Here is a 57,671-nt window from a genome sequence, read left to right on the forward strand (position 1 = left end):
TCTTTAGCATCTTCTTCATCCAAATCACGGTACTCTGAAATATCTTTCTGACGGTATATTGCATTGTCATCAAAATTCAATTTAGCATCCAAGGCCATTACATTGCCATCCCCCGTCACGACTAACGGATTGATTTCGGCAATCGAACAATCTTTTTCTACGAATGCTGTATATAAGTTGATCATCAATTTAGATGCTTTATTTATTAATGGAGCTGGAATATTAATATTAAAAGCGATTCTACGTGCCTGGAAACCCGTTAAACCGACCACAGGGTCAATTACTTCCTTGAAGATTTTCTCGGGAGTTTTCTCAGCCACTTCTTCGATTTCCGTTCCTCCTTCTTCGGAGGCCATCAATACTACACTGTTCGTTGCACGGTCCAAGACCAGACCAATGTAATATTCCTTGGTGATATCGCAGCCTTCCTCGATAAGTAAACGCTTCACTTCTTTACCTGCAGGCCCTGTTTGATGGGTCACCAACGTTTTACCAAGAATCTCTTCTGCATATGTACGCGCTTCATCAAGATTCTTCGCAACCTTAACTCCGCCGGCTTTTCCGCGGCCACCCGCATGGATTTGAGCTTTGACGACAACAACATCTGTACCTAACTCCTTCGCCGCTTCAACTGCTTCATCAACAGTAAAGGCAACTCGGCCATTTGGAACAGATACCCCGTATTGTCTCAAAATCTCTTTCCCCTGATACTCATGGATATTCATTTCCCATCCTCCTTATCTACTAAAAAACAAAAACTGAAATTTGGTGCGTGTTTTCTCTACCATATTACAACAAAATTCTCCTTCATGCATAATTTTCTTTATCGACTATGAAAAATAATTATTACAATATACCTAATTATCCTTCTATTATATGGAAGAAAATACATTATTCATTCATAGGCTCATTTTCAGGATAATCATTTTACACCTACAGACTTTTTTAATTAAACACCTTATTTAAAGCCATTTTTTAGGAATTTCTTTGCTTCACTTTTATAAGATTTGCACCCTGATTTATTTTTTTGGACAAAAAAAATAAAAGCACGAAGCTTCTGCTTCATCCTTTTATCATTAGTTTACTATGTTTTTAATATAATGATTTTTTTCAGTACTTTTTATGGTTTCCTTCACAATCCGACCATTTTTTTAACCTGCCGAATAAAAATAGGGTTTTAACTTTTAGCATTCCGGTCCACCTTATAAACAAAAGCGAATACTTCGGCAACAGCTCCATATAATTCTTCCGGTATCGTTTGATTAATATCAAGCTGACCCAAAAGTTCCGTTAACGTTTCGTCCTTCTGTACAGGAATATTCAGTTCCTCTGCCTTTACCAGGATATTCTCTGCCGTCTTGCCTCTTCCCTTAGCCAACAAGACAGGTGCCTGCGATGACTTTGCATCATACTTTAAGGCAATCGCTTCTTTCCGTTTTTCCTGTTTCATATCCGAATGTCCACCCCACTATAAGTTCCTGTCTCTGAAAAAGGAACAGTAGTCTGCCTCACACCCGTATTTCTTGTGCGTGTTGTGTCCTGAAATAAAACTCCTGATAACTTGTAATCCATCAATCGCAAATTATCCTTCAACACGTCCAGATAATTACTCGCCGCAGTTTCAATTGTTTGATTCTGCTCGTTAATGATAGTCACGTTGATGACGCGGTTTTGGATTTGCATGTCAATGATGGTTTCGTTAAGGTTCTCTAACTCTAAATAAAACAGGATACGACAGTAATCAGGATCGATCTTTCCATCCTTTGTTTTCCTTCCACTCCATTGCAACGTTAAATCCGTTTGGAACGAACCTAAGTTGAGAGGAAGGGTGAGCAATAAATTTTGCATGGGTCCGTTATCCTGTGAAAGAACCTGCTGAGCAGTGAGCCGATTCACTATTTGTTCAGCCATGTCTTTAAGTGCTGGTGGATGCTGCTCATTCAACAATTTTAGGAGTAAAGGCTTGAGAGTTTCTAACTCCTCTGATAGCGCTTCCGATTCGCCTCCCGATAGATTAGCAAGAACATGCTCCAGTTGAAGCCCAAGCATCTTGGTCCATTCTTTCAGTTGTTGGGCTACAGCTGTTCCATTTGTAAAATCATTTGGTTGAAAACCTTCATCTATTAAATGGCTCAGCACTAGTTTCTCGGGATTGATAGCAGTAGAGGGAGTTTCTGGAACTTGCTTAAAAGCCTGAAGTAGAAGATCCCCCACTTTCCCCTTCGACTCACCAACTTGCCCTACATCCTTATTTATTTGACTCAATAATTCATCGACTTCTAGATCGACCGGGGTGATTTTACGATTGGCAGACACCTCGGAAAAAGCACGTTCAAGTAAATGTGAAGTAAGATTAAGGACTTCTTTTGTAAACACTGGAATTTGCCGGACCGTCTGTTGCATCCCCTGCCATTGGGTATCAGCCTTAGAGCTCTTTAATGATTCTGAGATTAACTCCGGTCCTTCATTTCCGCTTTGGATTCCATTCCGTTGAATCATAGGGATAGTCCCTGGTTCCCTTGCCGAGGAGCCTTTCCCAAAAGCACGTTCAAGCAGGTTTAGATTAAGTCCAGACCTTTCATCGGTTGCGATGCTTTTATACGGTATTACATCTTTTACATCTGAAGATGCCGTCGCTCCTATATCCGAACTCCCCCATAGTTTAATAAGGTTAGATTCCATATTCCTTTGTCCAAGCGTTCCATTTGCTAGTGTTTGCAGTCCTTGCTGTAGTTTATTAGCCGTTGGGGTCTTCATGGGTTCCGGCGCCCGCACCGATTCAGCAACTATTCTTCTCAGTAATTCCGTTTCAGTTATCCCACTTGGAATGAAACCAGTCTTTTGAAGCAAGGAAAAGGCTCCTGATTTCATATCTGGTGTCGACTTGGAATCAAGCCAAGTTGCAATAAGTCTGTGCAAACCAGTTTGTTGCAATTGTTCTTGTTTAGTAATATGTAGGGACTCCAATACGGCTTTTAGCTGCACCAGCGTCTTTGTGTCAGATCCGCTTTCCTGTAATTGTTGTTGCAGACCACTTAGTAACTTATGAAAAGGTTCACCTTTTGCTAGTTCGGCCAATGCAAAAAATACCTCCTTAACAAAAGGTAGCTGCTGCGTAACCATCGTTTTAATAACGGAAAGTCCCGATTCAGTTGTACTTGCCGCTTTAACCCATTGCAATGCTGATGAGAAGAAATCTTTGGTGATGGGGAATTGATTTCTCAGTAAAAACTCGGCAAGCTTTGCAGACTCTGGTTCCGACTTAACACCAAGGTAAACAAGTAGCTGTGCCGCTGCTTCTTTTGTATTCGAGAGGTTCACATTCGGGGAATCAAGTACTTTCAAAACCACCTGTCCCTCATTTGGCTGCACTTGAAGCCAATATCTTTCCCCAACCTGTAGCGGGACGTCCAGGTGCGCAATCATTTTTTGTTGACCAATCTGCACTTCAGCCGTTTGGTTCGGAAAAATCTTATTCACTTTTCCGAAAAGAATTTGCCCACTCTTTAGATTCGTGCTTCCTTGTATCTCAACGGGTGTAGAAACAGACTGACCATTTGTTATTGATTGCATCCCCTCATCCTCCTTTAATCCTTATTTCCTTGCCGCAATTTCCTTTACAGGTGCGAAACTTCTTCTGTGCCATGGTGTAAGCCCATGCTTATCGAGAGCTTCGAGGTGTTGGCTCGTACCATAGCCCATATGCTTTTCAAATCCATACTCCGGGTACTTTACCCCATATTCCTTCATCATCCTGTCACGTGTCACTTTAGCGACGATTGAAGCCGCAGATATGGTAATACTTCTAGCATCTCCTTTTATTAGCGAGAGCTGAGGAATGGGCATATCCAGTTCCATTGCATCAATCAATAAATGATCCGGCAATTCCGAAAGATTGTTCACCGCTGCCATCATGGCCTTTTTCGTAGCCTGATATATATTGATTTCGTCGATTTCTTCGCTATGTACAATGCCTATCCCAATTGATATAGCCTCTTTATGAATCGCCTCATAAAATTGTTCCCTTTTGGACTCGGAAATTTTTTTCGAATCATTTAGCCCAGGCAAATAGAAAGTCTCTGGTAAAATAACCGCACTTGTCACTACCGGACCAGCCAAGGGCCCTCTTCCTACTTCATCTATACCGGCAAGAACCGAAAACCCTTGTTGGCGCAGCTCTCGCTCAAACTCTGACATTTTTAAGAAGGTATCCCTGATTTGTTGAGCTTTTTCGTAGGATTTGTTCCATTTGCCGATTAAATCGGCGACTCCCTTGCGAGCATCCTCCCGGCATTCTTGCAAAAAAGGATCTTCCGGATTACTTATGGATTTTAATCTTGAAGAAATTTCGTTAATATTCATGGCTGTTTTCATTTTTATCACCCATCATTATAAGTATCGGCAGAAATGTTACATTCCTATAGTTCCATCAAAAATACGGAGCGGAAAAGAGACATCATTTAGGTTAAAACAACCTTCGATGCCTAAAGTCCCGCTCCGTGTTTATTCTCTTGTACAGCTTCGCCCAGACAGAGGTTAGTCGGGCGTGTTTTCTTGATCCTCTTTAGGCGGTAGCTCGAATGTGAGCGGGCCCATCTTTTCAGAACGGATCTCACGAACGACCAGTTCTGCGGTCTTATCATAATCGATATACCCTCCAGAGGCTATACATCCTCTGAACTTCCCAACTGCATCGAAAAGTTCCAGCGTTTCTTGTGGGATAACATCAAGATTATATCGTGATTTCAACCGATCTGGATATTCTTTTTCCAAGAAGCGAAGACCATAGAGAGAGACTTCGTGCAAGTTTAAAATCGTATCCTTGATTGCTCCTGTCAAGGCCAGTCTTAAACCGACTTCCTGATCCTCGAATTTAGGCCACAGAATCCCCGGTGTATCTAAAAGTTCGAGTTCCTTACCGAACTTTATCCATTGCTGGGCCTTCGTCACACCAGGCGTGTTGCCCGTTTTGGCAATGTTCTTCCTAGCAAGCCGATTGATCAGCGTCGATTTCCCGACATTCGGAATCCCGACGATCATCGCACGAATCGCACGCGGCTTGATTCCTCTTGACTCCATCCGATCATACTTCTCTTTCAAGAGCATTTTAGAAGTCGTCGTAATCTGATGCAGACCATTTCCCGCCTGTGAGTTAATAGCAATTGCCGTTTTACCTTGTGATTTATAATAATCAAGCCACTGATTGGTTTTTACCGGATCAGCCATATCGGCTTTATTCAACAAGATAAGCCTTGGTTTATGCTGGATAATCTCATCTATCATCGGATTCCGTGAAGATGCCGGGATACGTGCATCCACAAGTTCAAATATGATGTCCACCAGTTTTAATTTTTCTGTTACTTCCCGTCTTGCTTTGGCCATATGGCCAGGGAACCACTGTATTGTCAATGGAATCCACCTTTCTACTATTCCACCAATCGAAAGTCTTTGATTGGCCAGTAAACTAATTTAGTTTTGCCTAACACTTCCCGGTACGAAACAACCCCGATATGGCGGCTGTCCTTGCTGAAGCGACGATTATCTCCCAAAACAAATAAATGTCCTTCAGGCACCGTTTCCTGTTCAATGATATCACTTAATGTAAAAGGTTCGGTCAATGGTCCACCATCAATCAATTGCTTTTTATATTCATCCAAATATGGTTCGCCATATGCTTTTCCATCCACATAAAGTATATCATCTTTATATTCCACCTTTTCACCGGGAAGACCGATGACCCGTTTAACGTAATCCTTGCCTTCCGGCGCTTTAAAGACGATGATGTCGAATCTTTTTGGTTCACCCACTGAATAAGAGAATTTATTAACGAGCATACGGTCTGTATCCTTCAAAGTCGGCATCATGGAAAAGCCGTCCACATAGATTGGGGCCAAAAGGAAATAACGAATAAGCGTTACTAAAATGACCGCAATTAGGGCTGCCTTTATCCATTCCCACAATTCATTTTTCTTTTTCGCCATCCTTACCACCCTTTTAGAAAAGCATATCATCTAATCATTTTAACATGTTACGGACGCTATAGCGAGCAGGTTTAGGACCCTCTCACTTCTTTTCCGGATGGTTTAATCGATAAAAAAAGGAGCCTGTTAAACAGGCTCCTTTTTTTGTATACGATTTGGTTTCGCACCTTATGTGGATCATGGTAAACCCGCATAGAGAGATTCGAAGAATTAACGACGAATTTCTTTAATACGTGCTTTTTTACCACGAAGTTCGCGTAGGTAATAAAGTTTCGCACGACGGACTTTACCGTGACGGATAACTTCTAATTTCGCAATTTTTGGTGTGTGAACAGGGAAAGCACGTTCTACTCCAACGCCGTAAGAAATCTTACGTACTGTGAAAGTTTCACTAACTCCGCCGCCACGACGTTTGATTACAACGCCTTCAAACAACTGAATACGTTCGCGAGTTCCTTCAATAACCTTAACGTGTACACGTACTGTGTCACCAGGTCTGAATGATGGAAGATCTGTGCGAAGTTGTTCTTTTGTAATTTCGTTAATAAGATTTTGCATGAATTCCAACTCCTCCTGGACGCTCTTGCAAATACTGAATTGTTTTGCAGCGGAACATCGATATAAGACCGGACTTTTGCCCAAGTCACAAGGTCTATCCTACCATACAATATGCATTGATGCAATAGCGATCATTCTTCTTTTTGAATCTCTGACAGCAATTTTTTCTCAAGATCGGAAAGTTCATAGCTTTCAAGCAAATCAGGTCGTCTCTGCCATGTTCTCCGTAATGATTCTTTCATCCGCCACTCATCTATTTTTTTATGATTTCCGGATATGAGTGGATCCGGGACTTTCATGCCCCGGAAATCTGCAGGTCTAGTGTAATGAGGGTGCTCTAATAAACCAGAAGAATAGGAATCAAGAATCGGGGAATCAACATTTCCAAGAACACCCGGCAACAAGCGGACAACACTATCTATAATGACCATGGCCCCCAATTCTCCACCTGTAAGTACATAGTCGCCTATTGATATCTCATCTGTGACGATATGCTCCCTGATACGCTCATCATATCCTTCATAATGGCCGCATACGAAAATGAGATGTTCTTCCTTTGCAAGTTCCTCTGCTTTTTTCTGCGTGTAGCGCTCCCCCTGCGGGCAAAGGAGTACTACCCTAGGTTTTAGGTCACCTTGGCCTTTGATCGCTTCTACAGCATCAAAAATGGGCTGTGCCTTCAACACCATGCCTGCCCCACCGCCATATGGGTAATCATCAACAGTTGAATGTTTATTATCTGCGTAATCGCGGAAATTGGTCACTCGATAGCTGACAGCCTGCTTTTCTGCCGCCTTTTTTAACATAGACGAACCAAGCACTCCTTCGAACATTTCTGGAAAAAGAGAAAGTACATCGATTTTCATCAGTCCAATAGTCCTTCCATCGGCGTGATGATAACCTTTTTCTCCGAGATGTCGACCTCTTTTACAATCTGATCGATATACGGTATTAGAACATCCTTACCTGCCGTCCTTTTAATGACCCAAACATCATTGGCACCTGGAGTCAATACCTCTACGATTTCTCCTATTTCCTCTTCTTCATCCGTGAAGACCTTACAGCCGATGATCTCGTGGAAGAAAAATTCCCCCTCATCCAGTTTGCCAAGCTGTGATTCCTTTATTCTCAAAATCCCGTTGCGGAAAGCTTCTACCTGACCGACGTTATAATAGTTTTCAAACGTCAATAGATTAAAGTTTTTATGAGTCCGGTGTGACCTGATTGTAAGCGGCAATGGTTTTTTCTCTGTTTCCCTGAACAAATACAGCGTATTGCCAACTTTGTACCGCTTCTCCGGGAAATCTGTTGATGAAATAACACGGACTTCTCCTAGAAGACCGTGCGTATTGACGATTTTACCTACATTAAACCAGTTTTCCATTCTTTCACCTCTAACGAATTTCCGAGACAATTCCATCTTTAATGACAATTGTCTTCGTTGTCATAAGATCGTCCCAATCTTCCCCGATTTCTACATCAATAATGCTTTGGACTTCCCGTTCCTTCAGTTCGCTTCCAATAGGAAGGATTTCCAACTGTTCCATTTGAAATTCAAGCAGTTTGATTTTTTCCTGCCTTTGGTTAATTTCTTTTTCAAAATGAGAACGAAGGCTGGCGGGCTGAAGGTTACGGGTCTTTTCAAGTTTTTTCAGTTCAAAACGAAGCTGTTCACTTTCTTTTTGAAGTTGTAGTCGTTTTGATTTGTACTTATCGAGGAGCTGATTCTTGCTGGATTCCGTTAATACTTGGTTAACGATTACGTTTTGGAGAATTTTCATTCCAGCGCCTCCTATTATCTATGATTTCTTATTTCGTTCAAAAAATATGTATGATAGGGTAATCTTTTGAAAAAATGAGGGTCATTCTCTTAAGTATAACGTAAAACGGTGAAAGATGTGTCTCAAAAGAATGAAAATTAGACCCCGAATCCATGAAATTGTAAGTAGACCCGGGATTGAACTTTTCTTGAAGTACAAAAAAAGGAGGGGATTAGCCCTCCTTATTCGGAAATCTCCAAATAGATTTTCTTCTGCTGTGAAGATCCTGCTGCATATACCACAGTTCGAATCGCCTTAGCAACACGCCCTTGTTTACCGATGACCTTGCCCATGTCTTCTTTATGAACGGAGAGGACATAAACAACCCGGTCGGCTTCTTCCTTCGAAGTTACAATAACCTCTTCCGGATGATCCACAAGTGCTGAAACAATCGTTTCAATTAAAGATTTCATCAACTAGCGTCGATTACTTGCTGTTTTTTGCAACATGGAATTTTTCCATGATGCCTTGAGTTGAGAATAAGTTGCGAACTGTATCAGATGGTTTAGCTCCATCTTGTAACCATTTAAGAGCAAGCTCTTCATTGATGTCAACTTTAGCTGGTTGAGTCACCGGGTTATAAGTTCCCACTACTTCGATGTAACGTCCGTCACGTGGTGAACGAGAATCTGCAACTACAATACGATAGAAAGGAGATTTTTTTGCTCCCATACGTTTTAAGCGAATTTTTACTGCCATTTTAAATAAGCACCTCCGAATAGTTTCACACAAGATAGTATAATATCAAATGTCTTGTATGTTTGTAAAGGTTTTTTTCTTAACAGGTGAAAAAAGTGTTTAAATAGGCGGTTTCAGCCTATTTTTATGCTCATTTCCCATGAAAAAAACTTACATGAACGGGAATTTAAATCCCTTTTTCTTTCCTTTTTGCATGCTTGTAACTTGTTTCATCATCTTTTTCATTTCTTCAAATTGCTTCAGTAGACGGTTCACTTCTTGGATCGATCTTCCGCTCCCTTTGGCAATCCGTTTCTTGCGGGATGCATTCATGGTTTCTGGATGTTCTTTCTCTTGCGTCGTCATTGAACGGATGATAGCCTCAACATGACCAATCTGTTTCTCATCGATCTGAAGGTTATCCATCCCTTTCATTTTATTCGCACCAGGAATCATCTTCAAAATATCATCAAGCGGTCCCATATTGCGCACTTGACCAAGCTGTTCAAGGAAATCATCAAAGGTAAAAGTAGCGGTACGCATCTTTTTTTCTAATTCTTTCGCTTTTTCTTCATCAACATTGGCTTGTGCTTTTTCAATAAGGGTCAATACATCGCCCATACCAAGGATTCTTGAAGCCATCCTTTCTGGATGGAATGCTTCAAGTGCATCCAATTTTTCGCCCATACCGACAAATTTAATCGGCGTGTCCGTAACGGAACGAATAGAAAGTGCCGCACCACCACGAGTATCCCCATCTAGCTTCGTTAATACGACTCCAGTTAGACCGAGCTGTTCATTGAAACTTTGAGCCACATTGACAGCATCCTGACCTGTCATCGCATCGACAACTAGGAAGATTTCATCCGGTTTGGTCAATTCCTTGATATCTTTCAGTTCGCCCATCAGATTTTCATCAACATGGAGGCGACCTGCGGTATCAATCAACACATAATCATGATGTTCTTCCTTCGCCTTTTCAATCGCCTGTTTCGCAATTTCTACAGGACTGACCTGATCACCTAGGGAAAAAACAGGCATGCTTAATTGTTTGCCAAGTGTTTCAAGCTGCTTAATCGCCGCCGGACGGTAAATATCAGCCGCAACCAACAATGGCTTACGGTTGTATTTTTTTCTAAGAAGATTTGCCAGCTTTCCGGTAGTCGTCGTTTTACCTGCCCCTTGAAGACCTACCATCATAATGACAGTCGGTGGTTTGGAGGCAACGGCAATCTTACTCTGTTCGCCGCCCATCAGCTGAGTCAATTCTTCCTTAACTACTTTAATTACCTGTTGACCGGGGGTTAAGCTTTTTAGCACTTCCTGGCCTACCGAACGCTCACTTACACGCTTCACAAATTCCTTCACGACTTTAAAGTTAACATCCGCTTCAAGCAGGGCCAAACGAACTTCACGCATCATTTCTTTAACGTCGGCTTCGTTGACCTTCCCTTTTCCACGGATTTTTTGCATCGTGTTCTGCAGTCGGTCGGCCAATCCTTCAAATGCCATATTGCCGCCTCCTAATCTAACTTCTCAAGCGCTGTAATTGCGTCAAGCAACTTTTCTTTAGAAAAGGATTCCTTCTCTAAAAGATCCTTCACATTCGCAATCCATTGGTTACGCTCTTGAAATTTTTGAAATAACAATAGCTTCGCTTCATATTCTTCGAGCATTGCTTCTGTTCTTTTTATATTATCATAGACTGCCTGCCTACTGACTTCGTATTCATTGGCAATCTCTCCAAGAGAGTAATCATCCAGATAGTAGAGGGCCATATAGCTCTGCTGCTTTTCCGTTAACAACGATTGGTAAAAGTCATACAAATAATTAATCCGCGTTGTCTTTTCAAGCATGTTAGCAAGCCTCCCTGCTGTTAAGTGAAAACCCTTTACAAGTTTATATTGTATAGTGTCGATTATTTCATGTCAAGCTAAACTCCTTACCACAAGATAAAAATCATTATTTTTTTCGTTTTCTCGCTTCAATCAGGCGCTTCATCTGCTCTTCACGTTCCGATTCCGATAGTTTATTTACAGGTTCCTTCTTGTGGTGGCGAGCTGGCACTGATTTTACCTGCTCCTTTTTTTGCTCGATTTCTATATGCTGCTTCTTTAATGCTTCTTCCTTACCAACTTTTTGTTTTACCTTTTTCAGTTTTGCGACTCTTTCGTTTTGCCTAGATGAAGTGGTTTCTGATTTTTCACGACTTCCCGAAAAGATACGCGAAACTCTGTGCCAACCAAACCTTCGGACCGCAATTTCGCAAAATAAGAGCAAGAATGCCGATAAAAGCAGCCAAGAACTAATACTTTGTTCTTGCCTTGACGTATTTTGCAATGGCCGGAATGCCTCAGATTCATCCTTCAACTCCTGACCACCCGAAACAGCCAATAATTCCTTAATAAGCGCTTTGTTTAGGCCTTGTTGCAGGTATTCCTCTGAATAGGACACGGTGAAACCTGTTTGATATAGATTCGTACTTCCACCCTTGGTATCTTGTTTTATGCTGAGAAAATACATCCCTGATTGCTTAGGCATGATGACTTCGTATTTTCCCGGCGCGATGAGCTTCGTATTGACGTCTACTTCCTCACCTTTTTCAGACACTACATTTGCCGATACAGGAAGGTGATTTTGTGTGGACGATTCAAGGTTGATGACCGTTTCCTCCCCACCATTATCCTGTGTGAGCATATACGGCTCACTTTCGAACTTGGGCAGCGTGTTTGTGATCAATTGATTGAGAAATGTCCCCCACTTTCCCCAAGCAGGCCAATCGCCCGACCATTTCCCACTAATGTCCGAAGTGAAAGCTGCCGTCGTTCCCATTCCATATTGCCACTCGGCAAGGACGGGATCCTCTTTTTCACTGATCAGCGACTGTAATGCACGCTGCTTTGCAGTTGTCGCGATGTAGGCATTCATCTTAGGTACGCCATCCTTAAACAATCCGTTCCATTCCGGATTGTCCTTGATAGATGGATAAAATGGGGTATCCTCAATGTAAGTGCGGCTCGCCATGACGGTTTCCCTCGATAAAATGCTCGGAATAACGGAAGCATCCGTGACATCGTAATAGCGCCCCGCACCAAAGTCTGCCAAGTCCTCAAGTAGGTTCTTATCGGCATCATTTCCAATTGAAACGGTAGAGAGGGTTATGTTCTCTTCCTTTCCTTCTTCAATCAAGTCTTCATAATTACTTGAAGCGTTTGACTGTCCATCGGTCAACAAAATAATGTGCTTCCGCTGCAACCTTTCATCCCTTAACTTATCATAGGCCATTTCAAGCGAGCTGAAGATTTCAGTACCGCCACCTGAAGACAGTGTACGAATCTTCTCCACGACTTTTTCCTTATCCTTAAGTGGGGCTGCTTCGATGATTTCCCATGGTCGGTCATCGAAGGCAATGAATCCAAACGTATCCTTTTCACGCAAAAGTTCAACAGAGCGGGCAGCCGCTTCCTTTGCCAATGATAGCTTGTTTCCATCCATACTGCCTGATCGGTCGAGAACAATCATCAGTCCAAGAGATGGCATCTCTTTTTTTCCTTTGATGTCCATATCTACTGGAAGTAATCTCTCAATGGGTGTCTTGAAATACCCGCCGAGCCCGAAACTATTTTCTCCGCCGGTCATCACGAACCCATTACCGAAATCCTTAACGGACCGCTCTATCATTTTCATTTGAATTTCCGAGACTGAGGTGGCAGGAACATTATTAAACACAATCGATTGGTATTGTAAAAAACCGGATAAAGTGGTCGGCAGTTTTTCCGGTATCGTCGATTCGACAATTAGCCCGCTGCCGTTCAAAATATTTTCAAGCCGTCCTGTTGACTCACCTTCGACAATCAATACTTTTGGTGTGCCTTTTACATTCGTGATTGCCTGCAATTGGTTATTTTCCGCAAATGTATCATTTTCAGCGATGATTTCGGCCTTATATACTTGTAGTCCAGTTTTCTCGGCTGTATGAGAAACAGAGAATAAATTAGTCCCTTCTTTTACACTCACTGCCTTTTTGATGATTTCCTGATCATTCAGTGAAATGCGGACAGTCGCTTTTTTCGCTGTATTGCTAAAGACCTCCAATGAAATCTCCGTTTTTTCGCCTTGATAGATAGATGGGGGAATCGTTACATTCTTCAGGGCGACATCTTCGCCAATCGATTCGATTAGTGGCACGATGTCGAGCTCAATATTTTTATTTGCAAGTAGTTTGGCCTCCTCCACACTGCTTCCCGACGTTTCATTGCCATCCGAAAAAAGGACGATTCTCCCACTTGAATAGCTCGGAATGAGCGAGGAAGCAAATTGAATGCCTGAATCCAATTGACTTGCCTCTTCTTCCACTTCACCGCTAAATTGGCTTATGGGTGTATGTTTTGTCGACAACGCCTGCTCAGCAACGGCACTGCCCCCAAAGGCTGCCACCGCAAAGGAGTCGTCTCTACCCATGGTTTCAACACTTTTCTCAATCCAAGCAAGCGACTTTGTGTCAGAGTCTTTGACACTTGCAGAACGATCGACTAAAAAAACAACCATCGATCCCTTGATAGGTTGTAGCAATTGCGGAACGCTCAGTGCCAATACAATGAGAAAAAAAATACATGACCGCAATATGGCCACAACGACCGTCTCTACATGCTTCGTTTGATTACGTGATTTTATCACATACATATAAATAAGCGCTGCACAGGGAAGCAGCAATAAAAAAACCAGGGGATAAGTAACATCAATGCCCACGTCGATATACCTCCCATTCGGCCATTAGTAGCAGAAGGGCCATACAAGCCAGCCAGTACCATAAGATATCCTGTTTTGTATCGCTTCCCCCTTCTTTCAACTCTGATGATTTCATATTCATCTTGAACGACGGAGCTGAATCGACTCTTTTTTCCCTTTCGTCCAATAAAACCGAAAAGTAAAATGCCTGTTCTCCCGCCATTGCTTCGTATATACCGGGCTTATTTGGCGCTCGAAAGCCCTCCTTTTGCAAATCAATGGAAAAGAGATTCGTTCCGGACTCTGTAAATATAGCCAATTTTCCCGTTTCCGTTCCAAGATTCAACCACTTTTCTTCACCAGGCTGATAGTAACCTAGAAAGTTCGACTGTTGGGTCAGCCATTGATAGGAATTATATAAAAATATAGGAAATCCAGGTTGTAACGGCCAATCGCTGTCCGCAACGGAGAAGTTCAGGGCAATGATCGGCTGTCCTTGGTGCGTACCTTTTTGAATGAGCGGTATACCCTCACTTGTAGTAACATGATGCCATTGCTTGCTGATCGGAGGGGATGACGATTTAATATACACTTTGTCCATATTTACGTAGTCCATGAGTGGGTCACCCGTTCCCTTTGGTTGACCTGTCAGTTTTTGTTTTCCTTTTTCAGTGGCATTGATAAAAAGAAGCGGGTACGATCCAAGTTCCTCTAAGTCCACTCCTTCGGCAATCACGATTCCATCCATTTCGACTTTTTCTTTATCCTCAAGCTGGATGATATCAAGGCCAATCGTTTCGAGCCCATTAATCAAAAATGGATTCACATCCCCCACTGCATAGACTTTCTCATATACGGCCGTTTGGATGGCCGTCATTTCATTGTCCGCTGAATAGTCATCATCCACAATGATGGAGGCCGTATAATACGGTTTTTCTTTCAGAACCGGTATATCAATTATTTTCTCGCTGCTTGCTTTCACCATTATCCTTTTTGTGAATAGAACATCTTTTCCATTCGTTACTTGAAATTTCACCGTTTCATCCTGCTTCGTTTGATTTTCAATGACCGCCACCCCAGTAATGCCTCCTTCAGAGCTTGCCGTGCCAAATGAAAGCAAGGAGAGATTGCCAGTCAGGCTGCTGAAATTATGTACACCAATGGGAATGTCTTCCGATAACCCCCTAAGGTCCTCCTCCACAACCGCATCGGAGTATAAATGAATGACCGATTCTTTTCCAGCCGCTAGCGAGTCTGCCAGTTTCAATGCCTTATCAACATGCTCATGACTGTATGTTAGCTCCATTTCTTTTATTTGTTTTTTTAACTCAGCCCGGTTTGTTTCGTGATTGGCAAGTATCACAGGCTTTTGACCAGCATCTATGATTGTCACTTCTTGATCATCCACCGCTTGAAGCATCTCCCCCACTTCTTGCTTGGCTTTTTCAAACCGGGTGAGCTCCCCTTCTTTTGCACTCATCGAAGCCGATGTGTCGACAATTAGGATTAGGTGGTCGCCCGGAATGCCCTTTTGAAACCAAAAGGGTCGAACCAACGCGAACATGAGGAGGAGAAGTACGAGAAGTTGAAGCCAGAATAAGAGATTATGCTGTAATTTATGAAGCCATGGAGAAGCCTGCCATTCATTCAGCACCTGCTCCCATAATAAATTGGACGAAATCGTCGTTTTCTCATATTGCTTCCGGAAAAAATAAAACAGAATGACGGCTCCGATAAAAATGGTCAATAGAAAAAAGAGTGGGTTTGAAATATGCATATCTTCACCTCAATTCATTAGCCCGTGGCGTGGGAAGTCGTGAAATAAAATCGTTTGTATATCCGTTTCAGCAGATATGAGCATATAGCGGCTGCCAAGACTTTCACAGATAGCTTCAAGCTGCTCGTTATGGTGTGCTAGACGCCTTCGATAGTTGTCGATGAGGGTCGGATTAAGGCTAACATTGACCGCTGTTTCCATTTCACTATCCACAAACTTCAGGTCCCCATCATACATAGGTTGAAGTTCCTCTTTCCCCAGCAGTTGAATGAACCAGACTTCTTGTCTTGCCGAGCGTAGCTTTCTTAAAGTCGCCTCCACCTTTTCGATGGGCTCAAGACCATCCGAGATGATAATCGCAAGTTGCTGATTCCTCACCATCACTTTGCCAAGTTGCTCATAAAACTCCCCGCTTCTCTCCGTATCTTCCAATCCAGCTATCTCTCGAAAAACCCTTTTACGGTGAACCGCTCCTTTACGTCGAATAGGATGGGCTCCTTGATTACCGACGGGAACAAAATTCAGACGGTCTTCGCTTGCAAGGACAACAAAGCTCAATGAAGCGGCGAGCTTTCGCGCCTGTTCCCATTTTCCCGGGAGAGCTCGCATCGAAGAAGACATATCCAGGTAAACGGCCACAGATAACTCCTGTTCATCGAGGAACCTTTTTATATAATGCTTCTGGGTTCGGCCAAATACATTCCAATCGATTTGCCGGACATCGTCTCCCGGTTGATAGGCCCGAAAATCGGAGAACTCAAGCGAAGAACCAAACGCACTCGACCGTCTCGAACCTTTATGCATCCCTCGCTTCCTCGTTTTCACGAGCAATCTCTTTTTCTGTAGCCTTTCTAAAAAAGCATAAGCTACCATCAAACCGGTGTTCCTTTTCCTAATTTATACGCCGACTCAACGACTTCAGAAATAATGGAATCGATGAGAACCCCGTTTGCTTCCGCTTCAAAGTTGAGTATAATCCGATGCCTCAGCACAGGATAGGCCGTTTGCTTCAAGTCACCGGCAGAAACATGATAACGCCCGGCAAATAAAGCCCTTGCCTTTGCCATTTTGATCAAACTTTGCAACCCACGAGGTCCGCTTCCGAATTGAACGTATTGCCGGACAAGTTCCGGCGATTCCTCCACATTTGGATGAGTACTCGAAATAATCAAAACCGCGTAATCCAGCATCTCTTCTGAAATAAGGACCTCCTTTACTAGTTGCTGCAGTAACAAAACATCCTTGATGGAGGCAGCTTTTTCAATAGAAATGGTTTCCCTGCCTGTCGTTCGAAGGGCAATCTGCTTTAATTCCTGCTTTGATGGATAACGGACAAGAATCTTACAGATAAACCGGTCCATCTGGGCTTCGGGCAATGGATACGTCCCCTCCATATCGATTGGATTCTGGGTTGCAAGCACAAAGAAGGGCTGATCAAGCTGTTTCGTTTCCCCCATGACTGTTACAGTTCTCTCCCCCATTGCCTCTAAAAGCGAACTCTGTGTCTTCGGCGTCGCCCGATTGATTTCATCAGCTAAGACGATATGAGAAAAAAGAGGCCCCTCATGGAAGGTAAACTGCTGCCTTCCGTCCTCTCCAGGTTGCAATAACATGGTTCCCGTAATATCGGAAGGCATCAGATCTGGTGTAAACTGGATTCTAGAAAACTCTAAATCCAGGCATTCCGAAATCGTCCGAACGAGCATCGTCTTCCCAAGTCCAGGCAAGCCTTCAAGCAATACGTGGCCACCTGCAAAAATGCTCCATAAAACTTGATCGATCACGTCTTCCTGCCCAACTATAAAACGGGAGATTTCCTGCTTAACTCTCTCAATCATAGTCCCTGCTTCATTAAACTGCTGTTCTTTTTCCGTCATTTTCCCACTACCTTTCCGGATCAAGATTATTAAAATAATTCTTGACGATATCATTCAAATCAGAGGGTAGCCTAAGGCGATCCGTACTTTTGCGATAAGATTCCTCATACTGCTGATAGACCTCCTCATAATTCCGCAAGTTCCCCCTCAATACTGGACCCTCGGCCTCCTCCTGCTCGCCACTCCCTTCACCAAGTTTCCCATTGTCGGTTTCCATATTCTGCTTTCCATCGGTCTTTTCGGGAATCGTCAGCATTTCCCTCGACCCTTGTCCAGCACCCCCCTTCGTGCCTCCTTTTCCTCCGCCGGTTCCACTTGCTCCTTGTCCTTGTCCTTGTCCTTGTCCTTGTCCTTGTCCTTGTCCCTGTCCTTGTCCTTTTTGGCTTCCGGGATTATTCCCAGAATTGGCGTTGGGCTGTCCATTAGGCGTGGAGGGCTGACCTAGGGGCTGATTGGCGGGTTGGTTCCCTTGTGTTCCATCGCTGTTAGAAAAAGCTGTTTGAGAAGAAGGAATACCATCTTGACTCATTTTATTCTGAAGTTGGGATCCCGCTTGACGAACAGCTTGATTGGCTGATGCTAACTGCTTGGCAAGTTCTCCCGATTCCATCGCTTCCTCCAACTGCTGCATCAGTGCATCCAATTGTTCTTCCGTTAATGGAAGCTCCTGCTCTGTGTAGCTCTCTAGGGCCTGCTTCTGTTCCTTGGACAGCTCATCCCATCTTTCATTTAGTTCTTTCAGTTCTTTTTCGACCAGTCGCATGTCCTTTTGTTCAAGTGCCTTGGACAGCTCCGTAAGGCCGGTTTTTTTTGACTGATCCTTCCAGGTTTCCAGTGACTCTTGCTTTTCTCTTTGCTTCTTTTCTTTTAATTGCAGCTCGCTTGATTGTTTGGCGAGTGCCTCTAAGGCCTTCTCAGCCTCTTTCTCTAGCGCAACTTTCTCTTTTACATCTTTCAATGTCTTTTTGACATCAGGATCCTTTATTTCCTTCACTTTTTCATCAAGCTCTTTTTTGACCTCCTCGACAAGCTTCACTTCTTTTTCCGCCTGCCTGGCTTGATCCATTTTCTGATTTGGCAAAATTGCCAATAGGGAACCTCCTATTGCTAAACAAAGAGCTAGCGTCAGCCATTTCGGATGTACCCATACTTTCTTCCTTCTGAGGGCCTCCTCCTGATGGATTTTCATATGGTGAATAGCATCCCTGAGCTGGAGTGACTTAAGCTCACCAATCTCCCCTAAAAAAGCGAATCCCGTCACGACACGGTCATCAGGAACATACTGGTTAAACAGCAAAGCAGCCGTTTTATTACCGGGTTTTCCTTTAATGATTCTATAGACAAAAAAAGCAAGTAAACAGATGATTCCAATGAAAAAATAACGGAAAACGAAGGGTATGACTACTATACGTGCCATGAAAAATAGTAAAGTCGTCCATGCAGACACGGCAAGGAGTAAAAGTTGCCCCTCCCTCATCACATGCTGCATGAAAAGTTGCCGCTTAACGGGTTTAATCAACTTGAGAAACTGGAGTTCATCATGGGTAAGATCCTTGTTCATCGTTTTGTCTTCATTCCCACGCGCAGCTTTTTAACGCTTAGAAGAACGGACCCGATTAGTAGAAGTGTGTAACAAATCAAATGAGACGCCCAAAGTGGAAAATCAATCCCCGATAACTTCTGGATTTCCTCAGAGTAAGTCGGTTCAACAAAGCCGATTAATACGATTGGGGTATTTAGCATGGCCGCTAAGTAAGGCAATGGGTTAGTCGTTGGTGTGGTCACATTTACCTGATTCCCCACGGCCATGGTAGTGAATAGTAGGGTCAATAAAGCTGTGCCACCTACTAAAAACAATGTGATTCCATAAGTCGTGACCATCGCCGGAATGGTTTTTCGCACAAGTGTAGAAAAAAGCACCCCGATACTGCCATATACGATGACGGTGAAGACATTGAAGCCCAGCACCATCAAAAGCTGATTCGGCGAAATTCCGCCGAATAAAAAGACGATGCTATATAGCGGTAAACTGGCCACAACCAGTAATAGCAAGTAGGAAATGGATGAAATTAATTTCCCGAAAATGATGCCTGTCGAGCTTTGGGAAGTCGTCAATAAAATATTTAACGTCTGTCGCTCCCTCTCACTCGAGATGACGCCTGCCGTCAGTCCAGGTGTAATGAACAAGACCAAGGCCAGTTGGATAACGGATAGAAATATAAACATACTCCGGCTTGCATCCGGGTCAACGCGCCCGCCCATGCTACTAAGAGACTGAATAAAAATCATACCGATAACGATGGCACCAATCGCAAGAACATAGAATAATACACCTAAAAAACTTTTAAAAGAGCGAAAGCGTAGCTTAAACTCTTTATTCAAAACCGGATTCATCAGCCAGCTCTTCATGACAGTTCAACCCCTTTCGTGATTTCCATGAACACATCCTCCAGATCCGTCTCTATTTCCGAAAAAGAGACAATGGGCAAGTCTTGCAACATACAGGACTTCAGCAGCTGTTGTTGGGCCCCTGCATCTCCTTTGAATAGAAACTGAATCGTTTTTTCATCAACATGCGTATTGATCTGGCTAATATCCGGATTATCTTCTAGAAAAGCGATGGATCGCTCAATATCCTCATGAACCTTAATAATCAGGCTCTTTTCGCCCTGCAGCTTATGTTGGATTTCCGCGACCGACCCTTGTGCTTTCAATTTACCCTGATCGATGATGCCGAGCACATCACACATTTCCGCAAGTTCAGGTAAAATATGCGATGATATCAAAATCGTTTTACCCATATGTTTCAATTCCTTTAAAATCTCCCGCATTTCAACACGAGCCCTCGGGTCAAGCCCGGAAGCGGGTTCATCCAAAATAAGCACTTCGGGGTCGTGTATCAGACTCCTTGCAAGACAAAGCCGTTGCTTCATTCCCCGTGATAAAAGATCCACATAGGAATCCTTTTTATCCGATAAATTTACGAGCTCGAGCAGTTGTGGAATCAGTTTACTCCGTTCCGAAACGGGTATACCATAACTTGCTCCGTAAAAATCCAGGTACTCTTCAGCCTTCAATTGATCATACACACCAAAAAAGTCAGGCATATAACCGATCTGGCTACGGACTTGTTTAGGTTCCTTCGATATATTGTAGCCATTGATATAAGCCGTTCCCGATGTTGGTGCAAGCAAGGTAGCCAAAATGGAAAAAGTCGTGGATTTCCCTGCCCCATTTTGACCGACAAAACCAAACACGGTTCCTTTGTCTATTTGCAAATCCAAATGATCCAATGCGGTGAACGTGCCATATTGTTTAGTTAACTGTATAATTTCTATCATTTCTCCACCACTCCCTTCACAGTGATTTGTGGCATCCTTACACTCGGGTCATCATCATTATCTATCATGACTTTTATCTGGATGTTCCCTTGTTTTGATACATAGGATGATATATCCTTAGTCCCTTTGAAAGTAATTTCCCGTTCTCCCTTAGGTATCGATTCATACTTTTCAGTCGAAAAATTATAGAGTTCATACTTAACATCTTGTTTACTGAACTTAATCGTCATTTCTGACGCTTTGAATGTATCGTCCTTCATGATCTTTGGAACTGAACTGATATATTCATATTCTCCCCTTTCAAACCAATACGTACCATATCCTTCTTCTTCGCCAACTGAACCCCGGAGGGCATTCACAGACCCCGCGAACATTTCTTTTGACAATGTCACTTCCCCAGCCAAAATTGTTTTCGGACTGAATGTTTGGAAAATCAGATTATCTATATTTACTTTCGGTTTTTTCGATAGTCTAACGTCTACGATTGAATCGTCGGTTATACCGCCGATGACAGGTTCGGATTTTGTCGAGGACCCTCCGAAATACGCCTCCGTCAGATAAAGAAGCTGATCCCTGCGCATTTTTTCAATATCGATTTTTTTTCCCATAGTTCCATTATTCCAAGAAGACGATGTCGTTCCATACGGTTTAAATAAGAAATCACTCTTTAACGCTTCATTTACCTTGATCTCTGCCCCCTTCTTCAACGTTCCGAGATTGATTCGTTCATTGCCGGTCAGGATCATTAATTCCTTAAGGTCATAAGGTGTCTCATTTTGAATCGTACCTGTCAAGGTCCTGTTTTCAACGGTCAAGTCATTTTTCAATTGACCTGCATTTTCTTTATAAACCTTTCCTATAAAGGACCTGGTAGACCAATATTCGACGTTTGGAAAGGTCAATTCCATATCGGTAGCTTTCTCTTCAAGCATTGGTGCTCTTTTCACGCTTCCACCTAATCCCTCCTGAGTCATTGGCATCGCAACTAACTCATTTTTCGGGAAAGTCAGGTTGTAATTGCCTCCTTTATTGGACAGGAGGACATTCGATTGGATGCCGATGATTTGGTCATCCTCAATTTGATAGATTCCCAATTGATTGAGTTGAGGTTTGGCAAGACGATCTTTCGCTCCGACGGCAAACGTTAGAATCGTCGTAATGCAGGCAATCAAAGGAATGATCCACCAAGCGTGCTCCCTTTTATCCATTTTCCTCAGAATGACAAATAAAATCGGTACAATGATCACAACGTAGACTAACAGCAACAATGCCAATTGAATCACGGATAAATTCGTATCATCAAAGTAACTATTGGGGTCATTCATTTCCCATCTTGCTTCGTCCATGAATTCACTTGAAGTGGAAAACGCATTCAACTCCACCTTCTTTAAAATCGCTTCAAACCACGTGCCGTATCCTTTCCAAGAGGCAAGTGGCTCATCTCCTAACGAAAAGGCCGTCTGGACAATCATCCCGTTTCCATATTGCTTTTTGACAACGGCCGGTGATGACCCGCTCTTCGCAATGATTTCTGTCCCTTTCTCCACTTCACCAGTAAAGCCCGGCAATTGTTCAAAGGATGGTCGATCTTTTTTCTTTTCTGTAAGAAAGGATGAATCCATCTTGATTCCTTTATCCATCTTCATCGGTAAAAGGTTATACAGGGACCCGTATGATTGAGCGGCACTTGGTGATGACCCGGAAATCAATACACCACCAGAACGGATCCAACCCTTTAGTGCTTTCTGTTGTGCCTCATCCAAAGCGGCAATTGCAAATTCATCAATGATTAAATAATCTAACATTTCATAGCCAATTGACTGTTTAGGCAAATCTTCTTTTTCCAACTCGACCATCCTGGCTTGGAGGGATGGCAAGACTCTCAATTCCGTCAAACGATCGAAATTTTCACTTAATACTCCAATCAGGTCCTCGCTTTCATCAAAGAACTTAGGTGCCAGTACCTTCGGGCCGGAATAGTCTACTTCTTTACCATTCTTCCAATCTCCCTCATAGAGATAAATCGACTTCGCCAGTGCGGTCCCATTATAATTATAATTTTCGTCGGTATACCCTGGAAGTGAAACGGAATAGGTTTTCTTGCTTTCCTTTGGCAATTCCACTTTTAGAATTTGCGACCCTCCGAAATCGTAATCGGCCTGAAATTGAAAAATCAGCGTACCGCTGAAAGCCTCCCCCTTATTTTCGATATGTACGGTCATCGGCATGGCCTTGGCCCGAGTTATGTATCCATCAAACCCTGTTTCAATCGAGATTTTTATGTCCGTGTCCGCTGCTTTTGCTTGAACTGTATATGAATGTAAAAATAGGCCTAAAAATAATAAACAAGCAGCGATTCCCTTTAATTTTCTGAACAACCGAACTCCCCCTTTTTTTCTATACTCCTAATAGACGATTAGATCACGAAAAAGTATACAGTATTTATATAAAAAGTAAAAAAAATCAAAAAAACCGGAAGGGAAAATCCCTTCCGGCTAAAACTATCCACCTTTATACTTCTTCTTTATCAATGATATCGGCAAAGAGCCCATACACATATTTTTCAGCATCGAATTCTTGAAGATCGTCCATTTTTTCACCAAGTCCGACAAATTTCACGGGAATGGAAAGCTCATTTCGGATCGCTATGACAATTCCGCCTTTTGCTGTACCATCAAGCTTCGTTAAGACGATACCCGTTACATCTGTCGCTTCCTTGAACGTTTTCGCTTGAATGAGTGCATTTTGACCCGTCGTTGCATCAAGGGCAAGGAGCACTTCATGTGGTGCACCAGGCACTTCACGTTCAATTACACGCTTCACCTTTTCCAATTCCTTCATCAAATTCACTTTATTTTGCAGACGGCCTGCTGTATCACAAATCAGGATATCGGCTTTGCGTGCCTTAGCCGCTTGAACGGCATCGAACATAACAGCAGCAGGGTCAGATCCTTCTCCTTGTTTAATGACACTGACACCGACACGTTCTCCCCACACTTCGAGTTGCTCAATCGCTCCGGCGCGGAAAGTATCACCAGCCGCCAATACGACCGATTTGCCTTCTTCCTTAAACTTATGGGCAAGTTTACCGATTGTCGTTGTTTTACCTACACCGTTCACACCGACAAAGAGAATGACCGTCAGGCCGTCTTGTTGAATGTTCAAGCTGGATATTCCTTCTTCATCACCTTGGTAAATTTCAACAAGTTTTTCAGAAATGACAGATTGCACTTCTCTCGTATCAGAGATATTGCGCAGTTTCACTTCCATTTTTAATTGGTCGATTAATTCCATAACGGTATCGAAGCCTACATCAGCCTGGATGAGAATCTCCTCAAGTTCTTCGAAAAAGTCTTCATCCACTTTCCGGTAACGGGCAACGAGTTCATTAACCCTTCCGGTAAAGGAATTCCTCGTCTTCGTTAAACCTTGCTTAAACTTTTCCCCGATTGATATTTCGGATGTTGCTTTTTTTTCAACTTCTACTTCTACTTTTGTTTCTACAGCTGTTTCTTTTTCTTCTTGTGCCGTGAATTTTTCTTTTAGCTTCTTGAAGAAACTCATTGTCCCACTTCCTCTAATTCATGGATTTATATTTCAACAAAGTTCTCTGATTCCTCCATACGAACGGAAACTAATTTGGAAACACCTGACTCTTGCATCGTAATGCCATAGAGGACATCCGCTTCCTCCATCGTCCCTTTGCGATGGGTGATTACTATAAACTGAGTCTCTTGACTGAATTTCCTTAAAAATTGGCTGAAACGAACTACATTCGCTTCATCAAGTGCCGCCTCGACTTCATCGAGGATACAGAAAGGAACGGGCCGGACCTTTAAAATCGAGAATAAAAGAGCAATTGCAGTCAATGCTCGTTCTCCACCGGACAAGAGACTTAAGTTCTGTAGTTTTTTCCCCGGAGGCTGTGCGATGATATCTACTCCCGTATTCAATAAATCATTGGGATCTGTCAGTTTTAATTCAGCCCTGCCACCACCGAACAGTGATTTAAATACCTGTTCGAACTGTTCACGAATCGCATAGAATGTTTCTGAAAAGCGTCGTTTCATTTCCTCATCCATCTCGTCGATAACCTGGAATAAGGTATCCTTAGCCTGCTGCAGATCTTCTTTTTGACCGAGAAGGAACTCGTACCTTTCGGCTACACGGGCATACTCGTCTATTGCTCCTAAGTTGACCGTCCCCAATTCTTCAATGGCCAGCTTAATGAGCTTTACCTTTTTCTGAGCTTCTTCGATAGGTATCATTAATGGATACTTTTCTTTAGCCCCTTCATAGGATAATGTATATTCCTCGCGTAAATGATCCAGGCGGTTTTCCAGCGCCACATCAAGTCGGGTTAATTTGACCTCTTCATCCTTGACCACTTCAACGATACCTTTATAGAGACGACTTTCCTCTTTCAAAGCTATTTCGAGGGTTTCGAGATGAGTTTGCATTTCGGTCTTTTCCTGTTTTTTGGCGGAAATATTTTCAATGGCCGCATTCTTATCAAGCAATCTTTGTTGGGCCATGTCTTCAAGCGTTTCTTCCCCACTCGAACTGTCCGTCATTTCATTTGTTAAAAGCCCCAAGTCATCCTTGTTTTCAGTTAAGGTGCTGGTCTCTTTTGCCAAGTCCGCCTCAAGCCGTTCCATTTTTTCTCTTTGATTTTGAAGCTGACCGCGTTTTGAGGCCAATGTTACCCTTAACTCGCTCGTTTCTTCGGCAAGACTTTCCTTTGATGATTGCTGTGATTGTTTTTGTTCTGTCATTTCCGCTATAAGGCGGTCAAGCCCATCGATTTCCACTTTACAGGATTTCAACAGTTCTTCCAATTCTTCGAGCCTTGCTTTCTTTTGCTGTTGCTCTTCTAAATAGGAGTTTTTATCCAAATCATAAAGGTGTAGGCGATCATTCACATTTCTTTCTTGTAGCTCGACTTCACGAAGTTCACCTTTCAGGGATTGCTCCTGTAATCGTAGCATTTCACCTGTTTTTCTCGTTTGTTCAAGCGTTTGCTCTTGAACACCGACATCCACCTTCAGCTGTTTTACCTGTTTTTCAAGCTGGTTCGTTTTTAATTCCATCCCGGCTAGCTTCTCATGTAATTCTTCAAGCTCGGTTTTCCGGGATAGTAGTGAAGTCGATTTTTGTTTGATCGTTCCACCCGTCATCGAACCACCAGGGTTGACGACATCCCCTTCAATCGTAACAAAGCGGAAACGGTGCTGCACCATTTTTGCCAGTTCGTTGGCTCCTTTTAAGTCCTTTGTGATAATGACGGTTCCTAGCAGGTTTGCCGCGATGGAAGCATGTCTTTCATCATATTGGATCAACGAGGAACCTGTCCCGACAAAAGCAGGGTGATTCTTCAGCATCGATAGCTGGTTCGATGAAATCTCTCTTCCTTTGATGACAGATAAGGGCAGGAAAGTCGCCCGTCCAAACCTGTTTTTCTTCAAGAAGGAAATGGCTTCACGGGCATGTTCTTCTCTCTCCACAACCACATGTTGCATCGCCCCACCTAGTGCTGTTTCGATGGCGGTTTCATATTCCTTTGGGACCTTGATCAGTTCCGCCACTGCACCTTCAATGCCTTTTAGAGTACCTTTTGCTTTTAGGACTTCCTTAACACCTTGAAAGAAGCCTGCATAGTCCTCTTCCATCTCTTCAAGCAGTTCCTTTCGGGATTTTGCCTGTTGAAGGAATTGATAGGCCTTATATAGGGTCGTTTCCTGTTTTTGATACGTATCTTTTGCCGTTTGTAGCTTATTCTGTTGATTTCGGAAAGAAGTGACATGGTCTTCAAGCTGCTTGCTCAGTTTTTCCATACGCTTGGAGTATTCCGACTTTTTAGCAGTGATTTCCGTTCTCTCGGTAAGGAATTTTTCATTTTCGTGATCCAGTTTGGAATTTTTATGTTCCTGCTGCGTGAGTTGCTGCAGAAGGTAATGCTTTTCATTTTTGGCGGCAGCCTGCTTGTTCAGCCACTCGATATAGTCACTTTTCTTCACTTCTATCAGGGCTTCAATGTCGGTATTGAATAGACCTAAGCTTTTTTGTTTTTCATGTAAAAGCTCTTGAAGCTGTTTTACTTCAGAACTCAATGCATGCAGAACTTCCGTTTCTCTTTCCTTTTGTAAAGAAAGACGTTCAACGGCTGCCTTGCCCTCTATAATCGCTTTTTCAAGCTGTGATTTATTTTGTGCCGCATTCTTTTTCCGTTCTTTCAATACTTCTTTACGACCCTCAAGCTTCTCAAGCTCTTCGCTGGCGTTCAATAGCACTTCTTGAAGCTCGTTAATCGATGTTTCGAGTCCGGCAATGCTTCCTCGAACCTCTTTAAGATGCTCTTCACGTTCATGAAGCCTTCCAGCCAATTGTCGCTCCATCTCATTGTGTTTCCCAAGTTCCTGGGTAAGACTTTCCCATTTTTCATTAAGTTCTTCAATTTCAAAAACGGTCAAAGCCACTTCGATTTTTTCAAGTTCCTCTTTCTTATCCAAATATTCTTTGGCCAGGGAAGATTGAATTTTCAAGGGTTCCACTTGACCTTCTAGTTCATGAAGGATGTCATGAATCCTGTTGAGATTATCTTGTGTTTCCGTCAGTTTTGATTCCGCTTTTCTTTTTCTTGTTTTATACTTCAAGACACCAGCGGCCTCTTCAAAAATAACTCGTCTTTCTTCTGCTTTGCTGCTAAGGATTTCTTCCACTTTCCCTTGGCTGATAATGGAAAATGCTTCGCGTCCAAGTCCTGAATCCATAAATAATTCAATGATATCTTTCAGGCGGCATCCTTGATTATTAATGAAGAATTCGCTTTCACCCGATCGATATACCCTTCTTGTCACACTAACTTCATGAAAGTCAATTGGAAGGGTGTTGGTCTCATTATCCAAAGTCAAGGAAACCTCTGCAAAATTCAAGGCCTTTCTTGTGTCACTTCCTGAGAAGATGATATCTTCCATTTTTGCTCCACGCAGTGATTTTGCGGATTGCTCTCCAAGAACCCAACGGACTGCATCAGTCACATTGCTTTTACCACTACCGTTCGGTCCAACCACTGCCGTGACACCAGGTACAAATTCAATCGAAATTTTATCTGCGAAAGATTTGAATCCTACAACGTCCAAGCGTTTGAGGAACATGACCTTTCCCCCTCTACTGTTCAACTATCTTGTTGAGTTTTTTTCTTTAAAACGGCCAATGCGTGTTCGGCGGCATGTTGCTCTGCCTCTTTTTTCGATTTTCCCACACCAGTTCCTAGATCTTCCCCATTCAAAGAAACCGTCGAAACGAACTCTCTATTATGGGCCGGTCCTTTTTCCTGCAGTATTTTGTATTGCAGAACCCCAATTGCATCCCGTTGGATAAGCTCTTGGAGCTGGCTCTTATAATCCATCACATGAGAAAAAGCACCCTCGTCTATCTTCGGAAACACGACATTTTTCAAGAACTGCACAACCGGCTCTAATCCTTGGTCAAGATATAAAGCGCCGATATAGGCTTCAAATACATCTGCAAGCATGGCAGGGCGTTCTCTACCGCCTGTCATTTCTTCCCCTTTACCAAGCAATACATATTCCCCATAAGAGAGGCTGTTGGCAAAGTCGACTAGTGACGGCTCACAGACAATGGCTGCCCTTAATTTCGTAAGCTCTCCTTCACTCATCATCGGGTATTTCTGATACAGATATTTCGAGATTGTCAGTTCAAGTACTGCGTCTCCTAGAAATTCTAGCCTTTCATTATCTTCGTAAGGCTTGCGGCGATGCTCATTCACATAAGATGAATGTGTAAAAGCTTTTTTCAACAAATTTTCATCTTCAAAATGAAAACCCAGATTGTCCTGTAACTCTTTAAATTTATTATCCTTACTTAATGGTTTACGATTATTTACGTTCCTACGCATCACAAAAACCCTCCACTACGGTTCAAAAACATATTTTTCTTACATATAAAAAGAAACCTGGCAGGAATTCCTGTCAAGCTTTCCTATGTACCATCATACAGTATAATCCGCTTAAAGAAAAATAGCCAGCAGCGTTGATGCTTGACACATGGAACTTAATCGGAACTGCACGTATTCGTATTTTCCAGACCCTTACATTACAAGAGAAAGCCCCGTTAAAAAACGGAGCTTTTAATCAAAAGACATTAACATTACATAGTGCTTTTTATGTAATTCACAGCATCACCCACTGTGGCGATTTTTTCAGCGTCATCGTCCGAAATTTCCATATCAAATTCGTCTTCAAACTCCATGACTAGTTCGACTACATCTAGGGAATCGGCACCAAGATCTTCTTTGAATGAAGCTTCAAGCTTTACTTCTGATTCTTCAACGTTCAAGCGATCTACAACGATTTTCGTTACTCTTTCTAATACATCTGCCAATATGTTCACCTCCCCTCAAGACATTATAAATTATATTTCAAAAAAATCAAACCTAAACTTACATCACCATACCGCCATCAATATGAAGGGTTTGACCCGTCATATAGCTGCTTGCCTCTGAAGCGAGAAACGTGGCAACTGATGCAATATCCTTTGGGTCACCGAAGCGGGCTAAAGGTATTTGTGACAGCATCGCTTTTTGCACGTCTTCCGTCAGTTCACCAGTCATATCCGTGGAGATGAAACCTGGAGCGATCGCATTGACCGTGATCCCTCTTGATGCAAGCTCCTTGGCAGTGGACTTTGTCAAGCCAATCACGCCTGCCTTGGCTGCAACATAGTTTGCCTGCCCCGCATTCCCCATCACACCGACGATGGAAGCCATATTGATGATTTTGCCGCTACGTTGCTTCATCATTTGTCTTGTGACTGCCTTTGTGCAAAGGAAGACACCTTTTAAATTCGTATCGATTACCGAATCCCATTCTTCTTCCTTCATCCGCATCAATAAATTATCACGGGTAATTCCAGCATTATTGACTAAAATGTCGACCCGGCCAAATTGTTCAATGACCTCTTTAATCATTCCTGTTACTGATTCACTATCTGATACATCGCATTGAACGGCAAATGCTTTTCGCCCAAGTGCCTTGATTTCATCGACCACTTCATTAGCTTTTGTTTCGCTTCCAGCATAATTTACAGCTACGTCCGCTCCCTGCCGTGCGAGTTCCAATGCCACTTCCCTGCCGATACCGCGGGAAGCACCAGTTACTAGTGCCTTCTTACCTTCAAGAATCATGCTAGTTCCCCTTTCAATGCTTCGACCGTTTTATGTAGGGTTTCTGTATTCGATACTGAGTGAATATTGACGGATCGGTCGATTTTTTTAATCAATCCTCCCAGCACCTTGCCTGGTCCCACTTCAATGAACGTGTCCACGCCTAATTCAAGCAGCTTTTTGACACTATCTTCCCAAAGAACTGGTGAATACAATTGTTCAATTAATTTATTTTTAATCTCTGATGGTTCTGTGATAGGCTCGCCCGTTACGTTTGAAATCACCGGAATGGGTGCCTGTCGGAAACTCACTTCATCAAGTACCTTTTGAAGTTGTTCAGCCGCAGGTTTCATTAATTCAGAATGAAACGGCCCGCTTACATCAAGAGGGAGAGCACGTTTTGCTCCGCTTTCCTTCGCTTTTGCGCTCGCAAGCTTGACGCCTTCTGCCGTTCCGGAAATGACGATTTGCCCCGGACAGTTAATGTTAGCCAGCTGAACGGATTCACCTGCATCAGTAATATCAGCCGTTACAAGAGCGAGTGCTGTACGGTCCATTCCCAGAATTGCGGCCATCGAGCCTTGGCCATTCGGAACAGCGGCCTCCATGAATTGACCACGTTTTCTAACAGTATAGACAGCATCCTCAAAAGAAATTGCACCTGAGGCTACCAATGCCGTATATTCCCCTAAACTATGTCCTGCAGTGTAATCAGGCTGGATGCCCGCTTCCGCCAAGGCATTGAACAAGGCATAACTTGTAGTCAATAGCGCAGGTTGAGCATTATAGGTTACCGTTAATTCCTGCTGAGTGCCATTGAATATAAGCTCGGATAGCGCAAAATCCAGTTTTTCATCCGCCGTTTGAAAAATTTTCCGTGCTTGCTCATTTACCTCAAATAAGTCTAAACCCATCCCTATTGACTGTGAACCTTGTCCTGGAAAGACAAAAGCAATCTTACCCATCCCAAACTCCCCTATCTCTATATTTATTGGACTTTTTCTATCGTCTTCGCAATGGTCGGAATCACATCATGACTCACCATATCCCGGGTCTGACGGATCGCGTTATAAATCGCATTTGCGTCGGAAGAACCGTGTGCCTTGATGACAGGTGCCTTCAAACCGAATAATCCAGCCCCACCATATTCCGAGTAATCCATTTGATTTTTAATGCCTTTTAGTTCCGGTTTCACTAGTGCTGCGGCAATCTTACTCTTCATATTGCTCATCAACGCGGATTTTAACATATGAAAGACACTCATGGCTGTTCCCTCAAGCGTTTTCAGCACCATATTTCCTGTAAAGCCATCCGTCACAACTACATCTGCCGGACCGTTCAGAAGATCTCTGGCCTCTACATTCCCTATAAAGGAGATGTCCGATGATTGCTGAAGGAGCGTGAAAGCCTGCTTCGTCAGCTCGTTCCCTTTTTTCTCTTCAGTCCCAATATTTAAAAGGCCCACACGCGGTTTTTCAATTCCACGCACCTTTTGGGCATATACGGAACCCATTATGGCAAATTGAAGCAGGTGCTCCGGTTTCGCTTCTGCATTCGCTCCCACATCAAGAAAAACAAAACCTTTACCATCTATTGTCGGCAAGGTTGGGGACAATGCTGGACGTTCGATTCCTTCGATTCTCCCGACAACGAACAAGCCGGCTGCCATCAAAGCACCTGTATTTCCTGAAGATATGCATGCATCCGCTTCTCCATCGGCCACTTGGCGGGCTGCTAATACCATCGATGCATTCTTCTTGCGACGGACCGCACGAACAGGTTCATCGGTACTTAGTATCTTTTCTTCCGTATGTATGATCTTGATCCGTTCATTTTTCGTTAAGAACTGGTTGATTTCGCCTTCGTTCCCTACTAAGGTTATTTCCACATCGGGAAAGGCCTCGACTGCTTTCATGGCTCCTAATACCTGTGCCTTTGGAGCATTGTCTCCACCCATTGCATCTAGCGTTATTTTCATGAACGTTCATCCTTTTCTAAGCAAGTTAAGAGCGATACATTTCGAACTCACCTTTGAATACCATTTCATTTCCTACGTAGCTTCTGACTTCCACTACGGAACGATCTGCTTGATACTCCACCTTTTTAACTTTCGCTTTAGCTACCACTCTTTCATTTTCCTTGACAGAACGAGTAAATAGAATGGATGCTTTTGCCGTTAAGGCCAGTTCATCATTGATGACCGCCACCGCCAATGAATTAGCTTGAGCAAAAAGGTGATGACCCCTTGCGATTCCATTGCGCTTAAAAACATGCTCTTTTTTTATATCTAAAATAGAAATTGCATTTTCATCTAAATTCAAATCTATTACTTCCCCAATGATCTCATCCAATGGCAATGCCCTTATTTCGTCACTGAATTTCTTCTCGGCTACGTTTTTTATACGTTCACGAAGCTCCGGTATTGATAATTCAAGACGATCGAGCCTAATTGTCTGGACGCTCACCGAGTACTTTTCAGCCAGCTCCTCATCCGTTACAAAAGGATTCTGTTTAATCGTTTCGATTAATAATTGCTGGCGTTCCTTCTTGTTTCTTCGCATTTGAAGGTCACCATCCATAGTATTATGACTAGGTACTAATAGTAGTATATATATTTTAAAAACAGATTGCAAGATTTTGTGGAAATTCTCACAATCTGTTTTACTGTTTCATTCAATCAAGACGATCAGTCAAGCTTTTCTCCTGTCAATACGCCTGTACCTTCCAAATGTGCCCGGAGCGACGCGTATTCTGGTGCATGCCAAAAACTATTTGAGGCTATCAATTTCGCAGCATCTTCCCTAGCAACTTCCAGCGTCCGGTAATCATGGACCATGTCCGCCACTTTGAATTCGGGAAGCCCACTTTGTTTTTTACCGAAAAAGTCCCCTGGACCTCGAAGCTCCAAATCCTTCTCTGAAAGGACAAATCCATCATTCGTCTCTGTCATGATCTTCATCCGCTCTTTGCCGACTTCCGTTTTCGGATCGGCAAGCAGGATGCAAAAAGACTGGTTGCTCCCCCTCCCCACTCGGCCACGTAACTGATGCAGCTGGGAAAGACCAAATCGTTCAGCATCATAAATGACCATCACCGTGGCATTGGGTACATTCACCCCAACTTCGACAACTGTGGTGGAAACAAGGATTTGCGCTTCGTTGGAACTGAATTCCTGCATCACTTCATCTTTTTCATCCGCAGGCAAACGCCCATGCATGAGCCCCACCTTATAACGATTCACGAAGTATTGCGTCAGCATGGCATGGACATCGAGAACATTTTGCAAGGAGTCCAGTTTTTCCGATTCCTCGATCAATGGGCAGATGACATATGCTTGTCTGCCTTTTTGAAGTTCCTTTTCTACAAAGGAGAGGATTCTATCGAGCATTTGGTGTTTCGCCCAATACGTTTCGATGGCTTTCCGTCCAGCCGGCATTTCGTCGATTGTGGAAACGTCCATCTCGCCGAACACTGTAATGGCGAGTGTACGGGGAATCGGTGTCGCCGTCATGAAAAGGACATCGGGATTTCCTCCCTTTTCACGCAGGACGCGTCGTTGTTCCACACCAAACCGATGTTGTTCATCCGTTATAACCAAACCGAGGTCCTTGAAGTTCACCTCGTCCTGAATCAGTGCGTGGGTTCCAATCAAAAGATCAAGTTCCCCTAATTCAAGTTTCTCCAATAATTCTCTACGCTTCTTCCCTTTTACCGAGGAGGTCAATAAAGCCACCTTTACTCCGACCGGTTCTAACATGGCGGTCAATGATTGAGTATGCTGCTCAGCAAGAATTTCAGTTGGGACCATTAGCGCTCCTTGGAAACCGGCCGATATGGTCGCATATAGGCAAATCGCGGCCACTACCGTTTTTCCTGAGCCTACATCTCCTTGTAACAGCCGGTTCATCCGGTAAGGGGATGCCATGTCAGTCAGGATTTCCTCGACAACCCTGTTCTGTGCAGTCGTTAATGGAAACGGGAGGGTATCAATGAATCCCTCCACCTGCTGCCTATCAAATTCCTGTCCAATCCCTCTTGACTGTTCGCGCTGTATTTTACGGAGTGCCTGCATTTTCAGCTGAAACAGCAAAAACTCCTCATATACAAAACGACGGCGGGCTTGCTTAACATCAGCTGCCGAGATAGGGAAGTGCATCATGCGAAGCGCATCTTTACGTGGCATCAACTTATAGGTTGTCAGCAGCTGTGGTGGGAGGTTTTCCTCAATCATATTTCCAAATTGGGAAAAACCATTCGTGATATGACGACGCATACCTTTTACCGTAATGCTCCCCTTGACGGAATATACGGGTTCGAATTCTTTTTCCCTGCTATGATCTCCAACATGGCATTCCGAACCAGTGATGGTTTGGCGGTGACGATCCCATTTACCTGTCACTGTCACAGTTTCCCCGATTGTAAGTTTTGATTTTAAATAAGGCTGATTGAAAAATATAACCGTAATTAAATATCTTCCAGTCAACAACTTAATCGTTAGTCTGGACTTTTTCTTTCCGAAATAGCCCAAGGTCGGCACTGTATGGATTTTCCCTTCTACAGTGACGCGTTCCTCATGTTCAACCGTTTCTAAGTCCCTTAATCGGTAGTCTTCATAGCGATAGGGAAGATGCTCTAGAAGATCATTGACGGTATGGATCTCCATTTCCTGCATCGCAGTAGCTGTTTCTCCCCCAATGCCCTTAACTGCCGTAATTGGTTCCTGTAAGCTGTTGCTCACTTGTTACTTAACGGCAAGCCAAAGATCTTCGCTTCCAACTTCCGTCCAGTCGGTGTGGCCGCTAATCCCCCTTGTGCAGTTTCCCTTAGGGCCGATGGCATCGCTTGTCCGATTTTGTACATGGCATCAATTACTTCATCACATGGAATTCGGCTTGTAATACCCGCTAACGCCATATCAGCTGCCACCATGGCATTAGCTGCTCCCATGGCATTCCGCTTCACACAAGGCACTTCTACGAGCCCAGCAACAGGGTCACAAACCAGACCAAGCATATTCTTTAATGTAATCGCCATGGCGTGGGCACTTTGAGATGGCGTCCCACCAGCCATTTCAACGATGGCGGCCGCAGCCATGCCTGATGCTGAACCCACTTCCGCCTGGCAACCTCCTGCGGCCCCAGAAATCGAAGCATTATTGGCAACAACGAAACCAAATGCCCCTGCAGTGAAGAGGAATTCAATTTTTTGTTCCCGATTTGGCTTTAGTTTATTCTGCAAAGCGAACAAAGTTCCTGGGACAACGCCTGCCGATCCAGCAGTTGGCGTCGCACATATCGTCCCCATCGCTGCATTCACTTCATTTGTTGCCACAGCTTTACTGACCGCATCCAACAAAAGTTCACCCGATAATGAGTTTCCCGTTTTAATATAATTCTGAAGAAGCACGGCGTCCCCACCTGTCAAACCCGAAACGGAACGGACTCCTTGGAGCCCTTTTTCAACGGCCTGTTCCATGACGTCAAGGTTTACACCCATCTGGTGGATGATTTGGTCCCGGGTTTTACCCGACACCTCCATTTCCTGTTCGATCATGAGCGTCGAAATTTTCACTTGCTTTGCTTCTGCCAATTCTACTAGTTCTGCTACATTTCGAAACATGTCCTCTTTCCCTCCTTAATGAAAACGGTTGCCTCAAGTAACTCAGTCGACAATCCTTGCGACCTTGGTGATATGAGGCAATTTCGAAATTTCATCGATGACTTGCTCTTCTATATTCACATCCACTTCGATGGTCATAAGTGCCATCTTTCCCTTTTCTTTTCGTGATACTTCCATCTGTCCTATATTAATTTGATGCTTGGCCAAAACGTTAGAGACATTGGCAATAGCTCCGAAACGGTCATCATGAACGACAAGTATGGCTGGGTTGTGACCCGAAAGCCTTAATTTGAATTCATTCAATTCGATTATTTCGATTTTGCCACCTCCAATCGATATCCCAACGAGCTCCAGTTCATCCGCATCATCACCAACCGTTATCTTCACAGTATTCGGGTGTTCCGGAACGGCCTCTTCTTCTTGGAAGGCAATGTCCATGTTCTTTTGACGGGCTATATCAAGAGATTCTTTGATTCTCTCATCAAAAGTATCAAAATCAAGTAGTCCCCCTACAATGGCCACATCCGTCCCATGACCTTTATGGGTCTTTGCAAAAGACCCATAAAAAGAAATACGGGCCCATTTCGGTTCTTTGTTGAATAGATTCCTTGCCACCCTGCCTATTCTCGCAGCTCCGGCTGTATGTGAGCTCGAAGGTCCAATCATAACGGGACCGATAATATCAAATACACTCCTATATTTCACGTTCTATTCCTCCTTCATTACGCGCTGGACTTTAAGAACCTAAAGAAAAACGCTAGAGGTTATCTTCTGATTGGTCATAGTTCCTGCATGCATGCTGTTTTATAACCTTTAGTCCGCAAAAATAAACTGCATAGCCTAATGACCTATGCAGTTTATTACTTTTTATCGAGACTTCTATATCACATCTATTAAAGGGCAAAAGACGATCAGGTGATCTTACCCAAGTAGATGGTTTAGTTTATTCAATTGAGAAAATGAAAGCATATAACGGCTGTTTACCGTTATGGACTTCAACTTCAACATCTTCAAATGTTTCTTCACAAAACGCGACAAGCTCATCCACTTCTTCTGAAGTTGCATCTTCACCATAAAGAATGGTCAAGATCTCGGAATCTTCGTCAATCATTTTGGATAAAAGATCCTTTGCAGCCTGAGCCTTGTCTTTATTTTTCACTTTGATGGTGCCTTCATCAATACCCATGAAGTCGCCCTTCTCGATTGAAAGACCATCAATGCTTGTATTCCTTACAGCATATGTGATTTGACCTGTTTTAACATGAGAAAGAGCATCGGTCATCACCTTTTGGTTCTCTGTAATATCCAATGAAGGGTTGAAAGCAAGCAATGCTGCCATTCCCTGCGGTACAGTTTTGGCAGGAACGACCATCACGTTATCCCCAAGGACATCAGCAGCTTGATTGGCAGCCATAATAATATTTTTATTATTAGGCAGAATGATTACTTTTTCTGCATGGGCTTCTTCAACTGCTTTCACGATGTCTTCAGTACTAGGATTCATCGTTTGTCCGCCTTCAATGACTGATTTTGCACCGATGCTTTTGAAAAGCTCGCTGATACCGGCACCCATCGCCACAGAAACGACACCATATTTATCCTTGGCTTTCGGTTTTGTTTGAAGTGGCGTTTTAGTTTCGCCGACTATAGCTGTATGCTGTTCACGCATATTATCAACTTTCAACTTAATAAGACTACCGTATGTCTGACCATAATTAAGGCAATTACCAGGTTGTTCAGAGTGAATATGTACTTTAACTATTTCATCATCAGAGATGACTAATAATGAATCTCCAAATTCACTTAAATCATTCCGGAACTTCTCTTCATTGAACGATTGGGCAGCTGGCTTATCCTTTTCCAACCGGACCATGAATTCCGTACAATAACCAAACACGATATCTTCCGTATTAATGTGTCCTTGTACGTTAATGTGATGTTCAGCACTCACCATATCATCCATGCTTGGGCCATTGGCTGAACGAACGGGTAAAGCTTCACCCTTCAATTCTGCTAGGAATCCTTCATAAACGAAAACCAACCCTTGTCCACCGCTATCGACCACACCGACTTCTTTCAATACAGGAAGTAAATCAGGTGTCCTTTTTAAAGATGCATTTGCCTCAGTGACAATATCCTCCATTACCTGGATAAGGTCCTGATGCTTGGCAGCAGATGAAACCGCTTGCTTGGCTGCATCCTTCGCGACTGTTAAAATGGTGCCTTCAACAGGCTTCATAACGGCTTTATAAGCGGTTTGTACACCCGCCTCAAAAGCATGGGCGAATTCTTCACTATTGATGACCGCTTTATTTTCGATAGATTTTGCAAAACCACGGAAAAGCTGTGAAAGGATTACTCCAGAATTACCTCGAGCCCCCATCAAAAGACCTCTTGAAAGAGAAGTACCCACTTTTCCGATATGTTCTTGTACATTATTTTGTACTTCCTTAGCGCCGGAAGTCATAGATAAATTCATATTTGTTCCTGTATCTCCATCTGGAACCGGGAAAACGTTCAATGCATCGACCATTTGGGCGTTGGCTGCTAAATGATTAGCTCCCTGGATGATCATTTCAGCAAAGCGCTTTCCATTTAAACTTGTAATTGACACAAAACTTTCCTCCTATACTTAAGGGTTCGTAACACGAACTCCCTGTACAAAAATGTTTACAGAATCTACAGCTAATCCAACAGTTTTGTCCAGAGTGTATTTTACCTTTGATTGCACATTATGTGCAACTTCCGAGATTTTCGTTCCATAACTAACGATAATATACATATCGATATGAACTTCTTCCTCATCTTGTCGGACTATTACACCCTTAGTAAAGTTTTCTTTTCTTAGTATTTCGGCAATGCCGTCTTTAAATTGTTTTTTGGAAGCCATTCCTATTATTCCGTAGCAATCAATAGCAGCACCACCGGCTACAGTAGCGATTACATCATTAGAGATATCAATTTGTCCATATTTCGTTTGTAATTCGATAGACATTTTCTTTTTCCCTCCCAAAACTAACTCAACTAAAGACATTTTACTATAATGTCTATTGTTTTAAAAGTAAATGTCATACGGTACTTAATATAATTCAATTTTAAAGGGGGTATGTCAAGGTTTTTTTCTTGAAAGTAATTAACTGAAGTATTGCATTCTCACGGTAGGTGTGATAAATTATTAAAGTATTTCACAAAGACTTAAGACAACTTCGTAAACTTAAGCTTGTTGTAGTTAGGAGGGAATTTGACATGGCACGTAAATGTGTAATCACTGGAAGAAAAACCCGTTCTGGTAACAGCCGCTCTCACGCAATGAACGCTAGCAAGCGTACATTCGGCGCTAACCTTCAAAAAGTACGTATTTTAGTTGACGGTAAACCTAAACGTGTATACGTTTCTGCAAGAGCTCTTAAATCGGGCAAAGTAGAACGCGTATAATGTTACGGCATCCTCTAAGGATGCCTTTTTATTTGAAAATGGCTGCCGCTTTTATAATGGGTGATGATTGGACAATCTGATTCTTTCAGAAAGATCATCACTCATTAAAAGCCTGTCCAACCTATCGTTTCTTTTTATTGTCCCCAGCCAAACCAAAAAATAACACCCCCTTTATAGAAGGTGTCACGTAAATATGTTTTATTAGCCTTTTTTAAACGCTCCGAGCATGGCCCTTACCAAACTGCCCAGAACTTTTGGCAATTTAATTGTATAAAATTTCATAATGCCCCTCCTCTTTACATCCCACAAATTTAAGATGAAGTGGAACTTTTCTATTACAACATAAGCTTTTAAGCGGATATAGGATGAAAAGTATATCCGAATCTGCTCTAAGCATGAATTTTAATCTCTGCTTCTTATCACCATTAATATGCCTTCCTCAAATGAAACATTCCCACAATCAGAAATTAGTTCATTGCTGACACAGAGTGTGGAGCCCAATTCAAGCTTTGCATCAACAAGTGGATACTTAAACCCCAAGAGTGTAATGCCGGTGATCTCTTCGGTTACCGGAAGCAGGGAAATATACTTCCTCTCTTCATCCAAGGTCAAGGGGTAGGATCCTGGCGTCTTCACGGTTAAGCTATTCTGACAATCGACTATATACATATCAATATCCTTGTGATAAGGCAGGATGCTATCTTTCTGCAATAATTGGATATTGCCGAGAAAATGGTCCAGCCGCCCTCCTGTTGCACCTAGAATATGTATTTCATTTGGCTCCTGCTCCATTGCCCATTTAAATGCAATTTCCAAATCGGTTTCATCCTTCTCAGGAGGGTAAAGATGAATATTCTCCATCCTTTTTTGAATCTTGGACCATTCCTCTTCGGATACGGAATCGAAATCGCCAAACCCACACTGAGGAACAATGTCATTTTCAAGTAAGGACCAAACACCTCGATCGACCCCAACCCACAAGTCAGTACTCTCTTTATAAGTCGTTAAATCAGGCCACAAATCCTTTGGGCCTCCAGCCATAATGCTTATTTTCATATTCCGCCACCCTATTCTTAAGATTCTTTACATGTTTGATTGTTTTAAAAAAGCCGATCATCATCGTAGTATAGATACGATAATGTCGGCTTTCTCTCTTTTTAATTTCCACGAATTCTCTGAATCGCTGCCTGGCGATCTTCCTGGTTATATATGGCTGACCCGGCGACAAGTACCGTTGCTCCCCGCTCAATACAAACTTTGGCCGTTTCTTCATTTACCCCGCCATCTACTTCAATTTCAAGATTGGGATTGTACAAATCAGCCATCGCCTTCACTTCGGAAATTTTTGGCAGTACAGAAGCGATGAACTTTTGCCCCCCAAATCCTGGATTGACGGTCATCAATAAAACCATATCTATATCTTCGATGATCGGTTGGATCACGGATGCTGGAGTGGCCGGATTGAGGACTACCCCCGCTTTAACACCAAAGGACTTTATCAATTGAATCGTGCGGTGTAGGTGGGTACACGCTTCTACATGGACAGTGATATAGTCGGCCCCTGCTTTGGCAAACGCCTCGATATAGGCATCTGGACGTTCAATCATCAAATGGACGTCTAGAGGGAGTTTCGTCACCGGTCTGATAGCATCGACAATCAATGAACCAATTGTGATGTTAGGCACGAAATGGCCATCCATAACGTCTATATGGATATAGTCGGCTCCGCCCCTCTCTACATCCAAGATTTCTTCTCCCAGCTTTGCGAAATCAGCTGATAATATGGATGGTGCAATTTTAACCATACTAATACCTCGGCTTTCTATCTCTTATTTCCTCTAAAAATTGCATATAATGTTCGTACCTGTATTGTGGGATTACCCCGGTTTCTACCGCTTCTTTCACAGCACACTTCGGTTCCTTGTCATGGAGGCAGGCCCTGAACTTGCAGTCCTCACCAAGCTTATGCATCTCAGGAAAACAATACGATAGACGTTCTGCTTCCATTTCCGTGAATTCAAGTGAACTGAATCCAGGCGTATCCGCGACGAGGCCAGTGCCCATGTGAATCAGTTCCACATGACGTGTGGTATGCTTTCCGCGTCCCAAATGAGATGAAATGTCGTCTGTCTTTAGGGCCAAGCTCGGGTTGATCGCATTCAACAACGAGGATTTCCCCACTCCGGATTGACCGGCAAACACACTGGTTTTCCCTTCTATTAAAGGAATCAGCCGATTGACGCCTCCTGTGGTTATCGAAGAAGTTTCCAGCACTGTATAGCCTAACTTCTGATAGTCCTTGATATGCTGAGACAATTTCTCTTTTTTATCTTCCGTTACCAAGTCCATTTTGGTCACGACAATAATGGGCTCGATCTCATTATCTTCAATGAGGACCAGGAATCGATCAAGGAGAGCTGGACTGAACTCGGGTTCGACTGCTGAAAAAACAAGAATGGCCTGATCGACATTCGCTATGGGTGGACGAACCAATTCATTCTTTCGTGGCTTGACCTCCGTTACCGTTCCGTCCGTCTTATTATCAGCCTGATATACAACGTAATCGCCAACAAGGGGCGTTACCTTATTTTTACGAAAAACGCCTCGACCCCGGCATTGGAATACTTCTTCTCCATCTAAAACATAATAAAAGCCGCTTAAGGCTTTAATGATTTTTCCTTCGGGCATAGCCACACTCCTAATTTGATTAAATTCATTCCGGATAAGTGATGGTTTTCTCCTTAATCACCTGTCCGTCACGCATGACTTTATATCCGGCTTTCTTATCTTTGGACACCAAGAATTTGATCTCTTTTTCTTCAGTTTCCAAGAGCGAAAAAGAATCATAGGGCTCTGTCATGCTATTATTGATGTCTTCAATGAAGATTTGAACTTGCTGTGGTTTACCGGGCTCTACAGGGTCATATTCGATCGTGATTTCCTCTGTCACCGTCTTTGGTGGAATCTCTTCTTTCCCTTTTGAAAGGACCACGCTTACCGTACTTCCCTTGTCCACTTTAGTAGATGGTGCAGGTTCCTGCGAAATAACAAGTCCCTCGGCCACTGAGTCCGTATACACCTTTTTTTCGACGGCAATTTTTATTCCACTTTCATTGGAGTAATCATTCAAAGCCGTCTCATTGAAACCCGTTAGGTTCTTTAATGTTAATCGATCGGCACCCTTACTGACCATGAGTTCGAGCTCCGTTTCCGAAGCAATGACTTCAAAGCCTCCTGAAGGATCTTGATCAATGATCGTCCCCGGCTCGCTTTCATCAAATACCTCTGTCACTGCAACGTCCTTGAAGCCCATCTTATTGAGCATACTCTCGATATCATCATACTTTCTTCCTTCATAGCTAGACAATGTAATCGTTTCTTTACCAATGCTTTGATAGATATCTATTTTAGCGCCTTCTTTGACCAGCTTACCTTCTTTAGGGTTGGTCTTGATGACGAGACCTTTTTCGACCTCTTCATCATTAATCTCAATCGTTTCCCCCGTGACAAGTCCTAATTCCACCAAGGTAGAAATGGCATCATCCAGCTCTTCCCCTTTTAAGTCAGGGACGGTCACTTCTTTAGTGCCAAGCATGGATGGAAAAACGGTAATGGATAAAATGGCAACCACCGCTAAAACCAAAAAGATGGTAACTAAAATCGCGGGCCATTTTATGCGCCGATTACTTTTTTGCTTCGATTTCGTTTTTTGTTTTTTCTGTTTCTTTTTAAGCTTAGTCGCTGTAGCTGGCTCATCACTTTGTTCATCTTGTTCAACTACGCTCGCATTTTTTTCCGGTCCTCTTATGATTGTCTCATCTATGCTTGACAGCTGGTCATTCGTGATGATGGGGATGGCTTTTGTTGCATCATGATCTTCCGGAATGACAAAAGGCAATTCATTTAAGCGCTCTGGATCAAGCGAAGTTCGAATGTCATCTTCCATTGAATCGACGCTTTCATAACGATAATATGAATCTTTTGCCGTTGCTTTTAGAATAATATTTTCCACACTTTGCGGTATATCAGGATTCCAACGCTTTGGCGATGGGGTTTCCGACTGGAGATGCTTTAACGCAATGGAAACTGCAGATTCACCTGAAAAAGGGAGCCTGCCAGTTAAAATCTCAAACATCACGATACCCAGAGAGTAGATATCCGATTTCTTATTGGCCATGCCGCCTCTTGCCTGTTCTGGAGACAAGTAATGAACAGAACCTAAAACTGCATTTGTCTGGGTTATATTCGTGGCACTTAGAGCAAGGGCAATTCCAAAATCAGTGATTTTAACGGTTCCTTCTTTATCAATCAGGATATTCTGAGGCTTGATGTCCCTATGGATGATTCCGTTATGGTGGGCATGGGAGATGGCAGCCGTAATTTGCTTCATGATATCTAAGGCTTTTTCAACCGGAATTGGATAGTATTTTTGTATGTATTGCTTTAAAGTAAACCCGTCCACATATTCCATGACGATATAGTAGATATCATTTTCTTCTCCGACATCATAGATACTGACAATATTCGGATGGGCTAGACTCGTTGCTGATTGCGCTTCCCGATTAAAGCGTTTAATGAATTCATCGTCATTATTAAAATCCATCCTCAGGATCTTCAAGGCAACATCACGGTCCAAAATCATATCTCTTGCAAGGTAAACATTCGCCATACCGCCACCACCGACCATCTCGATCAGTTTATAACGGCCGTTGATCCTTCTACCAATCAACATTGAGTTCACCTGCTTTCGCTTTCATCAATAAATTGAACAAGCACAAGGGTGATATTATCTTCTCCACCATAGTTATTGGCCATTTCTATTAACGACTGTGCCTTTTCTTCAAGTGAATGTCCATTGTTAACCATTTCTTCGAGTTCCACTTCACTTACTTTATTCGTTAAGCCATCAGAGCAAAGCAAAAGCATATCCTGCTCTTCGAAAATGACTGTCGTAATGTCCATTTCCACTTGCAGTTCAGTGCCCAATGCACGCAACAACACATTTTTCCTTGGATGATGCTCAGCGTCTTCCTTCGTGATCTGACCAGAACGGACCAGCTCATTAACAAGCGAATGGTCTTCCGTGACCTGCTTGAATCCGCTTTCGTTATACAAATAACACCGGCTGTCCCCGATGTTTGCGATGGTTGCAAATTTATCTGTGCATATTGCCGCAACAATGGTTGTACCCATGCCCTTACATTCCAGGTTCGCTTCGGCATGTTCAAAAAGCAATTGATTGACAAGGAGGATCTGTGTTTTCAACCAATTTTCAGCATCATTTGCCGTCTCAATACCACTTGACTCTTCCCATCTTTCCTTCAAAAGGTCAATCGTCATCCCACTCGCTACATCCCCGGCACGGTGGCCGCCCATGCCATCTGCAACGATGGCAAGGCGTACGCCTTCCGGATTACTAAAAACTCCCCCATTATCTTCATTATGTTGGCGGACTTTCCCACGGTCAGTCTTGAATATTGCCCTCATAGGGTCACCTCGTCTCTTCTTTACGCTCCTTAGCCCGAAGCTGGCCACAGGCTGCGTCAATGTCACTGCCTTGTTCTCTTCGAATTGTTACATTAATGCCACGTTTTTTCAATGTTTTTTCAAACTCAAAAATCTTATCCCGAGGTGTACGTACATAGTTGCGTTCCGGTACATAGTTAACCGGAATTAAATTGACATGGCACTTGATGTCTTCTATTAAATCGGCCAGTTCTTCAGCGTGCTCTACTGAGTCATTTTCTCCACCGAATAGACCATATTCAAAGCTGACACGGCGTCCCGTTTTTTCCGTGTAGTATTTGATGGCTTCAATCAAGTCAGGAAGCTTATAAGCCTTATTTATCGGCATCAATTTACTTCTCAACTCAGTGTTCGGCGCGTGAAGTGATACAGCAAAATTGATTTGCATGCTTTCTTCAGCAAATTTATAGATTTTAGGAATGATCCCACTAGTCGAAACGGTGATATGGCGAGCACCGATGTTCAACCCTTTTTCATGGTTGATATTTTTAAGGAAAGACATCATATTATCATAGTTATCGAATGGTTCGCCGATTCCCATGATAACGACCGAGCTAACGCGTTCTTCAACTTCATCAAGTGCTTGTTGGACCTTGACGACCTGGGCAACGATTTCCCCTGATTCAAGATTACGTTTTAAACCACCAAGCGTCGATGCACAGAATGTGCAACCGATTCTACAGCCTACCTGTGTCGTTACACAGATGGAATTCCCATATTCATGGCGCATTAATACGGTTTCAATTGAGTACCCGTCATGCAATTCAAATAAGAACTTCATCGTTCCATCATTGGATGTTTGTTGGATCAATGTCTTTAACGTCGTGAAAGTGAATTGATCTTCCAATTTATCTCGCAATGTCTTAGATAGGTTAGACATATCCTCAAAACTTGAAACGCGTTTTTTATAAAGCCAGTCATAAACTTGGTCCGCACGGAAAGCTTTCTCACCGTTTTCAACCAACCATTCTTTAATTTGATGAAGCTCCAACGAATAAATCGATGGTTTTTCTGGTGTTGTGTCTTTTCTCACTCTTGATGATTTCGTAATCTCTGCCATTACAGCACCTTCTTTCTAAAACTCGCAATAAAGAAACCGTCACTGCTAAAATATTGCGGGAACACTTGCAAGGTATGACCTTCAACAAATGGTTGAACACTTTCGGGCATTCTTTCAGACAATGTTGTATCGCTTTCGAACTCCGGATGTTGTTCCAAGAACGTCGCTGCTACTCTGTCATTTTCTTCTTTGTCCACTGTGCATGTACTATATACTAACTGTCCACCTTGTTTCAGGAGCGGAGCAGCTGCTTCCAATAATTGTTTCTGTATGTTTGAAAGTTTCATTATATCATTATTTGTTTTTGTATACTTCACATCAGGCTTACGACGCATGACGCCTAATCCGGAGCAAGGAGCATCTATCAGGATTCTGTCAAACCCTTCTTTATTGAAGTGTTCCTGAACGTGTCTGCTATCTAAGACCTGCGTCTTAATGTTGTTCCTTAACTTTAGTCGCTCTGCCTGTTCCTTGATGAGCTTAACTTTATGTTCATGAAGGTCAAGAGCATATACCTGCCCCGTCGTCAGACCTTCGGCAATATGCATTGACTTGCCTCCTGGCGCTGCGCAACAGTCCAAAACTGCATCGTTATCATGTGCACCAAGCGCATGGGCGACCAGCATCGAACTTTCGTCCTGAATGGAAAGAAGACCTAATTTATAGCTTTCGGAATGTGCCAGGTTCCCTTTGTAACTGATAATGGATTCCGGCACGAATTCACTGGCTTCCACATCATATCCCTCTTCAGTCAAAATACTGATTAATTCACTGCGGGAAATCTGTTTCAAGTTAACTCGTCCCGTCTGTAATGGAGCCATTAAGTTAATTTCACACATTTCCTTTGTTTTCTCATACCCATATTGCTCAACCCAACGGTTTATCAACCATAATGGATGACTCACTTCAATTGATAGGCGTTCACGGTCGTCCTTGATATCATCAAATGATGCAACACCATTTCTTTGGATATTGCGGAGCACCCCATTGACCATTGACTGCGTTCCTTTATGCCCGCGTTTTTTCGATATCTCGACAGCTTCGAAAATAATCGCATGATCTGGCACTTTATCTAAATAAACCATTTGGTATACGGAAAGCCTAAGAAGGTTAATGACCCAGCTTTGCGTTTTTTTAGGATTTTTTATATATGGCTGTAGATAGTAATCCAATGTCATCTTCCGCTGGATCGTTCCGTAGCTGATTCCTGTTAACAATCCACTATCCACTGCAGACAATTGATGCTTTTTAATCAAATTATTAAGTAACAGGTTGCTATAAGATTGATTTTTCTCTACAGATTCCAAGATGTCGAGAGCAATATCGCGTACTCCCTTTTTAGTTTGTGTCATTAGTTTCTCCTAACTTTATACCTGCTTTAATGAATGAACCCGCACCAATCAAGTAATTCTTCGCTGGCATTTTTTTCTTACCTGATGGTTGTAGTTCGGTGATGAGAATCGCCGTTTCATTTCCAGTCGCCACGACCATTCCTTCATCAAGCACCTCAATGATCGTTCCGGGGCTTGTTTGAGCGTTACCTTTAACTTTCTTTGTCTGCCAGATTTTCAGGACAGACCCGTTTACGAGTGTATAGGCAACAGGCCAAGGATTCAAGCCGCGGACATGATTATAGATGGCCTCTCCCGTTTTCGACCAGTCGATTTTTTCCTCTGATCGTTTAATGTTGGGAGCAAAAGTTGCCTTTTCCTCGTCTTGCTTAATTGGGGATAGCTCAGCATTCAATAACTTCGGCAATGTGTCGGCAAGTAAATCCGCACCGACCTTACTCAACTTATCATGCATCGTACCGACATTATCTAGTTCTTCGATGACCACTTCTGCCTGAGTTAAAATATCTCCGGCATCTAATTTCTCAGCCATATACATGATGGTGATTCCCGTCTTTTCTTTACCTTGTAAGATGGAGTAGTGAATAGGCGCTCCGCCACGTAGTTCAGGTAGTAATGAGGCATGTACATTAATACAGCCAAATTTAGGAGCTTCCAATAACTCATTAGGAAGAATTTGTCCGAAAGCCGCCGTCACCACTAAGTCCGGTTTTAAACGGATGATCTTTTCCAATTCTTCTTTTTCACGGATTTTCTCTGGCTGGTAAACGGGTATCCCTTGTTTGATTGCTTCAACTTTAACCGGTGGTGGAGTCAAGACTCTTTTCCTGCCAACCGGACGATCCGGCTGAGTGACGACAGCAATCACTTCATACCCCTCGTCAATGATTCGCTTAAGCACCGGTACTGAAAAGTCCGGCGTCCCCATAAAAATAATTTTTGTCATTTTTCTTCAAACCTTTCTAACTCTTCCTCTGTAATATATCGGGACACTTTACTTGTAAATAGTACCCCTTGCAAATGATCCATTTCATGCTGGATGGCCCTAGCCAGGAAACCTTCAGCTTCTATTTCGAAAAAATTCCCCTTCCTGTCCTGTGCACGCACTTTGACACGGTATGGACGGGACACTTCCCCATATAGGTCTGGAAAACTTAGACAGCCTTCAACGCCTGTCTGTTCTCCCTCGACTTCCAGCACTTCCGGATTGATCAATTCAATGACACCTGATCCTTCCTCTATCTCTACGACGGCGACTTGTTTTTTCACGCCCACTTGTGGGGCTGCAAGACCCACTCCATCCGCTTCAACCATCGTTTCGTACATATTATTTAACAGCTTTGCCAATTTTTTATCAAAACTTGTTATTTTAGCGCATTTTTGTTGTAAAATTTTTTCAGGAAACATGACAATCGGTAAAATAGTCAAAGCGAAAAGTACCCTCCTAATATAAAAAAACAAAACTTACTATATAAAAACGCAAGCCTGAACAGCTCGCGATATCATAACAACTACATCATAATCTGCGGATTTAAATCAATGGAAATCTGCAGGTGATTTTGGGCCGTTTCCTTTTGATAATGCTCCAAAAGCGTTCGTAAATGGTGATAAAGCTCCGGCTCTCGTTTGTATTTTATCAGACATTGGTATCGATATCTATTGTTGATTCGACTAATTGGGGAGGCGACCGGCCCGAGGACGATAGAATCCTTATGCAGTCGCGAACTCAGGAAATTAGTAATCTTATCCGTCACACTCACGGTTTTCATCAAGTCCTCATGAGAAACCGTTACGAGGATTACATAATAATAAGGAGGATAATGGGCTTGCCTCCGGATGTACATCTCCCTTTCATAAAATGCATCGTAATCCTGCATAGCGGAAAGCTCTATACTGTAATGCTCAGGCGTATAGGTTTGGATCACCACTTCACCAGGAAGTGTATGTCGCCCTGCCCTTCCGCTGACTTGCGTCAATAGCTGGAATGTCTTTTCCGAAGAACGGAAATCAGGCAAATGCAGCATCGTATCGGCTGAAAGCACGCCAACCAACGTAATATTCGGGAAATCAAGGCCCTTGGCAATCATTTGGGTTCCAAGCAGTATATCCGCTTTCCCTTCACCGAATGCATTCAGCAGCCGCTCATGTGATCCCTTCCTACTCGTCGTATCGACATCCATCCGAATTACTCTTGCATCAGGGAGGATCTTGGCAAGTTCTTCCTCCACCTTCTGTGTACCCGTTCCAAAGAATCGGATATGGTCACTCTCACACTCGGGACACACAGAAGGCATCCCTTCCTCAAACCCGCAATAATGGCATTTCATTATATCATTAAAGCGATGGTAAGTGAGGGAAATATCACAATTTGGACAGTTGATCACCAATCCACAACTACGGCACATGACAAAGGAGGAATGCCCACGCTTATTTAACATCAGTACCGTCTGCTGTCCCTTTTCGAGCCGATCTTGCAACTTCGTGAATAGCAGTTCGGAAAACATTGAGCGGTTTCCCGATCTTAGTTCTTCCCTCATATCCACGATATCGACTGCAGGCATAGCATGTTTATTCATCCGCTGACTGAGGGTCAATAACTGATAGACATTTTTCTTGGCACGGGCAAAGGATTCTAGGGTAGGGGTGGCACTTCCGAGGATGACAGGGCATTGATAGGATTTCGCTCGTTCAATCGCAACATCCCTTGCATGATAACGCGGATTTTCTTCTTGCTTGTAACTCGCCTCATGCTCTTCATCAATGATGACGATCCCAAGATTCTCAAATGGAGCAAAAACGGCCGACCGTGCCCCTACCACTACTTTTACTTCTTTACGATGAATTTTCCTCCACTCATCATATTTTTCTCCAACGGATAAACCACTATGCATGACCGCAACCTGCTCGCCAAAGCGTTCTTTAAACCGTTTCACCGTTTGGGGAGTCAAAGAAATTTCCGGAACCAACATGATGGCTTCCTTCCCTTTCTCCATAACCGAAGCGATGGCCTGTAAATACACTTCTGTCTTCCCACTTCCCGTTACACCATATAAAAGGAAAACGTCATGTTCGTCCTGTTTAATCTTCTCCTGAATGGGCCCAAGCGCGGCAGCCTGCTCATCTGTTAATGTGAAGGGATTGGATTTATTAAATACACGGTTTTCATAAGGGTCGCGGTATACTTCTTGTTCCAGTTCGACCAATGCCCCTTTTGCCACAAGGGACTTCACCGTCCCACTAGAAGCATTAACCAATTCAAGAAGCTCCTTAAGCGGTATCGGGTCTGGGTGTTCAATGAAATATTGGATGAGCTCCTGCTGTTTTCTTGCATTTCCGGATAGCGACGAACCCATTTCTTTCAATTCCATTGGAGATACTAACGGTTTTATAACCCGTACCGTCTTTTTATTGAGACGGTTTTTCACAAAATACACTAACTCTAAATTGCCTTTTTGCAACTCTTTTTGAAGAAGGGAAGCATGTTCCCCTTCTATCGCATCTTTCCATGATAGCGAATCATGCTTGCCAAAAAGAGCTTGTATCATCGTGGACAGCTGGGCCTTTTTACCGTCTACGATATTGATGACTTTTTCATATTTTGCTTTCATTGCTGCCGGTAGCATCGCTTGCAGCGCCGAAATTTTGAAACACATGGCCTCTTTCGTCAACCAGTCACCAAGTTGCAGCAATTCATCATTTAAAACAGGCTCCAAATCCATCAGTTCTTTAATATGGCGGAGCTTAGCAAATTCACTTTTATCTTTTAGCCCCGTTACGAATCCCTGCACCATTCTGGGACCAAATGGAACAATGACTCGCATGCCAGGTTTAATGACCTGGATCCATTTCTTAGGAATTCGATAATCGAATTCCCTATCCGTTTGTTTTGCAGGTACATCCACTATGACGGATGCAATATCCATTAGACATCAATCCTTTTGCATGCAGGATACTTCTGCCAAAATACTTTTGGCGATATCCGCTTTACTCATTTTTGGAAGTTCGATGGAACGCCCATCCTTATTAAAGATCGTAACAATATTTGTATCCGTGCCGAAGCCTGCACCCGATACCGTAACATTATTGGCTACGATCATATCGGCATTCTTCTTCACCAATTTCCCTTTTGCATACTCTTCCACATTATTCGTTTCGGCTGCAAAACCGACTAAGAGCTGATGAGTCTTATTCTTGCCCAATTCCATAAGAATGTCCTTTGTCCGTTCAAATTCAATCACATTTTCACCAGGCTGTTTTTTCATTTTCTGTTCATGATAGAATTTGGGTTTATAGTCGGCAACCGCAGCCGTCATAATTACCACATCACTCGAGTCAAATTGCTCAAACACCGCTTCATACATATCTGCGGCTGATTCGACGGGAATGACCTTCACCTTCGAAGGCGGAGCCAAACTCACGGGCCCGGTGACCAAGGTCACATCGGCTCCCTGATTGGCTGCCTGCTCGGCAATGGCATAGCCCATCTTGCCACTAGAATGGTTCGTCACGAAGCGTACAGGATCGATTGCTTCACGGGTAGGCCCCGCCGTGATTAAGAATTTCTTACCCTTAAGTGGTTTCAAGCCAACTTCCCCAAAGTATTCTTGTAGATGTTGTACAATCGTTTCCGGTTCTTCCAGTCTTCCCTTTCCTACATAGCCGCAAGCCAAATACCCTTCACCGGGCTCTATGAATTGATAACCAAACGTACGAAGCGTCTCCATATTCTTCTGCACAGCCGGATGAGCGTACATATGGACATTCATAGCCGGAGCTACCCAAACAGGGGCCTCCGTTGCAAGCAACGTGGTCGTGATCATATCATCCGCGATGCCATTGGCTATCTTGCCAATAACATTCGCTGTGGCAGGCGCCACCAGGACAATATCCGCCCAATCAGCAAGGTCGATATGGGCAATGACCGAGGAATCTTTTTCATCAAATGTATCGGTATAAACATCATGTCTTGAAAGTGCCTGAAAGGTAAGAGGCGTCACGAATTGGCGCGCCGAGGCACTCATGATCACCTTAACGTGAGCCCCTGCCTGCGTCAGTTTACTGGTCAGGGCTGCAGCCTTATATACAGCAATTCCGCCAGTGACACAAAGTAGAACCTTTTTATCGATTAGCATGCAAATTTCCCCTAACTATACATTCTATTATTAACTAATTATGAAGGTTTACAGGTAAAATTTCATTATATATGCGCAAGAACCTTGGTAAGTGTCAATAAAGTCCATAACCGCTTTTTGGATTGCTGTTTGTTTGCTCCTATCCAAAATCAAAACAAACAGGCCTGACACACCTTTGCCGCAGGAAGGAAGCAAGTTCCAAAAGTAACGCATCCTGTTTGCTGTTAGGGTGTCAGGCCCGATAGGTCAAGCTTAAGTGTTCAATTATTTTACTTCAGATGAATTATCATATGATAATTTACCAGAATAGATTTCTTCAAGGGCACGACCGACTGATTTGTGAGAAACTGGTTTAGCAATCATGCAGTTATCTTTAATTTGCATTTCTCTAGCACGCTTGGCTGCCACAGATACAAGTGAGTATTTTGAATCGATTTTCAGTAATAATGAATCAATAGATGGATATAACATAGTTTATTCCGCCTCCAACATTTTTTTATAAAGAACAGCAACTCTTTCCCGACGGCAATGTTCGGCAATTACAATTGCATTAATTCTAGCACAAGCAGCATCTACATGGTCATTTTCAACGACGTAATCATACAGATCCATAAGCTCTATTTCCTCTTTAGCCACCTTCATGCGCCCTTTGATCGCTTCCTCCGTCTCGGTACCACGGGTTACGATCCGACTTTCAAGTTCACTCAAGCTTGGCGGGGCAAGGAAAATGAATAGGCCTTCAGGAAACTTTTCCCGAACCTGCCTAGCTCCTTGTACTTCGATTTCAAGAAAAACATCTTTTCCGGAATCAATCGTTTCTCGGACATAATCAACAGGTGTTCCATAATAATTGCCGACGAACTCCGCATATTCCAGGAGCTTTCCTTCTTCAATCAACGCTTCGAAATCCTCACGCTTTTTAAAGAAATAATCTACCCCATCCACCTCACCTTGCCGTGGAAGTCGTGTCGTCATCGAAATTGAATACTCGAATGCCGTACCCGGCTGAGAAAAGATTGCCTTTCTTACGGTACCCTTACCCACACCTGATGGGCCGGACAAAACAATTAATAAACCTTTTTCTCTCATAATCTTTCAGTTACCCCTCTTCTACGCTATCATCTCGATCTTGAAGCCTTGCTGCAACCGTTTCCGGTTGAACGGCGGATAAGATGACATGGTCGCTGTCTGTAATAATAACGGCCCTTGTTCTTCTGCCGTATGTAGCATCTATTAATGATCCGCGATCACGGGCATCCTGGATAATCCTTTTTATTGGAGCAGATTCAGGACTTACAATGGATACGATCCGATTTGCGGAAACGATATTACCAAAACCAATATTAATGAGCTTAATTGACATTTTTGTCCCCCATTCATATTCTATTGTCGCCTTGACAGGGTTATCATAAACCGATTATTCGATATTTTGAACCTGTTCCTTCAATTTTTCAAGCAGGCTTTTCATTTCAACCACTTCTTTTGTAATGGCTGAGTCATTTGCCTTTGAACCGATCGTATTGACTTCCCTGTTCATCTCTTGAACGAGAAAATCCAATTTCCTCCCAATCGGTTGGCCTTGCTTAAGGGTATCCGAAAACTGTTGCACATGGCTATCGAGCCTAGTCAATTCTTCATTTATATCACATTTATCCGCAAATATGGCCGCCTCTGTGACAATGCGACTATCTTCAATCATGCCATCAGTCAACTCGGAAAGCTTTATTGTCAGTCGATCCTTATATTGCTTTACAACAGAAGGCGCATAGGTTTTGACCCCCGCTACAATCTCAGCAAACTTCTTTAACTGACTTTGCAAATCACTGGCCAGCCCCTGTCCTTCCTGAACACGCATTTGTTTCAGGTTTTCTAGGGCACCCTTTACTGATTCCATAAGCAACTTTTCCAAATCACTAGGAACGGTCGCTACTTCTTCCATCAAGAAAATCGATTCGAGTTGCAGTATATCTTGAAGCGAAATGGAACCGCCAAGGTTATATTTCCCCTTCACTGCATCCATCAGGCTTACATATTGATCTGCAAGATTCCAATCGATATCAACATTTTTAGAAACCAGGCTTTTCCCTTCGACCGTTATGAAGAGTTCCACCCGTCCCCTTCTTATGTATTCACTCGCCATTTTTTTCACTTTTTCTTCCAGAACCAACAGCTGGCGCGGCATTCGAATCGTATATTCGCAGAAACGATGGTTGACGGTCTTGATTTCTGCAAAGACCTTGACCTGTTCGTTTTGTGATTCTCCTCTTCCATAGCCCGTCATACTGGTAACCATGTCTCCACTTCCAATCAAACATAATGTAGTAACTTGGTATGTTCATTCAATCTATATCAGCATTTTCACGTCATGATCAGTATAAATAAAAGGTTCTAAAAATAAAAAGGTAATAGAGAAAGACTCTATCACCTAAAAGATTATATCATATTTTATTGTGCTTTTCTTGCTAAAAAGGTTCCCGCCAGTAAAAAAGTTGGGATTGATGACATTCCTACCACTAATAGCCAATCCCTGCCCGAAATCGGAACGGTGTGAAAGATTGCCTGTAGCGGCTGTACATACATGACAGCAAGCATTAACAACAGGGAAGAGAGCACTGCTCCCACTAAATACAGATTGCCAAACGGATTTCTTGAGAAAATGGACTTTTCACTCCGACAGTCAAAAACATGGATCAACTGGGCAAGTACAAGGGTCGCAAATGCGATGGTCTGTGCATATGCAAGATTATCAGGATTCGCACGATATACCACATAAAAGGCAATTAACGTCGAGATCCCAATTAAAAAACCACGTGAGAGGATTTTCCAGCCTAGTCCCCTCCCAAAAACCCCTTCATTAGCATTTCTCGGATTCCTTTTCATCACATCTTCTTCAGGATCATCGAGACCCAAAGCCATCGCCGGGAGTCCGTCCGTCACCAAGTTGACGAATAGGATTTGAATGGGAATCAATGGTAAAGGCAAGGCACAAAGCATGGCGAAAAACATGACAAGAATTTCACCAACATTCGATGCCAACAAATACCGGATAAACTTCCGAATGTTTTCATAGATGTTCCTTCCTTCTTTAATAGCCGATTTAATCGTGGCGAAATTATCATCGACCAAAATCAAGGAAGAAGCCTCCTTTGCGACGTCTGTACCCGTGATGCCCATTGATATACCGATATCGGCCGACTTTATTGCCGGAGCGTCATTGACGCCATCTCCCGTCATCGCAACAACATGTCCTTTATTCTGTAAAGCCTTCACGATTTTCAACTTATGTTCCGGGGAAACACGGGCGAACACAGACACTCCTTCAACGATTTCTTCGAGCTCGTCAACTTCCATCGCCGATAATTGATGACCTTCGAGTACACGGTCTTTCCCTCTTAAAATACCAAGATCTTTAGCAATAGCCCTGGCTGTTATAACATGGTCGCCCGTTATCATGACCGTTTTAATTCCCGCATCCCGGCATTCCTTAACTGCTTGTTTCACTTCAGGACGAGGTGGGTCTATCATGCCCTGCAGCCCCATGAAGGTCAAATTCCGTTCGGCCTCTGTCTCATGGAGTAGAATGGTTCCCTTTGAAAGTGGTTTGTAACCCACTGCAATCATCCGAAGTGCACTTGATGCAAGCTCATTCATTTTCAGTTGAACCCGTTCCTTGTTTTCCCGATTTAGCGGGTCCGTTCTACCGTCCACTAAAATCGTATCACTCTGGGCTAGCAAAACATCTGGTGCCCCTTTTACTACGACAAAATGGTTTTCTTTATCATCCTTGACTACAACACTCATCATCTTCCTTTCAGAATCGAATGGAAACTCCCTCACGATCGTGAACTGGTTTGACAAATGCTCCCTCGTCAAACCCGCCTTCATCGCCGCTACTACCATCGCGCCTTCTGTCGGATCTCCGTCAAGGACATATCCTTTTCCTCTCTCATTTACCTCGGCTTTGTTGCAAAGAATCCCAAATGTCACCATTTGGAGGAGAGCCTTTTCATTTTTTGGAGCGACCGAAACTCCTCCTGAAGAAAACTCCCCAGTCGGATGATATCCTGTCCCACTTACATCCCATGTCTTCCCGCCACTCCAAATTTTCGTAACCGTCATTTTATTCTGGGTCAATGTTCCAGTTTTGTCGGAACATATCACTGTGGCACATCCAAGCGTTTCAACCGCAGGCAACTTCCTAACAATGGCCTTTTGTTTAATCATCCGTTGAACGCCAAGAGACAAGGCTACTGTCACAATGGCAGGCAAGCCTTCCGGGATGGCCGCAACAGCCAAGGAAACACCGGCTAAAAACATGGTATAAAGATCATGCCCTTGAAGGACACCCGTTAATACGACGACTCCAGTTAAGATCAACGCGGTAATGATTAAGATTTTTCCCAATTGTTCCAATCGTCGTTGTAGTGGCGTTTCCTTGGTTTCTGCTGTTTGAAGAAGGTCCGCTATCTTCCCCATTGCTGTGTTCATTCCTGTCGCGACAACAATTCCAATACCATTTCCTCTAGTGACCATCGTTCCCATGAACGCCATATTTTCCTGATCCCCGATGCTTTCCGCCTCGCCCATTAATGGATCGGAGCATTTCACGGCTGGAATGGACTCGCCAGTTAGAGCTGATTCTTCAATTTCAAGGCTGGAATGGTCGACGATCCGTAAATCTGCCCCTATTCGGTCCCCGCTTGCAAATTTCAAGATATCCCCTACTACCACTTCCCTTGAAGGGATCTTCAGCCATTGCCCGTTCCTTAATGCCTGAACCTGTGGGGCTGTCATTTCCTTTAAGGCATCCAATGATTTTTCAGCCTTACGTTCTTGAAAAAACCCAAGTACCCCATTTAAAAAAACAATGGCAATGATGGCAATCGCATCGATATATTCACCCAAGATGCCAGAGACCAAGGTTGCCGCAAGCAAGACAATGACCATAAAATCTTTAAATTGAGCGAAGAACAGTAAAATGGCAGATTGCTTTTCCCCTTCTTTCAGTTCATTGAATCCTTGCTTGTTCAGCCTGTCCTTTACTTCTTTCTCATTCAAACCAGCTTTCACGTCCGTTTGAAGCGCCTTCTCCATTTCTTGCTTATTCATTTCCTTGAACTCCATCGAGTATCACACATCCCTTTGAATAGAATGAAATAGGCCCCAGTATACATGCTCAAAACAGGCACTTAGCGTTGCTCACCCTCATCCGCCTGCATACTAAACTACATAAAACAACTGCTCTTCTTCCATGATTATTCAGACTCGTCCAAAAAAATGCTATAATTAATCTGAAATTGCACAAACGGATTATCCGACCTACCGATGGATTAATGAATGTCAGGAATAGACTCATTCCCATGTTTATTCCAGTAATATAGGCAACCATTTTAAAACGGCTATTGAAAGAGCCTTATAGAAAATCTTATGTAAAGGAAGTAAAATGAATGTCATTCGATGGATTATTCACGAAAGCGATAACGGAAGAAATCGCTTCTTTATTAAAAGGCGGGCGCATCAATAAAGTGCATCAGCCCTATAAAAACGAAATCATACTGGTGGTTCGGGCTGGAGGTAAAAATCAAAAGCTACTATTATCTGCA

General features: G+C 43.1%; 54 protein-coding genes (2 of these 54 cut by a window edge). 2 read left to right on the forward strand and 52 right to left on the reverse strand.

The window, feature by feature from the left end:
• The 35 genes from sucC to ACIQXR_RS11895 form a co-directional block, all read right to left on the reverse strand.
• A protein-coding gene (gene sucC, locus ACIQXR_RS11725) for an ADP-forming succinate--CoA ligase subunit beta (RefSeq protein ID WP_402868307.1) crosses the window boundary here: on the reverse strand, positions 1-725 show its 5' portion. It extends 436 nt beyond the left edge of the window; 725 of the gene's 1,161 nt are visible here — the first part of the coding sequence; its start codon is at positions 723-725; its stop codon lies off the left edge, out of view.
• Positions 726-1,177: 452 nt separating this feature from the next.
• The gene (locus tag ACIQXR_RS11730; RefSeq protein WP_402868305.1) at positions 1,178-1,450 is read right to left on the reverse strand and encodes an EscU/YscU/HrcU family type III secretion system export apparatus switch protein; all 273 of its coding nucleotides are present in this window, start codon (positions 1,448-1,450) and stop codon (positions 1,178-1,180) included.
• Positions 1,447-3,573 (reverse strand): hypothetical protein, encoded by a 2,127-nt coding sequence (locus ACIQXR_RS11735; RefSeq protein WP_402868304.1) that lies wholly within the window; start codon positions 3,571-3,573, stop codon positions 1,447-1,449. Before ACIQXR_RS11735 ends, ACIQXR_RS11730 begins: the two co-directional genes overlap by 4 nt.
• A 21-nt stretch (positions 3,574-3,594) precedes the next feature.
• On the reverse strand, positions 3,595-4,362 hold the full coding sequence (locus ACIQXR_RS11740) for a ribonuclease HII (RefSeq protein ID WP_402868303.1): 768 nt from the start codon (positions 4,360-4,362) through the stop codon (positions 3,595-3,597).
• Between the two features lie 174 nt (positions 4,363-4,536).
• Positions 4,537-5,409 carry a ribosome biogenesis GTPase YlqF gene (gene ylqF, locus ACIQXR_RS11745; RefSeq protein ID WP_402868300.1) on the reverse strand — a complete coding sequence of 291 codons (873 nt, stop codon included), beginning with the start codon at positions 5,407-5,409 and terminating at the stop codon, positions 4,537-4,539.
• Positions 5,410-5,426: 17 nt separating this feature from the next.
• Entirely contained in the window at positions 5,427-5,981 is a 555-nt protein-coding gene (lepB, locus tag ACIQXR_RS11750; protein WP_402868298.1) for a signal peptidase I, read from the reverse strand.
• 210 nt (positions 5,982-6,191) lie between these two features.
• Positions 6,192-6,539, reverse strand: coding sequence for a 50S ribosomal protein L19 (rplS, locus tag ACIQXR_RS11755; protein WP_402868296.1), 348 nt, complete (start codon positions 6,537-6,539; stop codon positions 6,192-6,194).
• Positions 6,540-6,670: 131 nt separating this feature from the next.
• A complete protein-coding gene (gene trmD / locus ACIQXR_RS11760; protein ID WP_402868294.1) occupies positions 6,671-7,405 on the reverse strand; it encodes a tRNA (guanosine(37)-N1)-methyltransferase TrmD in 735 nt (244 codons plus the stop codon).
• Positions 7,405-7,923, reverse strand: a complete 519-nt coding sequence (gene rimM, locus ACIQXR_RS11765) for a ribosome maturation factor RimM (RefSeq protein ID WP_402868292.1) — start codon at positions 7,921-7,923, stop codon at positions 7,405-7,407. Before rimM ends, trmD begins: the two co-directional genes overlap by 1 nt.
• A gap of 10 nt (positions 7,924-7,933) precedes the next feature.
• Positions 7,934-8,320 carry a YlqD family protein gene (locus ACIQXR_RS11770; RefSeq protein ID WP_402868290.1) on the reverse strand — a complete coding sequence of 129 codons (387 nt, stop codon included), beginning with the start codon at positions 8,318-8,320 and terminating at the stop codon, positions 7,934-7,936.
• Between the two features lie 221 nt (positions 8,321-8,541).
• On the reverse strand, positions 8,542-8,772 hold the full coding sequence (locus ACIQXR_RS11775) for a KH domain-containing protein (protein WP_402868288.1): 231 nt from the start codon (positions 8,770-8,772) through the stop codon (positions 8,542-8,544).
• A 13-nt stretch (positions 8,773-8,785) separates the two neighbouring features.
• Positions 8,786-9,058: a 30S ribosomal protein S16 gene (gene rpsP / locus ACIQXR_RS11780; RefSeq protein ID WP_053345299.1), complete on the reverse strand. Its 273-nt coding sequence runs from the start codon at positions 9,056-9,058 to the stop codon at positions 8,786-8,788.
• 150 nt (positions 9,059-9,208) lie between these two features.
• Complete coding sequence (gene ffh / locus ACIQXR_RS11785; protein WP_402868286.1) at positions 9,209-10,549, reverse strand: signal recognition particle protein; 1,341 nt, start codon at positions 10,547-10,549, stop codon at positions 9,209-9,211.
• 11 nt (positions 10,550-10,560) lie between these two features.
• The gene (locus ACIQXR_RS11790; protein WP_402868284.1) at positions 10,561-10,893 is read right to left on the reverse strand and encodes a putative DNA-binding protein; all 333 of its coding nucleotides are present in this window, start codon (positions 10,891-10,893) and stop codon (positions 10,561-10,563) included.
• A gap of 106 nt (positions 10,894-10,999) precedes the next feature.
• Positions 11,000-13,786, reverse strand: coding sequence for a VWA domain-containing protein (locus ACIQXR_RS11795; RefSeq protein ID WP_402868282.1), 2,787 nt, complete (start codon positions 13,784-13,786; stop codon positions 11,000-11,002).
• The gene (locus tag ACIQXR_RS11800) at positions 13,776-15,542 is read right to left on the reverse strand and encodes a vWA domain-containing protein (protein ID WP_402868281.1); all 1,767 of its coding nucleotides are present in this window, start codon (positions 15,540-15,542) and stop codon (positions 13,776-13,778) included. The genes ACIQXR_RS11795 and ACIQXR_RS11800 overlap by 11 nt, the downstream gene beginning before the upstream one ends.
• A 9-nt stretch (positions 15,543-15,551) precedes the next feature.
• The gene (locus ACIQXR_RS11805; protein ID WP_402868279.1) at positions 15,552-16,346 is read right to left on the reverse strand and encodes a DUF58 domain-containing protein; all 795 of its coding nucleotides are present in this window, start codon (positions 16,344-16,346) and stop codon (positions 15,552-15,554) included.
• A gap of 68 nt (positions 16,347-16,414) precedes the next feature.
• Positions 16,415-17,419, reverse strand: coding sequence for an AAA family ATPase (locus ACIQXR_RS11810; RefSeq protein WP_402868277.1), 1,005 nt, complete (start codon positions 17,417-17,419; stop codon positions 16,415-16,417).
• A gap of 7 nt (positions 17,420-17,426) precedes the next feature.
• Positions 17,427-18,980 (reverse strand): hypothetical protein, encoded by a 1,554-nt coding sequence (locus ACIQXR_RS11815; RefSeq protein WP_403080013.1) that lies wholly within the window; start codon positions 18,978-18,980, stop codon positions 17,427-17,429.
• Entirely contained in the window at positions 18,977-19,828 is an 852-nt protein-coding gene (locus tag ACIQXR_RS11820; RefSeq protein ID WP_402868274.1) for an ABC transporter permease, read from the reverse strand. The genes ACIQXR_RS11815 and ACIQXR_RS11820 overlap by 4 nt, the downstream gene beginning before the upstream one ends.
• Positions 19,825-20,760 carry an ABC transporter ATP-binding protein gene (locus ACIQXR_RS11825; RefSeq protein WP_402868272.1) on the reverse strand — a complete coding sequence of 312 codons (936 nt, stop codon included), beginning with the start codon at positions 20,758-20,760 and terminating at the stop codon, positions 19,825-19,827. The genes ACIQXR_RS11820 and ACIQXR_RS11825 overlap by 4 nt, the downstream gene beginning before the upstream one ends.
• Positions 20,757-23,138, reverse strand: coding sequence for a hypothetical protein (locus tag ACIQXR_RS11830; RefSeq protein ID WP_402868271.1), 2,382 nt, complete (start codon positions 23,136-23,138; stop codon positions 20,757-20,759). Before ACIQXR_RS11830 ends, ACIQXR_RS11825 begins: the two co-directional genes overlap by 4 nt.
• Positions 23,139-23,271: 133 nt before the next feature.
• Positions 23,272-24,324, reverse strand: coding sequence for a signal recognition particle-docking protein FtsY (gene ftsY, locus ACIQXR_RS11835; protein WP_402868269.1), 1,053 nt, complete (start codon positions 24,322-24,324; stop codon positions 23,272-23,274).
• A gap of 26 nt (positions 24,325-24,350) precedes the next feature.
• Positions 24,351-27,914 (reverse strand): chromosome segregation protein SMC, encoded by a 3,564-nt coding sequence (gene smc / locus ACIQXR_RS11840; protein WP_402868267.1) that lies wholly within the window; start codon positions 27,912-27,914, stop codon positions 24,351-24,353.
• A 20-nt stretch (positions 27,915-27,934) separates the two neighbouring features.
• A complete protein-coding gene (rnc, locus tag ACIQXR_RS11845; protein WP_402868266.1) occupies positions 27,935-28,678 on the reverse strand; it encodes a ribonuclease III in 744 nt (247 codons plus the stop codon).
• Positions 28,679-28,929: 251 nt separating this feature from the next.
• Positions 28,930-29,163, reverse strand: coding sequence for an acyl carrier protein (locus ACIQXR_RS11850; protein ID WP_053345291.1), 234 nt, complete (start codon positions 29,161-29,163; stop codon positions 28,930-28,932).
• A 58-nt stretch (positions 29,164-29,221) separates the two neighbouring features.
• Complete coding sequence (fabG, locus tag ACIQXR_RS11855) at positions 29,222-29,965, reverse strand: 3-oxoacyl-[acyl-carrier-protein] reductase (RefSeq protein ID WP_402868264.1); 744 nt, start codon at positions 29,963-29,965, stop codon at positions 29,222-29,224.
• Positions 29,962-30,909 (reverse strand): ACP S-malonyltransferase, encoded by a 948-nt coding sequence (gene fabD / locus ACIQXR_RS11860; protein WP_402868263.1) that lies wholly within the window; start codon positions 30,907-30,909, stop codon positions 29,962-29,964. Before fabD ends, fabG begins: the two co-directional genes overlap by 4 nt.
• A 23-nt stretch (positions 30,910-30,932) precedes the next feature.
• Positions 30,933-31,922, reverse strand: coding sequence for a phosphate acyltransferase PlsX (gene plsX, locus ACIQXR_RS11865; protein ID WP_402956261.1), 990 nt, complete (start codon positions 31,920-31,922; stop codon positions 30,933-30,935).
• Between the two features lie 25 nt (positions 31,923-31,947).
• Positions 31,948-32,505, reverse strand: a complete 558-nt coding sequence (gene fapR / locus ACIQXR_RS11870; RefSeq protein WP_402868260.1) for a transcription factor FapR — start codon at positions 32,503-32,505, stop codon at positions 31,948-31,950.
• A 125-nt stretch (positions 32,506-32,630) separates the two neighbouring features.
• A complete protein-coding gene (gene recG / locus ACIQXR_RS11875) occupies positions 32,631-34,682 on the reverse strand; it encodes an ATP-dependent DNA helicase RecG (protein WP_402868259.1) in 2,052 nt (683 codons plus the stop codon).
• A complete protein-coding gene (gene sdaAA / locus ACIQXR_RS11880) occupies positions 34,679-35,563 on the reverse strand; it encodes an L-serine ammonia-lyase, iron-sulfur-dependent, subunit alpha (RefSeq protein WP_402868257.1) in 885 nt (294 codons plus the stop codon). The genes recG and sdaAA overlap by 4 nt, the downstream gene beginning before the upstream one ends.
• 42 nt (positions 35,564-35,605) lie before the next feature.
• Positions 35,606-36,268, reverse strand: coding sequence for an L-serine ammonia-lyase, iron-sulfur-dependent subunit beta (gene sdaAB / locus ACIQXR_RS11885; protein WP_402868255.1), 663 nt, complete (start codon positions 36,266-36,268; stop codon positions 35,606-35,608).
• A 238-nt stretch (positions 36,269-36,506) separates the two neighbouring features.
• A complete protein-coding gene (locus ACIQXR_RS11890; protein WP_402868254.1) occupies positions 36,507-38,177 on the reverse strand; it encodes a DAK2 domain-containing protein in 1,671 nt (556 codons plus the stop codon).
• An 18-nt stretch (positions 38,178-38,195) separates the two neighbouring features.
• A complete protein-coding gene (locus ACIQXR_RS11895; protein WP_402868253.1) occupies positions 38,196-38,558 on the reverse strand; it encodes an Asp23/Gls24 family envelope stress response protein in 363 nt (120 codons plus the stop codon).
• Between the two features lie 251 nt (positions 38,559-38,809).
• Here ACIQXR_RS11895 and rpmB point away from each other — a divergent pair, with 251 nt between their 5' ends.
• Positions 38,810-38,998 (forward strand): 50S ribosomal protein L28, encoded by a 189-nt coding sequence (rpmB, locus tag ACIQXR_RS11900; protein ID WP_402868250.1) that lies wholly within the window; start codon positions 38,810-38,812, stop codon positions 38,996-38,998.
• Between the two features lie 201 nt (positions 38,999-39,199).
• On the opposite strand, the gene spoVM is transcribed toward rpmB, so the two are convergent.
• The 17 genes from spoVM to ACIQXR_RS11985 all read right to left on the reverse strand — a co-directional run bounded on the left by spoVM (position 39,200) and on the right by ACIQXR_RS11985 (position 57,192).
• Positions 39,200-39,280: a stage V sporulation protein SpoVM gene (gene spoVM, locus ACIQXR_RS11905; RefSeq protein WP_034313769.1), complete on the reverse strand. Its 81-nt coding sequence runs from the start codon at positions 39,278-39,280 to the stop codon at positions 39,200-39,202.
• Positions 39,281-39,400: 120 nt separating this feature from the next.
• Positions 39,401-40,054 (reverse strand): thiamine diphosphokinase, encoded by a 654-nt coding sequence (locus ACIQXR_RS11910; RefSeq protein ID WP_402868249.1) that lies wholly within the window; start codon positions 40,052-40,054, stop codon positions 39,401-39,403.
• 101 nt (positions 40,055-40,155) lie between these two features.
• Positions 40,156-40,803 carry a ribulose-phosphate 3-epimerase gene (rpe, locus tag ACIQXR_RS11915; protein ID WP_402868248.1) on the reverse strand — a complete coding sequence of 216 codons (648 nt, stop codon included), beginning with the start codon at positions 40,801-40,803 and terminating at the stop codon, positions 40,156-40,158.
• A 1-nt stretch (position 40,804) separates the two neighbouring features.
• The gene (gene rsgA, locus ACIQXR_RS11920) at positions 40,805-41,686 is read right to left on the reverse strand and encodes a ribosome small subunit-dependent GTPase A (RefSeq protein ID WP_403080016.1); all 882 of its coding nucleotides are present in this window, start codon (positions 41,684-41,686) and stop codon (positions 40,805-40,807) included.
• 25 nt (positions 41,687-41,711) lie between these two features.
• Positions 41,712-43,730, reverse strand: a complete 2,019-nt coding sequence (gene pknB / locus ACIQXR_RS11925; protein ID WP_403080018.1) for a Stk1 family PASTA domain-containing Ser/Thr kinase — start codon at positions 43,728-43,730, stop codon at positions 41,712-41,714.
• A gap of 5 nt (positions 43,731-43,735) precedes the next feature.
• The gene (locus ACIQXR_RS11930; protein ID WP_402868245.1) at positions 43,736-44,485 is read right to left on the reverse strand and encodes a Stp1/IreP family PP2C-type Ser/Thr phosphatase; all 750 of its coding nucleotides are present in this window, start codon (positions 44,483-44,485) and stop codon (positions 43,736-43,738) included.
• 4 nt (positions 44,486-44,489) lie between these two features.
• Positions 44,490-45,584, reverse strand: coding sequence for a dual-specificity RNA methyltransferase RlmN (gene rlmN / locus ACIQXR_RS11935; RefSeq protein ID WP_402868244.1), 1,095 nt, complete (start codon positions 45,582-45,584; stop codon positions 44,490-44,492).
• Complete coding sequence (gene rsmB, locus ACIQXR_RS11940; RefSeq protein WP_403080020.1) at positions 45,584-46,936, reverse strand: 16S rRNA (cytosine(967)-C(5))-methyltransferase RsmB; 1,353 nt, start codon at positions 46,934-46,936, stop codon at positions 45,584-45,586. The genes rlmN and rsmB overlap by 1 nt, the downstream gene beginning before the upstream one ends.
• Positions 46,923-47,882: a methionyl-tRNA formyltransferase gene (gene fmt, locus ACIQXR_RS11945; protein WP_403080022.1), complete on the reverse strand. Its 960-nt coding sequence runs from the start codon at positions 47,880-47,882 to the stop codon at positions 46,923-46,925. Before fmt ends, rsmB begins: the two co-directional genes overlap by 14 nt.
• Complete coding sequence (def, locus tag ACIQXR_RS11950; RefSeq protein ID WP_402868238.1) at positions 47,879-48,364, reverse strand: peptide deformylase; 486 nt, start codon at positions 48,362-48,364, stop codon at positions 47,879-47,881. Before def ends, fmt begins: the two co-directional genes overlap by 4 nt.
• 83 nt (positions 48,365-48,447) lie before the next feature.
• The gene (gene priA, locus ACIQXR_RS11955; RefSeq protein WP_402868236.1) at positions 48,448-50,859 is read right to left on the reverse strand and encodes a primosomal protein N'; all 2,412 of its coding nucleotides are present in this window, start codon (positions 50,857-50,859) and stop codon (positions 48,448-48,450) included.
• A 6-nt stretch (positions 50,860-50,865) separates the two neighbouring features.
• Positions 50,866-52,068, reverse strand: coding sequence for a bifunctional phosphopantothenoylcysteine decarboxylase/phosphopantothenate--cysteine ligase CoaBC (coaBC, locus tag ACIQXR_RS11960; RefSeq protein WP_402868234.1), 1,203 nt, complete (start codon positions 52,066-52,068; stop codon positions 50,866-50,868).
• A 264-nt stretch (positions 52,069-52,332) separates the two neighbouring features.
• Entirely contained in the window at positions 52,333-52,539 is a 207-nt protein-coding gene (rpoZ, locus tag ACIQXR_RS11965; RefSeq protein WP_402868232.1) for a DNA-directed RNA polymerase subunit omega, read from the reverse strand.
• A gap of 3 nt (positions 52,540-52,542) precedes the next feature.
• Positions 52,543-53,157: a guanylate kinase gene (gene gmk / locus ACIQXR_RS11970; RefSeq protein ID WP_402868230.1), complete on the reverse strand. Its 615-nt coding sequence runs from the start codon at positions 53,155-53,157 to the stop codon at positions 52,543-52,545.
• Between the two features lie 10 nt (positions 53,158-53,167).
• The gene (remA, locus tag ACIQXR_RS11975; RefSeq protein WP_034313813.1) at positions 53,168-53,431 is read right to left on the reverse strand and encodes an extracellular matrix/biofilm regulator RemA; all 264 of its coding nucleotides are present in this window, start codon (positions 53,429-53,431) and stop codon (positions 53,168-53,170) included.
• 54 nt (positions 53,432-53,485) lie between these two features.
• A complete protein-coding gene (locus tag ACIQXR_RS11980) occupies positions 53,486-54,361 on the reverse strand; it encodes a YicC/YloC family endoribonuclease (RefSeq protein WP_402868228.1) in 876 nt (291 codons plus the stop codon).
• Positions 54,362-54,513: 152 nt separating this feature from the next.
• Positions 54,514-57,192, reverse strand: a complete 2,679-nt coding sequence (locus tag ACIQXR_RS11985) for a calcium-translocating P-type ATPase, SERCA-type (protein ID WP_402868226.1) — start codon at positions 57,190-57,192, stop codon at positions 54,514-54,516.
• Positions 57,193-57,515: 323 nt separating this feature from the next.
• Between ACIQXR_RS11985 and ACIQXR_RS11990 the strand changes: the two genes are divergently transcribed.
• Positions 57,516-57,671: the 5' portion of an Rqc2 family fibronectin-binding protein gene (locus tag ACIQXR_RS11990; RefSeq protein ID WP_402868224.1), read on the forward strand. It continues 1,572 nt past the right edge of the window; the window shows 156 of its 1,728 coding nt (coding positions 1-156); its start codon is at positions 57,516-57,518; the stop codon falls past the right edge of the window.

It is taken from the genome of Peribacillus sp. NPDC097224 (assembly GCF_044761985.1).
In the GTDB taxonomy this organism is placed as follows: Bacteria; Bacillota; Bacilli; order Bacillales; family DSM-1321; genus Peribacillus.

Bases quoted from the DNA above. Each gene is read 5' to 3' on its own strand.
- ACIQXR_RS11730 (WP_402868305.1), bottom strand. From the start codon at position 1,450: ATGAAACAGGAAAAACGGAAAGAAGCGATTGCCTTAAAGTATGATGCA.
- ACIQXR_RS11735 (WP_402868304.1), bottom strand. From the start codon at position 3,573: ATGCAATCAATAACAAATGGTCAGTCTGTTTCTACACCCGTTGAGATA.
- ACIQXR_RS11740 (WP_402868303.1), bottom strand. From the start codon at position 4,362: ATGAATATTAACGAAATTTCTTCAAGATTAAAATCCATAAGTAATCCG.
- lepB (WP_402868298.1), bottom strand. From the start codon at position 5,981: ATGGCGAAAAAGAAAAATGAATTGTGGGAATGGATAAAGGCAGCCCTA.
- rplS (WP_402868296.1), bottom strand. From the start codon at position 6,539: ATGCAAAATCTTATTAACGAAATTACAAAAGAACAACTTCGCACAGAT.
- trmD (WP_402868294.1), bottom strand. From the start codon at position 7,405: ATGAAAATCGATGTACTTTCTCTTTTTCCAGAAATGTTCGAAGGAGTG.
- rimM (WP_402868292.1), bottom strand. From the start codon at position 7,923: ATGGAAAACTGGTTTAATGTAGGTAAAATCGTCAATACGCACGGTCTT.
- ACIQXR_RS11770 (WP_402868290.1), bottom strand. From the start codon at position 8,320: ATGAAAATTCTCCAAAACGTAATCGTTAACCAAGTATTAACGGAATCC.
- ACIQXR_RS11775 (WP_402868288.1), bottom strand. From the start codon at position 8,772: ATGAAATCTTTAATTGAAACGATTGTTTCAGCACTTGTGGATCATCCG.
- rpsP (WP_053345299.1), bottom strand. From the start codon at position 9,058: ATGGCAGTAAAAATTCGCTTAAAACGTATGGGAGCAAAAAAATCTCCT.
- ffh (WP_402868286.1), bottom strand. From the start codon at position 10,549: ATGGCATTTGAAGGATTGGCCGACCGACTGCAGAACACGATGCAAAAA.
- ACIQXR_RS11790 (WP_402868284.1), bottom strand. From the start codon at position 10,893: ATGCTTGAAAAGACAACGCGGATTAATTATTTGTATGACTTTTACCAA.
- ACIQXR_RS11800 (WP_402868281.1), bottom strand. From the start codon at position 15,542: ATGCATATTTCAAACCCACTCTTTTTTCTATTGACCATTTTTATCGGA.
- ACIQXR_RS11805 (WP_402868279.1), bottom strand. From the start codon at position 16,346: ATGCATAAAGGTTCGAGACGGTCGAGTGCGTTTGGTTCTTCGCTTGAG.
- ACIQXR_RS11810 (WP_402868277.1), bottom strand. From the start codon at position 17,419: ATGACGGAAAAAGAACAGCAGTTTAATGAAGCAGGGACTATGATTGAG.
- ACIQXR_RS11815 (WP_403080013.1), bottom strand. From the start codon at position 18,980: ATGAACAAGGATCTTACCCATGATGAACTCCAGTTTCTCAAGTTGATT.
- ACIQXR_RS11820 (WP_402868274.1), bottom strand. From the start codon at position 19,828: ATGAAGAGCTGGCTGATGAATCCGGTTTTGAATAAAGAGTTTAAGCTA.
- ACIQXR_RS11825 (WP_402868272.1), bottom strand. From the start codon at position 20,760: ATGATAGAAATTATACAGTTAACTAAACAATATGGCACGTTCACCGCA.
- ftsY (WP_402868269.1), bottom strand. From the start codon at position 24,324: ATGAGTTTCTTCAAGAAGCTAAAAGAAAAATTCACGGCACAAGAAGAA.
- smc (WP_402868267.1), bottom strand. From the start codon at position 27,914: ATGTTCCTCAAACGCTTGGACGTTGTAGGATTCAAATCTTTCGCAGAT.
- rnc (WP_402868266.1), bottom strand. From the start codon at position 28,678: ATGCGTAGGAACGTAAATAATCGTAAACCATTAAGTAAGGATAATAAA.
- fabG (WP_402868264.1), bottom strand. From the start codon at position 29,965: ATGATTCTTGAAGGTAAGAAGGCACTAGTAACTGGTGCTTCCCGCGGT.
- fabD (WP_402868263.1), bottom strand. From the start codon at position 30,909: ATGGGTAAGATTGCTTTTGTCTTTCCAGGACAAGGTTCACAGTCAATA.
- plsX (WP_402956261.1), bottom strand. From the start codon at position 31,922: ATGAAAATAACGCTAGATGCAATGGGTGGAGACAATGCTCCAAAGGCA.
- fapR (WP_402868260.1), bottom strand. From the start codon at position 32,505: ATGCGAAGAAACAAGAAGGAACGCCAGCAATTATTAATCGAAACGATT.
- sdaAA (WP_402868257.1), bottom strand. From the start codon at position 35,563: ATGTTTCGAAATGTAGCAGAACTAGTAGAATTGGCAGAAGCAAAGCAA.
- ACIQXR_RS11895 (WP_402868253.1), bottom strand. From the start codon at position 38,558: ATGTCTATCGAATTACAAACGAAATATGGACAAATTGATATCTCTAAT.
- rpmB (WP_402868250.1), top strand. From the start codon at position 38,810: ATGGCACGTAAATGTGTAATCACTGGAAGAAAAACCCGTTCTGGTAAC.
- spoVM (WP_034313769.1), bottom strand. From the start codon at position 39,280: ATGAAATTTTATACAATTAAATTGCCAAAAGTTCTGGGCAGTTTGGTA.
- ACIQXR_RS11910 (WP_402868249.1), bottom strand. From the start codon at position 40,054: ATGAAAATAAGCATTATGGCTGGAGGCCCAAAGGATTTGTGGCCTGAT.
- rpe (WP_402868248.1), bottom strand. From the start codon at position 40,803: ATGGTTAAAATTGCACCATCCATATTATCAGCTGATTTCGCAAAGCTG.
- rsgA (WP_403080016.1), bottom strand. From the start codon at position 41,686: ATGCCCGAAGGAAAAATCATTAAAGCCTTAAGCGGCTTTTATTATGTT.
- pknB (WP_403080018.1), bottom strand. From the start codon at position 43,730: ATGTTGATTGGTAGAAGGATCAACGGCCGTTATAAACTGATCGAGATG.
- ACIQXR_RS11930 (WP_402868245.1), bottom strand. From the start codon at position 44,485: ATGAGGGCAATATTCAAGACTGACCGTGGGAAAGTCCGCCAACATAAT.
- rlmN (WP_402868244.1), bottom strand. From the start codon at position 45,584: ATGGCAGAGATTACGAAATCATCAAGAGTGAGAAAAGACACAACACCA.
- rsmB (WP_403080020.1), bottom strand. From the start codon at position 46,936: ATGACACAAACTAAAAAGGGAGTACGCGATATTGCTCTCGACATCTTG.
- fmt (WP_403080022.1), bottom strand. From the start codon at position 47,882: ATGACAAAAATTATTTTTATGGGGACGCCGGACTTTTCAGTACCGGTG.
- priA (WP_402868236.1), bottom strand. From the start codon at position 50,859: ATGGATATTGCATCCGTCATAGTGGATGTACCTGCAAAACAAACGGAT.
- coaBC (WP_402868234.1), bottom strand. From the start codon at position 52,068: ATGCTAATCGATAAAAAGGTTCTACTTTGTGTCACTGGCGGAATTGCT.
- rpoZ (WP_402868232.1), bottom strand. From the start codon at position 52,539: ATGTTATATCCATCTATTGATTCATTATTACTGAAAATCGATTCAAAA.
- gmk (WP_402868230.1), bottom strand. From the start codon at position 53,157: ATGAGAGAAAAAGGTTTATTAATTGTTTTGTCCGGCCCATCAGGTGTG.
- remA (WP_034313813.1), bottom strand. From the start codon at position 53,431: ATGTCAATTAAGCTCATTAATATTGGTTTTGGTAATATCGTTTCCGCA.
- ACIQXR_RS11980 (WP_402868228.1), bottom strand. From the start codon at position 54,361: ATGGTTACCAGTATGACGGGCTATGGAAGAGGAGAATCACAAAACGAA.
- ACIQXR_RS11985 (WP_402868226.1), bottom strand. From the start codon at position 57,192: ATGGAGTTCAAGGAAATGAATAAGCAAGAAATGGAGAAGGCGCTTCAA.